The sequence below is a fragment of the Streptomyces sp. E-08 genome (genome assembly GCF_049913095.1).
Classification (GTDB): Bacteria; Actinomycetota; Actinomycetes; order Streptomycetales; family Streptomycetaceae; genus Streptomyces.
Genome location: NZ_CP183971.1, coordinates 4547501 through 4603191, shown reverse-complemented (window position 1 = coordinate 4603191; position 55691 = coordinate 4547501). Strand labels below are relative to the sequence as shown.

The following is a 55691-nucleotide window of genomic DNA, read 5'->3' as shown; positions in this document are numbered from 1 at the left end:
GGCTCCCGCCACGGATGGCTCTGATGGCCGAGGCCGGTGCCCAGCTCCCAGCCCCGCTTGTCGCGGTCGGTGACCCCGGCGCGGACACCGGCGAGCCGGAGGTGCACCGCGGGACCGACCTTCCGGATCTCGTCGCCGTCCGTCAGATCGATCCGGCCGCCGTCCTCCGGGCGGCCCGAACGGCGCGGGTCGAGACCGGCCCGCCGCACGTCCACGCACCACTCGGCGGCCCAGCTGGCCGCGCCGAAGCCGAACCGCCCGTAGATCGGGTACTCGGCGGCGATCAGCGTCGCGATCGCGTCGCCCCGCTCCTTCGCGGCCGCGAGGTCGGCGGACATCATCCGGCTGAGCAGCCCGCGCCTGCGGTGCGTCGGCGAGACCGTGACCTGGGTGATCGCGTCGGCGGCGAGACTGCCGCCGCCGACCGTGCTGACCTCCTGCCGGAAGGACCGGAAGGTGGCGACGACCCGGTCCCGGTCGAAGGCGCCCAGCGTCCGCGCGAGGTCCGCGTGGGCCAGCCGGTCGGCGACCTCCGCGTCGGAGACGACCGGCGTCCGCAGGAACCCGGTGCGCAGGGCGAGCTGCCAGTCGGGGAACTCGGACTCCGTCACCGCGCGTACGTCGACAGTCATCCTCCGACCCTACGCACGGCCGGACGGGCCCCGCACGCCAGTTTCCACGGCGGGCTCAGGCCAGCAGGTCGTCGACCTGCGCCTCACCCTCGCGGTAGCGGCGGGCGATCTCCGCGCTGCAGTCGTCGGCGGTCCGCTGGAGGTGCTGCCGGCGCCGCGAGATCTGCTGCTCGTACCCGGCGAGCCGGCCCATCGCCGCGTGCAGCTCGTCGTCCGTGCGGGCCGTCAGGTCCGACAGCTCGACCTCCGACAGCATCTCGGTCGCGAGCCGCCGGTACTCCTCGCCGCGCGGCGTCGACAGCGTCACGTGCCGCGCCGAGCTGCGGTGCCGCGAGGGCACGTCGGCGAGGATCTCGGAGAGCCGGTCGAGGACCGGGGCCTCCGGGTCGGTCCGCCGCGCCAGCTCGGCGCGCAGGATGTCGATCCGGCCCTGGAGCATCCGGCGTACGTAGCTCAGGTCGGCCTCGTCGCTCTGAGCGTCCCGGCGCAGCGCGCGCAGTTCGGGCAGCCGCAGGGCACCGAGATCGGGCTGCGCGCGGTCGGGCTGCGTGCGGTCCGCCGGCTCGGCGGTCCGCTGCACGGGTGGGCGCGTCACGGGTCCTCCGCCCGGTCCTCCGCCCCTGGTTCCGGAGCGGATCAGCGGTACGGGGCCGGACGGCGTCGGCCCGGTGCCAGGTGCACTCATGAGAATCGTCCCCTCGACCGGTGCGGAACCGCACCGCCTGACACGCATGGTGCCACTCCTCCCCGTGCACGTGCAGGCGCTCTGCACCCGTTCGGCCCCTCGTCCTCCGGCCCGGGGGCCGCTGGGTAGGTTGGTGCGCATGCGAGCAGTGGTGCAGAGGGTCGACGGCGCGAGTGTCGTCGTCGCAGGGGAGACGGTCGGAGAGATCACCGGCGAGGGGCTGTGCGTCCTGGTCGGGGTGACCCACGACGACACCCCGGAGAAGGCCGCTCAATTGGCCAGAAAGCTCTGGTCCGTCCGGGTACTGGACGGCGAGAAGTCGTGCTCCGACGTGAACGCGCCGCTGCTCGTCATCTCCCAGTTCACCCTCTACGGAGACGCCCGCAAGGGCCGCCGCCCCACCTGGAACGCCGCGGCCCCCGGCCCCGTCGCCGAACCCCTGGTCGACGAGGTGGTCACCCAGCTCCGCCGGCTGGGCGCCCACGTGGAAACGGGCCGCTTCGGAGCGGACATGCGCGTGTCCCTCACGAACCACGGCCCGTTCACGGTACTGATCGAGGTCTGAGCCCTACGGCTCGACGACCGTCTCCTGTGCGGCGGCCGTCGAGCCGGCGATCAGCGGGGCGTCCACGGGGACGTTGCGCTTCACCAGGGCCAGGGCGATCGGGCCCAGTTCGTGGTGGCGGACGGCCGTCGTCACGAAGCCGAGCTGGCGGCCCTCCTCGCCGTCGGCTGCGAGCCTGAGCGGGGTGCCGTGGCCCGGCAGCAGGACCTCGCTGCCGTCCAGGTGCAGGAAGACCAGGCGGCGCGGCGGCTTCCCCAGGTTCTGCACCCGGGCGACGGTCTCCTGGCCCCGGTAGCAGCCCTTCTGCAGGTGGACGGCGCTGCCGATGAGGCCGACCTCGTGCGGGATCGTCCGGTGGTCGGTCTCGAAGCCGAGCCGCGGCCGGTGCGCCTCGACCCGCAGCGCCTCGTACGCGAGGATCCCGGCGGCCGGCCCGTGCGAGGCCGCGAAGGACTCCAGGCCGGCGCGGGGCAGGAACAGGTCGCGGCCGTGCGGGGTCTCCCGTACGACGGCGCCCTCGGGCACCTCGGCGATGGAGCCGGCCGGGAGGTGGACGACCGCGAGGTCCTCCGTGCGGTCGGCGACCTCCACCCGGTAGAAGAACTTCATCGACTCCAGGTACGCGACGAGCTCCTCGCGCGTCCCCGGCTCGACGTGCGCCCACACCGTCTCGCCGTCGTCGACGAGGTACAGGGCGTGCTCGATGTGCCCGTTCGCGGAGAGGATCAGCGCCTCGGTGGCCTGCCCGGGCGGCAGCTCGGTCATGTGCTGGGTGACGAGCAGGTGCAGCCAGCTCAGCCGGTCGTCACCGGAGACGGCGATGACGCCCCGGTGCGAGAGGTCGACGAAACCGTTGCCTTCGGACAGGGCGCGCTGCTCGCGGAACAGGTCGCCGTAGTGCGCGGCGACGCCTTCGTCGCGGCCTTCGGCGGGGACGGCGCCGGGCAGGGACAACAGAGGGCTCTTCATACAGAAGAGCCTACGACTCGGCGGCCGCGTCCTTGTTCGAGCAGTCCCTGCAGCGGCCGAAGATCGCGAAGTGCTTCATGTCCGTCTCGAACCCGAAGGTCTCGCGGAGCTTCCCGGTGAACTCGGCGGCCACCTCGACGTCCGCCTCGATCACCTCGGAGCAGTCCCGGCACACCAGGTGCAGATGGTGGTGCCGGTCGGCGAGGTGATAGGTCGGGGCCCCGTGCCCCAGATGCGCGTGACTGACCAGCCCGAGCTCCTCCAGGAGCTCCAGGGTCCGGTACACGGTGGAGATGTTCACCCCGGAGGCCGTCCTGCGGACCTCGACGAGGATGTCGTCCGGAGTCGCGTGCTCCAGCTTGTCCACGGCCTCCAGGACAAGCTGGCGCTGAGGCGTCAGCCGGTAGCCACGCTGCCGCAGGTCGCTCTTCCAGTCGGTGCTCACCACGCCCCCCAGTTTGACATCCCCCGCCCTTGAACGGGCAGAGTCCTTCTCAGGCCGCATGCGGCCCAGTAGGCGGTTGACGCTTCACAGACCGGGTATCCCCGAGGTCTCCACGTCCTGACACCGCCTGCCCGGCGGCGTGATCGATGTTGCGTCCCGCATTGGTGTCCGCGTTGGCCTCGAACCCGCAGCCGGGGTTCTTGCACACGAAGCGGGCCTGAGTCTCCCGGCTGCCCGTGGTGACGCAGCCGCACGCGGAACAGCGACGGGATGTGTTCGGAGCGGGGACCTTGACCACGATGCCACCGCGCTCGGCGGCCTTGTACTCCAGCATCGTCACGGTCCGACCCCACGCCTCCGCGGTGATCGCCCGGTTGAGCCCGGCCTTCTGGCGAACGCGGGTACCAGGGACTTCCACGCTCCCCCTGGCGGACCTGACCATGCCGGGGATGGTCAGGTCCTCCACCCCGATGCGCGAGAAGGTCTCGGCGATCCTGGTGGTGGTCTTGTGCTGCCAGTCGACCGCTCGGCGCTTGGCTGTCGCACGGAGCTGGGCGATCTGGTTGTACGTGCGCGTCAGGCGGCGCGAGTCCCTCACCTCGGGCTCGCGAGCCCGACGCCTCCGCTCCCTGGCCTTCTCCAGGCGACGCAACCGCTTCGCCTCACCCTCGGTCAGCCACGGGCCGTGCTCACGGAAGGTGCCGTCGGACAGGGCGAGGGGCTTGGCGATGCCGCGGTCGATGCCCACGCTCGGGCCGGGGTGCGCCGTCGGCTCGGGTACCTCGCTTTGGACTCGGAAGACGACGTACCAGCCTTCGGCCTCCTTCACCAGCCGGGCCCCGGAGACCCGGTTGGCCTTGTCGGCGCGCCTGCCGACGGGAAGGTCCCTGGTCCAGCGGAACAACACGTGCCCGATCTTCGGCGCCCACATGCGTCCCCACCGCCGGTTCAGGCGCACGATCTGGAGATCGCGGCCCTGCGGGACATCAATGGCCATGCGCGAGCGGAAACGGCCCTTGAAGGCCGGGGCCCGGGTCCGGCCCTCCCAACAGTTTCTCCATGCCTGAAAGTACGCCTTCAGTACGGCCTGCGCCGCCTGCGCGGGCAAGTCACCGAGCCAAGGAAGATCCTTACGCCCCTGCCGGATCACCGCATCCGCCGCTGCAAGGCTTCGCCGCTCCTTGGCGACCATCGTCCACCAGTCGTGAACGAGGTTCCACAGAGCACGGGCGGCATGACCCTGACCCTCCGCCGCTGCCGCCTGACTCGGCGTGAGACAGAGCCGGGCCTTGTGGCCACGATGACGCTTCACCATCCGTCCCCATCCCCGGCACCGATCACACACCGCTCCGGGGGCAGCCCCGACTCGACACCACCGATGAGGCTACGCGGACGCCGTGAAGGGAGAGCCTCGATGGCGGAAGACTTCGCATACTGGCTTTAACCCGTAAATCTCTGCGATTTCCTGCCATCGGTTCGACGACGAGTGGTCGCCCACCCCGACGTGAGTGCTCTGGTGGGCACGCCGAAGAGCCCGCCGGCCATGTCGACGGGCTCGGGAGTTGTGTGTCTAGCGGAAGAAGGCGATGCCGTCGTCCGGCATGTCGGGCAGGTTGCGGGCCATCTCCGCGACCTCCTCCGGCGTCACGACCTTCTTCAGGTGCGCCGACATGTACGGGCGGAGCGGAACCTCGGGGGTCGCCTTCTCGCCCACCCACATCAGGTCGCTCTTCACGTAGCCGTAGAGCCGCTTGCCGCCGCTGTACGCGCCGGAGGCCGCGGTCCGGGCGACGGCGTCCGTCGCGAGGTCGATCTGCGGCTTCTGGTCGGCGAGCTCGCCGTACCAGATCTCGACGATGCCCTGGTCGCGGACCATGACGACCTCGACCTTGCGGTCCTTGTCGATCCGCCAGTAGCCGCTCTCACTCTCCAGCGGACGGACCTTGTTGCCGTCGTTGTCCAGGACCCAGGAGTGCGAGTGGTACTCGAGGAAGTCCCGGCCGTCGTGGCTGAACGTCACGGACTGGCCGAAGTTGCACTTCTCGGCGCCGGGGAAGTCGGAGACACCCGCGCCCTCCCACGTGCCGAGCAGGAACGCGAGGGGGACGAGGTCCGGGTTGAGGTCGGACGGGATCTCGATCATGAGCAGCTCTGGCGTTCTCTAGAAGTGGTTACCGCTGGCCCTGGTACAGCTTCTTCACGGTCAGACCGGCGAAGGCGATCACGCCGACGGCGACCAGGACCAGGAGGGTTTCGAAGAAAACGATCACGGGGTGCTCCTCGACTGAGCGGTGAAGGCGGAACGGGCCGGACCCCAGCTTAGTGTGCGGGGGTCCGGCCCACTCGGTGAGGTGGGTCTCCCGGATGATCAGCGAACGCTCAGCCGAGCAGCTGCGCCTGGAGCGCGACCGTCTGCTGGAACGGCACCGTGAGCGTCCCGCCCTTCCGGGTCTGGGTGACCACCGCGAAGGTGTCCCCGGCCTGGATGTAGGCCCAGCGGGTCTGCTCCGGGCCGTACGGCTTCTCCTCCCCGTAGGCGTAGATCGAGAGGTTCGGCACGTCGACGTCCTGCACGGACGTGTCGATCTTCGACACCTCGACCCCGAGGGGAAGCCGGCCGAACTGCGCGACCTCGCGCATCGTCTCGTCCTTGTACGCCTCCGCGTACGCCACCGACGAGAACCGCAGCAGGTGGATCCGCGTCCTGGTGCCGTCCGGCGTGGTCCAGCCGCGGGCGGCGACGTGCCGGAGCGCCGAGTCGGCCAGGTACTCCTTCACCGCGCCCCGGTCCTTCTCCTTGAGCAGCGCCAGGTAGGAGTCGGTCCCGGTCCAGCCGCCGGTCAGCTTCGGGTCGGCCGTGGCGCCCACCGGTGCGGGCAGCAGCAGCTTCCGCAGGTCGGCGTGGTGGATCTCGCCGTCGTTGCCGTCGGAGTACGGACGGAGGGCCCCCTCCGGCAGCGCCGGGAGCGCCAGCTGCGGGTACTCCCAGCGCCCGTCGGGCTCGGTCGCGAGCCCCGGCACGTCGGTGCGCTCCATGGCGGTGATCCCCATGGCCGCCCCGGCGCCGACCCCGCCGCAGACGAGCACGGCGGCGGTCCAGCGGGCGATGCCGAGGAGGAGCGGCCGCCGCGACTTCTTCGGCTTCGCGGGTGCCGGGGCGGGGACCGGTCCGGGCTCCGCCGGGACCAGCGCCTCGGGCTCGGTCAGGATCTGCTCGGTCATACGTACTCCCCCGGGGACGCGATGTGGTCCAGCTGCTTCTTGAGCAGGTCCGCCACGCCCGCCCTGTCGAACGGCTTGGCGCCCGCCGCCTTCACGGTGACGAGGACCTCGGAGTCGTACGCGAGGCAGATCATCTCCTCCAGCGCTTCGGCCCGCTCCTTCTTGTCCAGCGAGTCGTCCTCGGGCGCCAGGTAGCAGACGGCGTTCCTGTGGTCCTTCACCTTGGGTCCCTTCCGGGCCCCCAGGGCGTCCATGACCTCCTTGCGGATCCGGAAGCTGTTCCTGATCTGCTTCTTGTCCTTCATGCTCGCGAGCTCGAAGGTGACGACGACGTCGCTGCCGGGATCGGCGAAGGAGCGGACCCCGATGCCCTGGATGCCGAGCTTGTCGACCTCCTTCTCGAACGTCCGGCGCTTCTTCCCGGAGAGGCCCTCGCCCGACTGCTTCATCAGCACGGTGGCCTCCGCGGCGCCGAGCTCGCCGTCGTTCCCGTACAGCTCCTCGTCGGGGCCGAACTCGTACCCCTCCGGCAGCGGGAGCAGGAGCTTGCTCAGCGGGGTGCCGGCCTTGCCGCGCGCCAGGGCGGCGGCCGGGTCCGGGGCGTCCTTCGCGGTCTCGTCCTCGTCGCCCCACAGCCGCGTCGGCGCGGTGCGGTCGGCGGTGGAGACGGTGACGGCGGTGTACGTGACGCCGCCGCCGATCAGGCCGAGGACGACCACGGAGGGGAGGACGACCCGGAGCAGAACCCGCCGGATCCCCTTCTTCCCTGCCGTCGGCTGCTCGGCCACGGGCTCGTTCACGGCCTCGGTCACGGGCTCGTTCACGGCCTCGGTCACGTCGTTCCGGTCCTCACTCACAGGCGCCCCAGCTGTCGCTCGGCCAGCGAACGGATGTCCTTCTCGGAGATCTTCTTCGTGTCGGTCATGAAGATCTCCAGCGCGATGTCACCACGGTGGGCGTACGCCCTGGCCTCGTAGAGGTCCAGGTAGCCGGCCTCCCGCTGCACGGGGAAGAGGTAGTAGCGGCCGTTGGACGAGCCCTTGAGCTCCTTGCCCTCGCTGTCCGCGTACTTCTTGGTCGGCATGTAGTCCTGCTGGCTCTCGATGTACTCCTCGGAGGCGAGGGTGTCGCCCCCGCGGTACTGGATCAGCCGGACCTCGGTCCGCCGGTGCTCCCCCGTCGTCCAGGACGCGGTCGCGACGCGCCGGAGGCCCAGATCGAGCTGGTGGTCGAGGGCGTTGCCCGGCTTCGTGAACTGTCCGGCGAACTCGTACAGCGGCATCCAGCCGTTGCTGTCGCCGAACGTGTCCTTCTTCGCCCCCGCGGGCTTCGCGACCAGCAGCTTGCGCAGGTCGCTCTGGGCCTTGGCCTGGCGGTCCTCCTTCGCCGACAGCGGCTCCGGTCGCTGCCCCTTCGGGAGCGCCTTCGCCGGGTACGCGAGGCCGGGCTGGTTCAGCGGCGGGAGCGCGGTCGGTTCACGGTCTGCCTGGATGCCGTAACCGACGGCCGTGCCGCCGACGAGGCCGATGACGGCGGCGACGGCGATGAGCCCGACGGTACGCAGGCCGCGGCGGCGCGGTGTGCGGACCGGAGGCGCGGTTTCCGGGACCGTCTCCGGTTCGGGCGGTGCCGTTGTATCCGTGTTCTGGATACTTTCTTCGATACTCAAGAGTCCCCCCACGAGACCTGAAGCGCGGATTCCGTCACCCGCGCACACAGCTGACACGTGAGGGGTGCATGAGGTTGCAGTGCCCCGCATTACAGTTCGGCATATGGCGAAGAAGCTCGTGATCAAGGTGACCGCAGGGGCCGACGCCCCCGAACGCTGCTCCCAGGCCTTCACGGTGGCCGCCGTCGCCGTCGCCAGCGGCGTCGAGGTCTCGCTCTGGCTGACCGGCGAGTCCTCGTGGTTCGCCCTCCCCGGCCGCGCGGCGGAGTTCGACCTCCCGCACGCGGCGCCGCTGCCGGACCTGATCGACTCGATCCTGGCGGCCGGCCGCGTCACGCTCTGCACGCAGTGCGCGGCGCGACGCGAGATCACGGAGGAGGACGTCCTGGAGGGCGTCCGCATCGCCGGAGCGCAGGTCTTCGTCCAGGAAGCGATGTCCGACGAGACCCAGGCCCTCGTCTACTGACCCGGGCCCCTGCCGCCCGTGGCGCTTCCGCCCCGGGCCCCTACCGCTCGCGGCGCTTCTTGCCGTCGAGTTCGTCCCACCACTCGTCCGACTGCGGGTCGCCCGAGGGGTCGTCCCACCAGCGGTCCTCCGGGCCCCGGCGGTTCGCGACCATCGCGGCGACCGGGGGGATGACCATGGCGACGACGCACATGCCGATGGCGACCGGCATCGAGAAGAGCCGCACGACGGCCCAGGCGCCCACGAACAGCAGCAGGCAGGCGCCCATCATCCAGAAGTAGACGTGGCGGCGTCGTGCGTACACACCTTCAGCGTACGGCCGGAAGGGCCGCCCGTCACCGGACGAGGGCAGACCGGAGGGCCGTGCCTCAGGTCCTGGAATAGGCGTCCAACCCCCCAGGAGGCACGGCCCTCCGGCCGTTCGTGTGCCGTGGATCAGACGGCGATGGCGACCTCGGCCAGGCCGCCCTTCTGGGCCACGACCTGGCGGTCGGCGGTGCCGCCGGGGACCAGGGCGCGGACGGTCCAGGTGCCCTCGGCCGCGTAGAAACGGAACTGGCCGGTGGCGGAGGTCGGGACCTCGGCCGTGAACTCGCCGGTCGAGTCCAGGAGGCGGACGTAACCGGTGACGGGCTCGCCGTCCTTGGTCACGAAGCCCTGGATCGTGGTCTCACCGGGCTTGATCGTCGAGGCGTCGGGGCCGCCGGGCTGCGCTCCACACATGTCGTTCTGTCCTTACGGTCGAGGGGTCCGGAGAAGGGGAGGGTCCGGTGGACTACTTGTTGGCGCCGAGCTCGATCGGCACGCCGACGAGGGAGCCGTACTCGGTCCAGGAGCCGTCGTAGTTCTTGACGTTCGGGACCTCGAGCAGCTCGTGCAGGACGAACCAGGTCAGCGCGGAGCGCTCGCCGATGCGGCAGTAGGCGATGGTGTCCTTCGCCAGGTCGACCTGCTCGTCCTCGTAGAGGGCCTTGAGCTCGTCGTCCGACTTGAACGTGCCGTCGTCGTTGGCGTTCTTCGACCACGGGATGTTGCGGGCGCTCGGCACGTGGCCGGGGCGCTGCGACTGCTCCTGCGGGAGGTGCGCCGGGGCGAGCAGCTTGCCGGAGAACTCGTCGGGCGAGCGGACGTCGACCAGGTTCTGGGCGCCGATCGCGGCCACGACGTCGTCGCGGTAGGCGCGGATCGAGGCGTCCTGGGCCTGGGCCTTGTACGCGGTGGCCGGGCGGGCCGGCACCTCGGCGACGAGGTCGCGGGAGTCGAGCTCCCACTTCTTGCGGCCGCCGTCGAGGAGCTTGACGTCCTGGTGACCGTAGAGCTTGAAGTACCAGTAGGCGTAGGAGGCGAACCAGTTGTTGTTGCCGCCGTAGAGGACGACCGTGGTGTCGTTGCCGATGCCCTTGGCCGAGAGGAGCTTCTCGAAGCCCTCCTGGTCGATGAAGTCACGGCGGACCGGGTCCTGCAGGTCCTGGGTCCAGTCGATCCGGATGGCGTTGCGGATGTGGTTCTTCTCGTAGGCCGAGGTGTCCTCGTCGACCTCGACGATGGCGACCTGCGGGTTGTCGAGGTTGGCCTCGACCCAGTCCGCGTCGACCAGGACGTCGCTGCGAGCCATGTTGTTCTCCTCCGGGGCAGTGTGCGGGGGCGTGCTGCTGTGGTGCGGATGTGTGGTGCGGTACGCGTCGTCGCGTGCGTACGGACAGCGGACGTGCGTACGGCTCTGCACAGGGCGGCCCCGACCTCGGTCGAAGGGCCTGAGGGATACGGGAGTGGCGTCCCGCTCAGACTGAGCGACAGAGCATGGCGGCGACGCGGCACAGGTCTACTGCCCGCCGCTTCGTGAGATCCGCCTGTCGCTTCATGCCCTCGATCGTAGGGACGGACAGGCGGCCGTGTCACCGGCGTGTCGTATTTTGAGACGCGATCGTCCGAGATACGAGACGTGATCACGGTGCGCGTCGGCTCCGGACGGCTCCGCGCCCCGGTGTCCGCTTCGTCTTCTGCAGATCGGACGGCGGTGTCTCAGCATATGAAAAACAGGGACCCGCAGGCCCCTGTACGCCCCCACGCGCCCCGTCAGCCCGCCAGGACGACGTCCTTCCCGGTCACCATGACCGCCAGGCCGTCCGGCCGCGGCTCGACCTTCTCCACCTTCATGCCGCCGATCATGCCGATCGGGCGCTCGAAGTCCGTCCGCTCGCGGACCAGGTCCTCCACGCCCGGGATGCCGGCGCCCGGCACCTCGTCGGCGCGGACCTTGAGGGTGTCGCCGTTCACGACGGTCACCGTGGAGAGGACCGAACGGGTCAGGCTGCGGCCCAGGATCTTCACGCTGCCGGTGACCTTCAGCTTGCCGTCGCCGCCGTAGGCGATGGTGGCGCCGCGGTCGGACGCGGCGGTGAGGTCCGCGTACGAGATGAGGGCCGTGCCGCTCGCGGAGCCGGCCTTCGCGCCCGCCCAGTCGCCGGTGACGGTCACGTCCCGCAGGGCCATGGCCAGCTCGCCGACCCTGATGTTCTTGTCGCCCGCCGTGGCCCTGACGCCGGTCGCCGTCACGTCGACCTCGTCGAACCGCTTGTCCGCGACCTGGGTGAGGAAGGGGAAGCCCTTGATGTCGACCTCGATGGAGTCGCTCCTCGTGCCCGAGAGCTTCACCCGGCTCGACGCCTCCGACTCGGCGTACGACACGGCCAGCCGGTCGATCCCGACGAGGATCCCGCCCAGCACGACGGCCACGATCAACAGAATCCGCAGTGCTCGCATGGGCTGAGCGTCCCCCCGTATCGCTTCGTGTAACAGTTCCGGCCCCCCGACACGAAGATCGACGTGTCGGAGGGCCGGTTGGTTCCCCTGACGGGAAGGACCGCCGGTCAGGCCAGTGCGCGGCCCAGCAGGTAGACGGCGGGCGCGGCGGCGGTGAGCGGCAGCGCGACGCCCGCGGTCATGTGGACGAAGCGCGACGGGTAGTCGTAGGCGGCCACCCGCAGGCCGATCAGGGCGCAGACGCCGGCGCCGAGGCCGAGCAGCGCCCCGGAGGAGCCCAGGTCGGTGACGCCGCCGGCGGCGATCCCGGCACCCGCCGAGGCGAGCAGGGCGGCGACCGCGGAGACCGGTCCGGGCAGCGGCAGCGCCCGGGCGAGGACGGCGGCGGCGACGGCGATCCCGCCGACGACCACCGCGTCCGGGGCGGCGCCGAGGTTCCCGGTGGCGACGACCGTCAGGGCGGCGGAGGCGATGGTGGCCATCAGGCCGTACATGCGCTCGTCGGGGTCGGCGTGGCTGCGCAGCTGGAGGACGAGGCAGAGCAGCACCCAGACGCCGAGCGTGCCCAGGATCGCCGCGGCCGCGTGCTCCCGGCCGGTGGCGAGCAGCGCGGCATCGGCGACGAGGCCGCCGAGGAAGGCGAGGGCGATGCCCTGCCGGGCGGGCCACATGCCGTTGAGCCGGAACCAGCCGGCGGCGGTGAGCCCCTGGAGCAGGACGAGCGGGACGAGCAGCCCGTACGGGCCGAGGGAGGCGCCGCCCGCGAGGAGCAGGCCGAGGACGGCGGTGAGGGCGGCGGGCCGCATGCCCGGATCGATGATCGGCGACCGGCCCTCGGCGCGGGCGCGCTGGGCGTCGGTGATGCGGGTGTTCCCGGAGGTGGTGGGCGAGGAGTAGGCGGGTCCTTCCCCGGGCGCGGCGGGCGGGGCCACGGGGGCGGCGACCGGCTCGACGGCGACCTCGGCGACGGGCGCGGCGACGGGCTCCGCGTAGTACGCGGCGGGCCCCCCGTGCGACGCGTGCGCCTGCTCGTAGGGCTGCGGGTACGCCTGCTGCTCATAAGGCCGCTGGTCGTACGGCTGCGGGTACGCGTCCTGCGGCTCGGGAGCCTGCACCGGGGGCTGGGCGGCATGGGCCGCCCGCGCCGCCTGGACCTGGTCGTACGAGACGGCCGGCTGGTACTGGGTGTCCCAGGTCTGGCCCTCCCACGTCTGCGTGACGTCGGCAGGGTTCTGCTGCCCGTTCGCGTACGGGTCGTACTGCTGCCCGCCGTAGTACTGGTCGTTGCTCATGCTGTGGGGGTCACCCTCCTGCGAACGGGGGGAGCACCTCGACCGTGCCGCCCTCGGCAAGCCGTACCGTCTCATGGCTCCGGGTCCCGACGGGGTCGCCGTCGACCAGGAACGAGCACCGCTTCAGCACCTGGACGAGCTCGCCCGGGTGCTCCGCGCGGACCGCGTCGAGGGCCTCGGCCAGGGTCCCGGCGGTGTACGGCTCCTCGGCGACACCGGCGGCGGCCTTGGCCGCGGCCCAGTAGCGGATGGTTCCCGCTGCCATAGCGGCGCTCCCTTCGTTCGTGTGCGCGCCGCCCCCCATCATGGGCTATGCGCGCGTGAGCCAGTCCCCCAAGCGGGCGAGCAGCTCCTCGCCGGCGGCGTTCTCGGCGTGGCCCATGCCCGGCTCCAGCCAGAGCTCCGCGTCGCCCGCGGCGGCCAGCATGCGCGGGTGGTCGAGCGGGAAGTACGCGTCCCGGTCGCCGTGCACGATCAACAGCGGGGTCGGTGCGATCAGCGGCACCGCCTCCACCGGGGACAGCGGCACCGGGTCCCAGGCCCTGCTGTCGATCCGGGTGCCGAAGCCGTACCTTCCGACGAGGCGGCCCGCCGGCCGGGTGACCACCCAGTGGACGCGGCGCATCGGGGCCGTCCCCCGGTAGTACCAGCGGGCGGGCGCGGACACCGCGGCCACCGCGTCGGCGCGGGCCGCCGTCCCCCGCTCCAGGGCCGCGTGGCGCAGGACCACCGAGCCGCCCATGGAGAAGCCGGCCGTCACCACGCGCGTGTGGCCGAGCTCACGGGCCCAGCGGACGGCGGCGGACAGGTCGAGGACCTCCCGGTCGCCGACGGTGGAGCGGCCGCCGGAGCGGCCGTGCCCGCGGAACGAGAAGGTGACGACGGCCGCACCGCGCTCCGCGAGGACCTGTGCGGCGCGCCGGACGGCGGGCCGGTCGGCCGACCCGGTGAAGCCGTGGGCGAGGACGACCGCCGTATCGGTGACACTTGCCCGTGAGGGTTCGTAAACCGCCTCGATCCGGACACCGTCATCGGTACGCAGCATTGCGCGCCGGTTCATGGGGCGGTGGACGGAAGTGAGCGAGGAAACATCCAGGATGTGAAATCGACCCTCTGCCTCGGAACTCATGTGGGCTATTCTGCTTGCCAGAGGATCCGGGCAACGCAGCCCCCGGGTCCTTTTGTGTTTTCCGACCGTTGTTACGGACGGATGAACAGAAGCTCTCAGGGCGCGAGAGCCACACGTGAGCACACATAGACGTCCTCGCAGGGACCGAGGAGGAACCGACGTCATGGACGAGCGAACGACGACGCACCACGGATCGACGCACGACGGACCGACGACCGCGGCACAGGCCGGACCCACGATCGAGGCAGGTGCGGCGCGATGAGTTCTCTGCTGCTCCTGACGAACGCCCTCCAGCCGTCGACCGAGGTGCTCCCCGCACTCGGCCTGCTGCTGCACAACGTGCGCGTGGCCCCCGCCGAGGGCCCGGCGCTCGTCGACACCCCCGGCGCGGACGTGATCCTCGTCGACGGCCGGCGCGACCTCCCGCAGGTCCGCTCGCTCTGCCAGCTGCTGCGCTCCACCGGGCCGGGCTGTCCGCTGATCCTCGTCGTCACGGAGGGCGGCCTCGCGGCCGTCACCGCCGACTGGGGCATCGACGACGTCCTCCTCGACACGGCCGGTCCGGCCGAGGTCGAGGCCCGGCTCCGGCTCGCGATGGGCCGCCAGCAGATCGTCTCCGACGACTCCCCGATGGAGATCCGCAACGGCGACCTGTCGGTCGACGAGGCGACGTACAGCGCGAAGCTGAAGGGCCGGGTCCTCGACCTGACCTTCAAGGAGTTCGAGCTGCTCAAGTACCTGGCCCAGCACCCGGGCCGGGTCTTCACGCGCGCCCAGCTCCTGCAGGAGGTGTGGGGGTACGACTACTTCGGCGGCACCCGTACGGTCGACGTCCACGTACGGCGTCTGCGGGCCAAGCTCGGCCCCGAGCACGAGTCGCTCATCGGCACCGTCCGGAACGTCGGCTACCGCTTCGTCACGCCCGAGAAGGTCGAGCGGGCGGCGGAGGAGGCCCGCGCCAAGGAGGAGGCCCGCGCGAGCTCCCGCGTCAAGGGAGCCACGGAGGGAATCACCCCCTCGGAGGACGGGAACGTGGCGGATGCCACAATGCGACCTGCCGGTAGGTAGGTCACCCCGCGTAGACTGCCGCGCGTGGCCAAGGTGACGCGGGATGACGTAGCGCGACTTGCAGGTACTTCTACCGCGGTCGTGAGCTACGTCATCAACAACGGACCCCGGCCGGTCGCCCCGGCCACGCGCGAGCGTGTCCTCGCCGCCATCAAGGAGCTGGGCTACCGGCCCGACCGGGTGGCCCAGGCGATGGCCTCGCGGCGCACCGACCTCATAGGCATGATCGTCCCGGACGCGCGGCAGCCCTTCTTCGCCGAGATGGCGCACGCGGTCGAGCAGGCCGCCGCCGAGCGCGGGAAGATGGTCCTCGTCGGCAACTCCGACTACCGGACCGAGCGCGAGGTCCACTACCTGCGGGCCTTCCTCGGCATGCGGGTCTCCGGACTGATCCTGGTCAGCCAGGGCATGAGCGAGCAGGCCGCGAGCGAGATCGAGGCCTGGGACGCACGGGTGGTGCTGCTGCACGAGCGGCCCGAGGCGATCGACGACGTGGCCGTCGTGACCGACGACATCGGCGGCGCCCAGCTCGCCACCCGCCACCTCCTGGAGCACGGCCACCCGTACGTGGCGTGCCTCGGCGGCGTCCCGAACACACCGGCCGTCGGCGACCCGGTCGCCGACCACGAGGAGGGCTGGCGGCGCGCCATGCTGGAAGCGGGCCTCTCGATCGAGGGCCGCCTCTTCCAGGCGCCGTACAACCGCTACGACGCCTACCAGGTCGCGCTGAAGCTGCTGTCCGGCCCGGACCGCCCGCCGGCCATCTTCTGCTCCACCGACGACCAGGCCTTCGGCGTCCTGCGGGCCGCGCGCGAGCTGCGCATCGAGGTCCCGTCGGAGCTGGCCGTCGCGGGCTTCGACGACGTGAAGGAGGCGGCGCTCACCGATCCTCCGCTGACCACGATCTCCTCGGACCGCCCCGCGATGGCCCGGGCGGCCGTGGACCTCGTCCTCGACGACTCGGTCCGCGTCTCGGGCACGCGCCGCGAGCGGGTGAAGCTGTTCCCGTCGGCCCTGGTGGTCCGCCGCTCCTGCGGCTGCGACGGCGGCTGAGCCGGTACGGGAATCCCGTACCGGCCCCTGATCAGCACCCGATCCGGCCGGCGACCGGATCAGTAGACACCGTTCACCTTCCACCAGCCGCTGTCGAGCAGCTCCGCGCCCCGCAACGGGGTGGCCGCGCTGCCCCCGGGGAGCCCCGCAGACGACGCCGCGCGACCCGCCTCGCGCCGGGGTCCTTATATCGGGCATACAGGCTTCTGTCGGGCTTCTCAGCCGGTCCTCAGACGGCTCTCATGAAGGCGTCCGAGAGTCATAGCCATGACGGACTTCCAGGAGCAGCAGCCCTATCACCCGCCGCACCCGCCCAGGCCCCCGTACGAGCCGACGCAGCCGATCAGCACCGGGCCGGGCACGACCGTCTGGCCCTCGGGCGGTCACGTGCCGCCGCCGGCGGGCCCGCCGCTCGCCTCCCCCGTCCCCGCCCCGGGCCCCTCGCCCCGGCGCCGCGCCCGGCGCGGGGTCGGGCTCATGGCGGCCGTGGCCATCGCGGCCGCGGGCGTCGGCGGCGGCACGGCGACCCTGGTCCAGCACCTCGTCTCCGACCCCGCCGACGTGAGCGCCGCCGCCCCGGTCGTCAGCGGCACCAACGTCTCCTCCGGCAGCAAGGGCACCGTCGCCGGGGTCGCCGAGGCGGTCTCCCCCTCCATCGTGGAGATCTCCGCGACCTCGAACGCCGGCAAGTCCACCGGCTCGGGCGTGATCATCACCTCGGACGGCGAGATCGTCACCAACAACCACGTGATCTCCGGTGCCACGTCCGTCACCGTGCAGCTCAGCGACGGCAAGACGTACCAGGCCGAGGTCGTCGGCACGGACGCCGACAAGGACCTCGCCCTCATCAAGCTCCAGGGCGCCTCCGGCCTCAAGGCCGCCACGCTCGGCGACTCCTCGAAGCTGAGGGTCGGCGACGAGGTCGTCGCGATCGGCTCCCCCGAGGGCCTGACCGGCACCGTCACGAGCGGCATCGTCTCCGCGCTCGACCGGGACGTGACCGTCGCCAAGGACGAGGGCGGCGGCGGCCAGGACCAGCAGCAGGGCGGGCAGCAGTGGGACCCGCGGCAGGGCTGGCCGTTCGAGTTCGGCGGACAGCAGTTCAACGGCGACACGGGCTCGTCGAAGACCACGTACAAGGCGATCCAGACCGACGCCTCGCTCAATCCCGGGAATTCCGGCGGCGCCTTGATCAATATGAACGGCGAGATCGTCGGAATCAATTCGGCCATGTATTCGCCCAGTTCTTCGAGCGGCTCCACCGCCGGCAGCGTCGGCCTCGGATTCGCCATCCCGGTCGACACGGTGAAGGCCGACCTGAACACCCTCCGCGCGGGCGGCGACAGCTGAGCGGCGTGACGAACGGCGTGACGACGGGCAGGACGAACGGCGTGCCGAACGGCATACGGGAGGCGTGCGACGCTGAGCCCATGACGGGACAGCAGAACGAAGCCGAGCGCATCCTCATCGTCGACGACGAACCCGCCGTGCGGGAGGCCCTGCGCCGCAGCCTCGCCTTCGAGGGGTACGCGACGCGCGACGCCGTCGACGGCCTCGACGCGCTCGACGCGATGGAGTCGTACGCCCCTGATCTCGTCGTCCTCGACGTCCAGATGCCCCGCATGGACGGACTGACGGCGGCCCGCCGGATCCGGGCCGCCGGCTCGACCGTGCCGATCCTCATGCTCACCGCCCGCGACACGGTCGGCGACCGGGTCACCGGCCTCGACGCCGGCGCGGACGACTACCTGGTGAAGCCCTTCGAGCTCGACGAGCTGTTCGCCCGCATCCGCGCCCTGCTCCGCCGCAGCTCCTACGCCTCCGCGTCCGCCGCCCCCGCCGAGGACGACGTCCTGGCCTTCGAGGACCTGCGGATGAACCTGGCCACCCGCGAGGTGACCCGCGGCGGGCGGACCGTGGAGCTGACCCGGACCGAGTTCACCCTCCTGGAGATGTTCCTGGCGCACCCGCGCCAGGTCCTGACCCGGGAGCAGATCCTGAAGGCCGTGTGGGGCTTCGACTTCGAGCCCAGTTCGAACTCGCTGGACGTGTACGTGATGTATCTGCGGCGCAAGACCGAGGCCGGCGGCGAGCCGCGCCTCGTCCACACCGTACGGGGCGTGGGCTACGCGCTGCGCGGAGGAGGCGGGGAGTGACGGGCCGCCTGAGGAACTGGTTCCGCTCGCGGCCGCTGCGGTCGCGGCTCGCGCTGCTCACCGCCGTCGCGGTGGCCGTCGCCGTCGCGGCCGTGTCGCTGGCCTGCTGGTTCCTGACACGGGCGCAGCTGGAGCACGAGCTGGACTCCTCGCTGCGGAACACCAGCCTGAACCCGGACAGTGTGCAGAGCCTGCTGAGGGACTGCCGCCTGGGCACGACGCCCCCGCCGGTGGGGGGCTCGTACACCGTGCAGGTCGTCCTCGCCAACGGCTTCGTGTGCACCTCGGGGAAGGCGGCGATCCCCGCCGGGGCCGGCGAGCTCGCGGTGGCGCGCGGGCAGCTGGAGTACGTCCTGCACACCGTGAAGGACGACGACGGGCGCGAGATGCGGGTCTACACCTACGCCGACCCCACCGGGCTGAGCGCGGTCTCCATCGCCCGCCCGCTCTCCGAGATCGACAACTCGATGTCCACCCTCGGCTGGGTGCTGCTCCTGGTCTCCGGGATCGGCGTCGTCGGCGCGGGCGCGGCCGGCCTGTGGGTCGCGCGGACCGGGCTCGAACCGGTGAACCGGCTGACCGACGCGGTCGAGCACGTCACCGCGACCGAGGACCTGGCCGTCCGGATCCCGGTGGAGGGCGAGGACGAGATCGCCCGGCTCTCCCGCTCCTTCAACGCGATGACGGCGGCGCTCGCGACCTCCCGGGACCGGCAGGCGCAGCTCATCGCGGACGCCGGCCACGAACTCCGTACGCCCCTGACCTCCCTCCGTACGAACGTCGAACTGCTCGCGCGCAGCGAGGAGACCGGCCGGGCGATCCCGCCGGACGACCGGCGGGCCCTGATGGCCTCGGTGAAGGCGCAGATGACGGAGCTGGCCGCGCTGATCGGCGACCTCCAGGAGCTGGCCCGCCCGGACGCGGTCCAGCCGGGCCCGCTCGGCGTGGTCCCGCTGCACACCATCCTGCGGACGGCCCTGGACCGGGCGCGGCTGCGCGGGCCCGAGCTCACCTTCGTGACGGACCTCGCGCCCTGGTACGTACGGGCGGAGTCGCCGGCCCTCGAACGGGCCCTGGTGAACGTCCTGGACAACGCGGTGAAGTTCTCGCCGCCCCGGGGCACGGTCGAGGTGGTCCTGATGCGGGGCGAGCTGACCGTCCGCGACCACGGCCCCGGCATCCCGCCGGACGAGCTCCCGCACGTCTTCGACCGCTTCTGGCGCTCCCCGTCGGCCCGGAGCCTGCCGGGCTCGGGCCTGGGCCTGTCGATCGTGGCGCGTACGGTGCAGCAGGCGGGCGGCACGGTGTCCCTCGCCCCGGCGGAGGGCGGCGGCACGGTGGCGACCCTCCGCCTCCCGGGCGCCCCGACACCACCGCCGGAGCTGTGAGGGCCGTCAGTTGTGCCGGAGGAGCGCGTCGACGAGCCCCGGGCGGGTGTTCGGGAAGTCGAGGGGGACGATGCCGAGGCCGGTGCGTCCGGCCAGTTCGGCGCTGTCCAGGAAGCCGTGGACCCACGGGTTCAGCCGGTCGGAGTTCCAGCGGGGCGGGAGGGAGGCGGAGGTGCTGACGAAGTTCACGTAGAGCCGGCCGGGCTGGGCGACGGCGGCGCGGAAGTGCGTCTGGATCTTGGGGTACTTGGCGTCGGGGAGGGCGTTCCAGTCGTCCTGGACGGCGAACACGCCCGGGTCGGCCCACCGCAGTCCGGGGAGTCCGCCGTTGTCGGCGAGCAGTACCACCCGCCCGCGCGCCTCGCCGAGGGCCGGCAGGGTGTCTCCGATGCGGAACAGCGAACGCCACCCCCGCCGGTCGAGGTAGTCGTCGAACACCCCGCGGAACACGGCGTCGGACTCCTCGGAGTACTCCTGCTTGACCCGCATGAGGACGGTCTCGGAGGGGTGTGCGGCGAGGAAGTCCCGGCAGGCGACGAGGACGTCGCCGAACATCATGTTCTGGTAGGAGGGGCCGTGGTGGATGGCGAGGGACCCTCCGGTCACCCGGCACCGCACGTCCAGGAACCGGACACCGCTGTCCAGCTGCTGGGCGACGGTGGTGTTCTGGCATTCGCTCCAGGGCCCGCCGAACCGGGCGCCGGAGTCGTGCGTCCCGGGAATGGTGAGCCGCCGCAGGTCGGTCCCGTCCCCGTGGGCCCCCATCCACGCGCGCGTGTCCACGGAGGCGGCCGCGGAGGCGGCGGGCGCCCCGGCGAGCATCGCGGCTCCGGCCCCCAGGGCCCCGATGAGTAGGCGTCGTCGCTCCATGCCCGGACTATGACAGGTACACCACAACACCACCAGGGCGCCTCGCGTACGAAAAAAAGGGGGGCGGCGCCCCGTCGAAACGGTGCGCCGCCCCCCCCTCCGGGGTCCGCGAGGACTACTGCACGACCGTGATCCGGTCCGCGGCCGGGGCCGGGAGCGGGGTGGCGGCCGAGGAGTGGGCCGCCAGGTAGGCGTTGAAGAGGTCGAGGTCCGAGGCGCCGACCAGCTTGTTCGTGCCGGCGGCCAGGGCCGCGAAGCCGTCACCGCCGCCCGCGAGGAACTCGTTCATCGCGACGCGGTAGGTCTTCGCCGGGTCGATCGCCTCGCCGTTCAGCTTGATCGTGCCGTCGACGACGCGGTCCGCGCCCGTCTTCGTCATGTCGAGCGTGTAGGTGAGGCCCTTCGAGACCTGGAGGATCTTGATCGAGGTCTGGTTGGAGCCGCTGACCTGCTGCTTCAGCGCGGCGATCAGGTTCGCGCCGGACAGGTCGACCACGTTCATCATGTTGGTGAAGGGCTGCACGGTGAAGGACTCGCCGTACGTCACCACACCGTCGCCCTCGGCGCCGGACGCCTTGAAGACGAGGTCGGAGCGGATGCCGCCCGGGTTCATCAGGGCCAGCTGGGCGCCGCCCTTGTCCGCCGGGGCCAGGCCCTCCAGCTGCGCGTCGGCGATCAGGTCGCCGAGCGGCTTCTCGTACGCCGTGGAACCGCGGCCGTTGATGTCGGCGGCGATGTAGCCCTGCGGGCGGTTCGCGACCGGCGCGGCGAGCGTCTTCCAGTCCTCGATGAGCTGGGTGATGTCCGCGGCCTTCGGGACGTCACGCGTGACGACGTGGTTGGCCGAGGCGACCGCGGTGCGGACGATGTCCTTGGTGCGGCGGTCGTACGTCAGCGTGGTGTCCGTGTACAGCTTGCCGAACGAGGACGCCGAGGTGACCAGACGCGGCTTGCCCGCCGGGTCCGGGATGGTGCACACGTACGCCTGGTGCGTGTGGCCGGTGACCAGCGCGTCGACCTGCGGCGAGACGTTATTCGCGATGTCGACGATCGCGCCGGAGACGCCCTCGCCCTCACCGTCGCCGTCACCGTCGCAGTTGTAGTTCACGGACGTCGAGGCCGGCAGGCCGCCCTCGTGCACCAGGGCGACGATGGACTTGACGCCCTTGCGCTCCAGGATCTTCGTGTACTTGTTGATCGTCTCGACCTCGTCGCCGAACTTCAGGCCCTTGACGCCCTCGGCGGTGACGACGTTCGGGGTGCCCTCCAGGGTCACGCCGATGAAGCCGATCCTGACGCCGTCCTTCTCCCAGATGAAGTACGGGTCGAGCAGCGGCTTGCCGGTCTTCTCGTTCGTGACGTTCGCCGCGAGGTACGGGAAGTCGGCGCCCTTGAACTTCTCGCCCTGGACGAAACAGCCGGCGGTCGGGTGACAGCCGCCGTTCTGCATCCGGGCCAGCTCGCGCGCACCCTCGTCGAACTCGTGGTTGCCGACCGAGGTGACGTCCAGGTCCAGCTTGTTCAGGGCCCCGATGGTGGGCTCGTCGTGGAAGAGCCCGGACAGCAGCGGAGAGGCGCCGATCAGGTCGCCGGCCGCCGCGGTGACGGAGTAACGGTTCCCCTGGCGCGCCTGACGCAGGTGCGTCGCCAGGTACTCGACGCCACCGGCGTCGACCTTCTCCGTCGTCCCGTCCTCCTTGGTCCGCGTGACCTGGCCGGACGAGCCGGCCGGCGGCTCCAGGTTGCCGTGCAGGTCGTTGAACGAGAGCAGCTGGACGTCGACCATCCGCCCCCAGCCCTTGCCGTTCCCGTGCCCGGCGGCGTACGTGTCCCCGGCCGCCCCGGCCGACGGCATCGCGGCGACGAGCGCGCCCACGGTCGCAAGCCCCGCGCCGGCGGCGAGAATTCGCCGTGCCGTCTTGTTCTTCCTCGGTGTCGCTGCCATCTCTCCCCTAGTCCCCTTGCCCCGTTTCGCGGCCTTGATCTACTCCCCCGTTGCGCGTGCAGCCTAGAGTCAACGCGCGTAGCGCAACAGGGGGGAGTGGGTTACAAGACAGTTGCCCTTGGCTGACGAAGTGTCGCCGTAGGCTCGTAGCCATGACTTCCGACACGGCGCCGGCCCTCGAACCGGGACGGCAGATCCACACGTATGACGAGCTCACGCCCGAGCAGATCCAGGACGTACTGGAGCTGCTCGAGGCCGCCGACCACGCCGACGGCCTGCACGCCGTGTCCGAGCAGGGGCGGCTCTACCTGCGGCACGGCAGGCGCGAGGGCGTCCGCCACTTCCTCCTCACCGTCGGCTCCCACCTCTACGGCTACGCCCAGCTGGAGGAGACCGACCCGATCGAGGCCCCGGCCGCCGAACTGGTCGTCCACCCCTCCCACCGGGGCCGCGGCCACGGCCGGGCGCTCGGCACCGCCCTGCTCAACGCCTCCGGCAAGCGGCTGCGCGTCTGGGCGCACGGCGGCAAGTCCGCCGCCCGGCACCTCGCCCAGGTCCTCGGCCTGACGCTCTTCCGCGAGCTGCGCCAGCTGCGCCGGCCCCTGGTGCCGCTCGACATCCCGGAGCCGGTGCTGCCCGAGGGCGTCACCGTACGGACCTTCACGCCCGGCGCGGACGACACGGCCTGGCTCGCCGTCAACGCCGCCGCGTTCGCGCACCACCCGGAGCAGGGCTCGCTCACCCAGCGGGACCTGGACGACCGTATGGCCGAGCCGTGGTTCGACCCGAAGGGCTTCTTCCTCGCGGAGAAGGACGGGCGTCTGGTCGGCTTCCACTGGACGAAGACGCACGCCGAGGAGCAGCTCGGCGAGGTGTACGTGGTCGGCGTCCTGCCGGACGCCCAGGGCGGCGGCCTCGGCAAGGCGCTGACCGCGATCGGCCTGCGGCACCTGGCGGCGCAGGGGCTGCCGACGGCGATGCTGTACGTGGACGCGGACAACACGGCGGCGGTACGGGTCTACGAGGGGATCGGTTTCACCACGCACGAGGTGGACCTGATGTACCGCACGGAGTCCTGAACACCCGAGTGACAGGGGGCGGTTGACACCGCCCCCTTCTTTCCACCACCCTTTCACTACTTGATTAGTGAAAGGGTGGTGGAAGGGATCGTGGTCGAGTACCGCATCGACCGGCGCAGCGGCGTCGCCACCTACCTCCAGATCGTCCAGCAGACGAAACAGGCCCTCCGGATGGGCCTCCTGGAGCCGGGCGACCGACTGCCCACCGCACGCGAGGTCGTCGAGGCGACGGCCATCAACCCCAACACGGTCCTCAAGGCCTACCGCGAGCTCGAACGCGAAGGCCTCGTGGAGGCCCGCCGCGGGCTCGGCACCTTCGTCCGCGCCACGCTCGGCACCGGCCCCGCCGACTCGCCGCTGCGCGGCGAACTCTCCGACTGGGCCCGCCGGGCACGCACCGCGGGCCTCGACCGGGACGACGTCGCCGCGCTCTTCACTTCCGTACTGAAGGAACACTTCGAGGGGGACGAATGACCGACCCGGTCATCGAGGCCGAGGGCCTCGGCATGCACTACCGACGGCGGCACGGGGGCTGGGCCCTGCGGGAGTGCGACTTCGCCCTCCCCGCCGGCCGGATCTGCGCCCTCGTCGGACCCAACGGCGCCGGCAAGTCCACGCTCCTCGCCCTCGCCGCCGGCCTCCTCCGCCCCACCGAGGGCAGGATCGACGCCCCGGCCCGCGAGCACCTCGCCTACGTCGCCCAGGACAAGCCGCTCCACCCCCGGCTCAGCGTCGCCGACACCCTCCGCATGGGCCGCGAGCTCAACCCCGGACGCTGGGACGACACCCTGGCCCGGCGGATCACCGACGGCGGCGGCTTCTCCTCCGACACGCTCGTACGCGACCTCTCCGGCGGCCAGCGCACCCGCGTCGCCCTCGCGCTCGCCCTCGGCAAGCGGCCCGGCCTGCTGCTCCTCGACGAGCCGATGGCCGACCTGGACCCCCTCGCCCGCCACCAGCTGATGGGCCTGCTCATGGCCGACGCCGCCGAACACGGCACCACCGTCGTCATGTCCTCGCACATCCTCACCGAGCTGGAAGGCGCCTGCGACCACCTCCTCCTGCTCCACGGCGGCAAGGTCCGCCTCGACGGCCCCGTCGACGAACTCCTCGCCGCCCACACCCTGCTCACCGGCCCGATCGCCGACCTCGCCCCGCACACCGTCGTCGAGTCCCGCACGACAGGCCGTCAGCTCACCGCCCTGGTACGGCACGAGGGCCCCGTCGAAGGCCCCTGGGAAACCACCGACCCCTCCTTGGAGGACCTCCTCCTCGCCCACCTCCGCACCACCGAAGGAGCCCCGGCATGAGCACCCTCACCCTGAAGGGCCCCACCTGGGTGACGGTCCGCCAGTACCGACGGACGCTGTGGCTCGCGGGTGCGGGAGTCCTGCTGAGCCTCGTGAGCATCCTCTGGCTCCGCTACTGGGACGCACGGACCGTCGGCACCGACGACCGGACCGGCCACGCGGTCCTGCGGATCGCCATGGACTGGGCTTCCGGCGCCGTGATCGTGGTTCCCCTGCTGGTCGGCGCGTTCGTCGCGGGACCGATGATCGCCCGCGAGCTGGAATCGGGCACGTACAAGGTCGCCCTCACCCAGTCCGTCTCCCCCGCCCGCTGGCTCGGCTCGAAGCTCCTGGTCGCCGGAGCCGTCACCGTCGCCTGCACGCTCGTCCTGATCGGCACCTACCGGCTGGGCTGGGCGAACCTCACCGACACCTGGGGGTTCCCCTGGCACCAGCCGGGCACGTACACGGGCACCGGCCCCGTACTCGTCGCGCAGTCCCTGCTCGCCCTCGCCCTCGGCGCCCTGATCGGCCAGCTGACCCGCCGCACCGTGACCGCCATGGCCCTCACCGGCCTCGTCACCGGCCTCGTCCTGCTCCTCGTCGCCCAGCTCCGCTGGTCGCTCATGCCGGTGAAGACCCTGACGCGCCCCCTCCAGCCCGGACTCACGGCCGCCCTGCCCCCCACCTCCCGCGAGACCGGCTCCGGGCTGCTCACCGCCTCCGGGGAGAGACTGCCGAGCACCGCCTGCTGGGAGCGGACCCAGCAGTGGGACATCTGCCCGGCCGACCTGAAGGTCACCGGCCAGTACTGGGACTACCACCCCGCGTCCCACTACTGGCCCCTCCAGCTCATCGAGACCGGCGTCGTCCTCGCCCTCGCCGCCCTCGCGGCCTTCGCCGCCTTCCGCGTCCTGCGCGCCCGGCACCCCTAGTCCCAGCACAGGGGGCGGGGCCCCGCCAAGGGCCCCGCCAAGGGCCCCGCCCCCGATTCCCGTACGACATGTCGTCGTTACCGGCCATTCAGACGCGCTTGCGACGCTCACGCAATGAAGCGCTCCGTGTCCGCCCTCCCCAAAGGGAGACTTCCCTCCCCCACGGCCCGCTCCGACGCGCCCGACCACCCCTTCGCGCGGAAGAATGGGGCCATGAGCCAGCAGCCCGCCGAGGTCCCGGTCCAGTCCTCCGCAACGCCGTCCGTCCCGCCGTCCGGAACGCCCTCCGGTTCGTCGTCCTTCGGTTCCATAACCGCGCATCGCGCGCGTGTGGCGAACGGGGCCGTCGTGACCGACCTCGACGCCGAGCTGGACGCGGATCCCGACACGTACGAGGACGACGGCGCGCTCGGCGCCGAGCTGCCGCAGGGGCGTTTCCTCGACCGGGAACGCAGCTGGCTCGCGTTCAACGAACGCGTCCTCGAACTCGCCGAGGACCCCACGACCCCCCTCCTCGAACGAGCGAACTTCCTCGCGATCTTCGCCTCGAACCTGGACGAGTTCTTCATGGTCCGGGTCGCCGGCCTCAAGCGCCGCATCGCCACCGGTGTCGCCACCCGGTCCGCCTCCGGCCTCCAGCCCCGCGAGGTCCTCGACCTGATCTGGACGCGCTCGCGCGAGCTCATGGCCCGGCACGCCGCCTGCTTCCAGCAGGACGTCGCCCCGGCCCTCGCCGACGAGGGCATCCACCTGATCCGCTGGCCCGAACTCACGGAGAAGGAGCAGGCCCGGCTCTTCACGCTGTTCCGGCAGCAGATCTTCCCGGTCCTCACCCCGCTGGCCGTGGACCCCGCGCACCCCTTCCCGTACATCTCCGGCCTCAGCCTCAACCTCGCCGTGGTCGTACGCAATCCGGTCAGCGGCCACCGCCACTTCGCGCGCGTGAAGGTCCCGCCGCTGCTCTCCCGCTTCCTGGAGGCCTCCCCGCAGCGGTACGTCCCCCTGGAGGACGTCATCGCGGCGCACCTGGAGGAGCTGTTCCCCGGCATGGAGGTGCTGGCGCACCACATGTTCCGGGTGACCAGGAACGAGGACCTGGAGGTCGAGGAGGACGACGCGGAGAACCTGCTCCAGGCCCTGGAGAAGGAGCTCATGCGGCGCCGCTTCGGGCCCCCCGTGCGCCTGGAGGTCGAGGAGTCCATCGACCCGTACGTCCTCGACCTGCTGGTCCGCGAGCTGAAGGTCTCCGACGCCGAGGTCTACCCGCTGCCCGGCCCGCTCGACCTCACCGGCCTCTTCGGCATCGCCGGGCAGGACCGGCCCGAGCTGAAGTACCCGAAGTTCGTCGCCGGCACCCACCGTGACCTCGCCGAGGTCGAGTCGGCGTCCGCGCCCGACGTCTTCGCCGCGCTGCGCGAGCGGGACGTGCTCCTGCACCACCCGTACGACTCCTTCTCGACCTCCGTCCAGGCCTTCCTGGAGCAGGCGGCGGCCGACCCGGACGTCCTCGCGATCAAGCAGACGCTGTACCGCACCTCCGGCGACTCCCCGATAGTGGACGCCCTCATCGACGCCGCCGAGTCCGGCAAGCAGGTCCTCGTCCTCGTCGAGATCAAGGCCCGCTTCGACGAGCAGGCCAACATCAAGTGGGCGCGGAAGCTGGAGGAGGCCGGCTGCCACGTCGTCTACGGCCTCGTCGGCCTGAAGACCCACTGCAAGCTGTCGCTCGTCGTACGGCAGGAGGGCGAGCTCCTGCGCCGGTACTCGCACGTCGGCACCGGCAACTACCACCCGAAGACCGCCCGCCTGTACGAGGACCTGGGCCTGCTCACCGCCGACCCGCAGGTCGGCGCGGACCTGTCCGACCTGTTCAACCGGCTCTCCGGGTACTCCCGCCGCGAGACGTACCGGCGCCTGCTCACCGCCCCCAAGTCGCTGCGCGACGGACTGGTCTCCCGGATCACCAAGGAGATCGCCCACCACCGCGCCGGGCGGCCCGCGTACGTACGGATCAAGGTCAACTCGATGGTCGACGAAGCGATCATCGACGCCTGCTACCAGGCCTCGCGGGCCGGCGTCCCCGTCGACATCTGGGTCCGCGGCATCTGCGCCGTACGCCCCGGCGTCACCGGCCTCTCGGAGAACATCCGGGTCCGCTCGATCCTCGGCCGCTTCCTGGAGCACTCCCGGATCTTCGCCTTCGGCAACGGCGGCGAACCCGAGGTCTGGTTCGGCAGCGCCGACATGATGCACCGCAACCTGGACCGCCGGATCGAGGCCCTCGTACGGGTCTCCGACCCGGCGCACCGGGCCGCACTCACCCGGCTCCTGGAGACCGGGATGTCCGACACCACCTCCTCCTGGCACCTCGGCCCCGACGGGAACTGGACGCGGCACGCGACCGACCCCGAGGGACGGCCCCTGCGGCACGTCCAGGAGATGCTCATCGACGCGCGGAGGCGCCGGCGTGCACAACCCTGACCACTCGCAGGACGTCACGGCGGGCGAGGTCCTCGCCCCCTACCTGCACGCGCGGGCCGCGGACTTCCTCCGCGGCCTGCGCCTGCACGGCGAGAGCGGCTCCGACACGGCCGGAGCGGAGGAGGCCGCCCGTACGCTGCGGGGCGCGGCCCGCCGGATCAGCGGCACCCTCCACACCTTCCGGCCGCTGCTCGACACGGCCTGGGCCGACCAGCTGCGCACGGAGCTCGCCTGGCTCTCGGGGACGCTGGCCCTGGAGCAGGCCTGCACCTCCCGGCTCGTCCGCCTGGTGGACGCACTGTCCCGCCTGTCGAACGGAAGCGGGCCGGTGCCCGCCGCCCGGAACACGGAGGGCGGACCGGGCCTCACGGTCGGCGCCGCCCGGGCCGGCGCGCTCCTCGAACGCCAGCTGACCCTGGCCCGTACGCGCGCCCACTCGGCCTCCCTCCAGGCCCTCGGCTCCGCCCGCTTCCACGCGATCGCCGACGCCGTCGCGCTCCTCGCCTCCGAGGTGCCGCTCGGCCCCGCGGGCGCGGCCCCCGCCATCGAGACCATCGACGCGCCCGCCGAGCTCGCCGAGCGGCGCCTCCAGGACGCGGTCGCCGCCCTCCCGCTGAACCGGGCGGCCCACCCGTACAACGCGGAAGCCCTCGCCCTCGCCGCCGGCGAGACCCAGGACGCGCCCTGGCACCACACCCGGGCCCTGCTGCGTCTGCACCGGTACGCCACCGAGGCCCTGCACACCGGCGGCGAACCCGACTCCGTCCTGTACGAGGCGGCCAGGGCACTGGACCGGCACCGCGACGCCGCCGAGGCCGCGACGGCGGCGGCCACCGCGGCCCGCACCCCCCGGATCGCCCCGGCCACGGCCTACGCCCTGGGTGTCCTCCACGCCGACCAGCGCCACGAGGTCGAGGCGGCACGCTTCGCCTTCCAGCGCGCCTGGCGGCGGACGACGGCCCCGGTCCCATGACCACCCCCATCCTTGCGGCGGGGTGCGTCCTGTGGCGTCCGGCGGTTTCCGGCCACGGCATCGAGATCGCCCTCGTCCACAGGCCGAAGTGGGACGACTGGTCGCACCCCAAGGGCAAGCGGAAGCGCGGCGAGACGGCGGAGGCCTGTGCGCTGCGCGAGGTCCTGGAGGAGACGGGCCGGCGCTGCGAGCTCGGCGCCCGCCTGCCCACGGCGCACTACTGGGTGGCGGGCCGGCCCAAGGAGGTCGCGTACTGGTCGGCCCGGGCCCTCGACGGCGGCTTCGTCCCGACCCGGGAGGTCGACGCCCTCGTCTGGCTCCCCCCGTCAGCGGCCCGCCACCGCCTGACCCAGGAACGGGACCGCACCCTCCTGGACGCCGCCACCACCCCCGCACCCCACTGACCCCGCACCCCGGGGCGCCACACCCTGACGACCGACGCCACCCCCGTGTGGGCCCGCACCCTGAGCGCGGGGCGGGCCCACACCGCCCACCGGACCGCCGCCCGCCCCAGGGCCCCGCACCCGGGCTTCCGGCACGGTTCACTTCCCGTTCACTCTCCCCCGTCGACCGCTTCACCTGATCTGCCTAATTTCGGCCTTACAGGGTGCACGGAGCACAGCGATGCACCCACCAACCGACACACGCCGCCGTAGAACGGTCAGGACACCCGGTCCGCGCTCCGCGACAGGGCGGCTTCTGGAAGGAACACCCGAAAGTGAAGCTTTCGCGCAAGAACGGGCTTCGCGCCTCCGCGATCGGTGCCCTCGTCGTCTCCGGTGCGCTCGTCCTCTCGGCGTGTGGCTCGGACAACAACACGGAGACCCCGACCAAGGACGGCGGCACCAAGACGTCCGCCGCCGCGTCGAACATCGCGTGTGACGGTGCCAAGGGCCAGCTCCTCGCCGCCGGCTCCAGCGCGCAGAAGAACGCGATGGACCTGTGGGTCAAGAACTTCCAGGCCGCGTGCTCCGGTGTCGAGGTCAACTACCAGGCCATCGGCTCCGGCGGCGGCATCACCAAGTTCAACCAGGGCCAGGTGACCTTCGCCGGCTCCGACTCCGCCCTCAAGGACGAAGAGGTCGCCGAGTCGCAGAAGATCTGCAAGGGCGGCAAGGGCGTCAACCTGCCGATGGTCGGCGGCCCCATCGCCATCGGCTACAAGCTGGACGGCGTGGACAACCTGGTCCTGGACGCCCCCACCCTCGCCAAGATCTTCGACACGAAGATCACCAAGTGGAACGACCCGGCGATCGCCAAGCTGAACCCGGGCGCGAAGCTCCCCGACACCACCATCCAGGCCTTCCACCGCTCGGACGAGTCGGGCACCACGCAGAACCTGGGCAAGTACCTCTCGGCCACCGCGAAGGCCGACTGGAAGTACGACCCGAAGACGAAGTCGTGGCCCGCCCCGGGCGGCCAGGCCGCCAACGGCTCCTCCGGTGTCGCCACCGCGGTCAAGGACGCCGAGGGCTCCATCGGCTACTTCGAGCTCTCCTACGCGACGGCCAACAAGATCTCCACGGTCAGCATCAACACCGGTGCCGCCGCCCCGGTCGCCGCCACCACGGAGAACGCCTCGAAGGCCATCGCCGCCGCCAAGGTCAAGGGCACCGGCAGCGACCTGGCCCTCTCCCTCGACTACACGACCAAGGCCGAGGGCGCCTACCCGCTCACCCTGGTCACGTACGAGATCGCCTGCGACAAGGGCAACAAGGCGGAGACCCTGCCGACCCTGAAGGCGTTCCTCACCTACACCGCCAGCGAGGAGGGCCAGAAGGTCCTCGCCGACGCCGGCTACGCCCCGCTCCCGGCCGAGATCGCGGCCAAGGTCCGCGCGATCGTCCCCACCCTGTCCTGACCCCCGGCCGGGTCCGGCCCCTCGCCTCCCGTGGAGGGGCCGGCCCCGGCATCCGGTGCACCGCCGCCAGGGCCCCGTAACCCGCGAGGGACGTACGGGACCCGCAGACCGGAGAAGAACAGATGGCTTCCACCACACCAGACATACAAAGGAGCCGGCGCGCCAAGAGCGCGACCCGCCCCGGGGACCGCATCTTCAGCGGCCTGTCCCGAGGCTCCGGCATCACCCTCCTCGTGATCATGGCCGCGATCGCGGTCTTCCTGAGCTACCGCGCCGTGCTCGCCATCTCGAAGGACAGCACCAACTTCTTCACGACCTTCGAGTGGAACCCGGCGAACAACCCGCCGGTCTTCGGCATCGCCGTCCTCGCCTTCGGCACGATCGTCTCCTCGATCATCGCGATGCTCATCGCCGTGCCCGTCGCGACCGGGATCGCCCTCTTCATCTCGCACTACGCCCCGCGCAGGCTGGCCAAGCCGCTCGCGTACGTGGTCGACCTGCTCGCCGCCGTGCCCAGCATCATCTACGGCCTCTGGGGCGCGATCTTCCTCGTCCCGTACCTGGACGGCCTCAACCAGTGGCTCGACGAGTACCTGGGCTGGACGTACATCTTCGACAAGGCCCAGGACGGCGTCGCCCGCAACCTCTTCACCGTCGGCATCCTGCTGGCGATCATGATCCTTCCGATCATCACCAACGTGACCCGCGAGGTCTTCCTCCAGGTCCCGCGGATGCACGAAGAGGCCGCCCTCGCCCTCGGCGCCACGCGCTGGGAGGTCATCCGCATGTCGGTGCTGCCCTTCGGCCGCTCCGGCATCATCTCCGCCTCCATGCTGGGCCTCGGCCGCGCACTCGGCGAGACCATGGCCGTCGCCGTGGTCCTCTCCCCCAGCTTCGTCCTCTCGGGCCACCTCCTCGACCCGGGCGGCGGCACCTTCGCGCAGAACATCGCCGCCAAGTTCAACGAGGCCAACGAGTTCGGCCGGGACGCCCTGATCGCCTCCGGTCTCGTCCTCTTCTTCATCACCCTGCTGGTCAACGGCGCCGCCCGCTGGATCATCGGCCGGCGCAAGGAGTACTCGGGGGCCGCGGCATGAGCCACGCCATACAGGATCGTCCGGTCACGGCGGCCCCGCGCCGCGGGTCCCTCGCCCACGCCCGGCTCCCCCGCTGGACCCCGGCCGCCATCGCCGTCGGCTCGATCGCCGGAGGCATCGGCATCGGCGCCGCCGCCGGCTGGCACAGCAAGGTCCAGTGGGGCCTGCTCGCCGCGCTGCTCTTCGTCCTCGTCACCTTCGCCCTGACCACCAAGGTCGAGGGCAGCCGGCAGGCCAAGGACCGCGTCGCCACCAGCCTCATCTGGGTCTCCTTCGTCCTCGCCGTCGTCCCGCTGCTCTCCCTGGCCTGGGTCACGATCAGCAAGGGCATGGACGTCCTCGACGGCTACTTCCTGACCCACTCGATGAACGGCGTCCTCGACGCCGAGGCCGGCGGCGGCGTCTACCACGCGCTGCTCGGCACCATCGAGCAGGTCGGCATCGCGACCCTGATCGCCGCGCCGATCGGCCTCCTCACCGCCGTCTACCTCGTCGAGTACGGCGGCGGAAAGCTCGCCCAGGCCGTCACCTTCTTCGTCGACGTCATGACGGGCATCCCGTCGATCGTCGCCGGCCTCTTCATCCTCGCCACCTGGAACCTGATGCTGGGCTTCGGCCCCTCCGGTTTCGCCGGCGCGATGGCCCTGGCCATCCTGATGATGCCGGTCGTGGTCCGCTCCACCGAGGAGATGCTCAAGCTCGTACCGAACGAGCTCCGCGAGGCCTCCCTCGCCCTCGGCATCCCCAAGTGGCGCACCATCCTGAAGGTGGTCCTGCCCACCGCGATCGGCGGCATCACCACGGGCGTCATGCTCGCGGTCGCCCGCATCACCGGTGAGACGGCCCCGGTCCTGCTCCTCGTGTTCGGTACGAAGCTCATCAACCCGAACCCCTTCGAAGGCGCCCAGTCCTCCCTGCCGCTCTACGTGTACGAGCAGTACGCGGTCGGCACCGACGCCGCCGTGGCCCGCGCCTGGGCCGCCGCGCTCGTCCTGATCGCCTTCGTCATGATCCTCAACCTGGTGGCCCGCGGCATCGCCCGCTGGAAGGCCCCGAAGACCGGCCGCTAAGGCATTCGATATTCGACTGCCGTCGAGCGGCGGTAAATTGGAAGTGATTGACATGGCCAAGCGAATCGACGTCAGCGGCCTCTCCGCCTACTACGGCGCCCACAAGGCGATCGACGACATCTCGATGACCGTCGAGCCGCGCTCCGTGACGGCCTTCATCGGCCCCTCCGGCTGCGGCAAGTCCACCTTCCTGCGCACCCTGAACCGCATGCACGAGGTCACCCCCGGTGGCCGCGTCGAGGGCAAGGTGATGCTGGACGACGAGAACCTGTACGGGACGAACGTCGACCCGGTCGCCGTGCGCCGCACGGTCGGCATGGTCTTCCAGCGCCCGAACCCCTTCCCCACCATGTCGATCTTCGACAACGTGGCGGCGGGCCTGCGCCTCAACGGCTCGTACAAGAAGTCCCAGCTGAACGACATCGTCGAGAGGTCGCTCAAGGGCGCCAACCTCTGGAACGAGGTCAAGGACCGCCTCAACAAGCCGGGCTCCGGCCTCTCCGGCGGTCAGCAGCAGCGTCTGTGCATCGCCCGCGCGATCGCCGTCGAGCCCGACGTCCTGCTGATGGACGAGCCCTGCTCGGCCCTCGACCCGATCTCCACCCTCGCCATCGAGGACCTGATCGGCGAGCTGAAGGAGCGCTTCACGATCGTCATCGTGACGCACAACATGCAGCAGGCGGCCCGTGTCTCGGACCGTACGGCCTTCTTCAACCTGGCGGCCGTCGGCCAGCCCGGCAAGCTGATCGAGCTCGACGACACCGAGCGCATCTTCTCCAACCCGAGCGTCCAGGCGACCGAGGACTACATCTCCGGCCGCTTCGGCTGAACCGCTCCCCCGAGACCGTCATACGGTGCTGCATGGCGGTGCCACCGTGATGACGAAGGGCCCGGCTCCCCCACAGGGGAGCCGGGCCCGTTTCCGTACGGAAGAACTCAGCCGAAGAGCAGCTGCACCACGTAGTAGCTCACCGCGGCGACGAGCGCCGCGGCCGGCATCGTGATGAACCAGCCCATGACGATGTTCTTGGCGACGCCCCAGCGGACCGCGTTGATGCGCTTGGTCGCGCCCACGCCCATGATCGCCGAGGTGATGACGTGGGTCGTGGAGATCGGCGCACCGAACATCAGACCCGCGCCGAACATGATCGACGCACCGGTGGTCTCGGCCGCGAAACCCTGCGGCGGGTCCAGCTCGATGATCTTGCGGCCGAGGGTCCGCATGATCCGCCAGCCGCCGGCGTACGTGCCGAGGGAGAGCATCACGGCGCAGACGATCTTCACCCACACCGGGATCGGGTCGTCGGCCCCCTGGACGTCGGCGATGACCAGGGCCATCACCACGATGCCCATCGTCTTCTGCGCGTCCTGGAGACCGTGCCCCAGGGCCATGCCGGCCGCGGACACGGTCTGCGCGATGCGGAAGCCCCGCTTGGCCTTGTGCGGGTTGGACCTGCGGAACATCCACAGGATCGCGCACATGACCAGGTAGCCGACGATCAGACCGATCACCGGCGAGACGAACATCGGGATGACGACCTTGTCCAGGACGCCCGACCAGATGACCTCCGTGCCCCCTGCGAGCGCCGCGCCCACCATGCCGCCGAACAGGGCGTGCGAGGAGGACGAGGGAAGACCGAAGTACCAGGTGACCAGGTTCCAGACGATCGCGCCGAGCAGCGCGGCGAAGAGGATGCCCATCCCCTTGTCGCCGGTCGGCGTCTCGATCAGGCCCTTGCTGACGGTGTGCGCGACCCCCTGGCCGAGGAACGCACCCGCGAGGTTCATCACCGCCGCCATCGCGAGCGCCGCGCGGGGCGTCAGCGCCCGCGTCGACACCGAGGTGGCGATGGCGTTGGCGGAGTCGTGGAAGCCGTTCGTATACGTGAAGCCGAGCGCGACACCGATGGTCACGATCAGAGCGAAGGTGTCCACGAAGCTCAGGACTCCTTGACCGCGATGGTCTCCACCGTGTTGGCCACGTGCTCGAACGCGTCGGCCGCCTCTTCCAGCACGTCGACGATCTGCTTGAGCTTCAGCACCTCGATGGCGTCGTACTTGCCGTTGAAGAGCGTCGCGAGCAGCTTGCGGTGGATCTGGTCCGCCTGGTTCTCCAGCCGGTTGACCTCGATCCAGTACTCGGTGAGGTTGGCCATCGTCCGCAGGTTCGGCATCGCCTCGGCGGTCAGCTCCGCCGCCCGCGCCAGCACCTCGATCTGCTGCTCGACACCCTTGGGAAGCTCCTCGACGTTGTAGAGGACGACCAGGTCGACGGCCTCCTCCATGAAGTCCATGATGTCGTCGAGGGACGACGCGAGGTTGTAGATGTCCTCACGGTCGAACGGCGTGATGAAGGAGGAGTTCAGCTGGTGGAAGATCGCGTGGGTGGCGTCGTCACCGGCGTGCTCCGCTGCCCGCATCCGCTCCGCGATCTCGGCCCGGGCGGAAGGCTCCGCTCCGAGCAGTTCCATCAGGAGCTTGGAGCCCGTGACGATGTTGTCCGCGGACGCGGCGAACATGTCGTAGAAGCTCGTCTCCCTGGGGGTCAGACGAAATCGCACGTGAGGTCCTCGGGGTGCTGGGTTTCGGTCAGGCTGATGCTAGGCGCATCATCCGGCCACGGCTAACCGGCGTCTCTCAGTGTCGCCCATCAGGCACAGTGAACTGCACGGGCCCCCGCCCGGACCGGCGGGGATCGGTACCATATACCCACGAGGGGTATACACCCCCTTTTCTGGACAACGGGAGGACGCGATGACGACCACCGAGGCGGACCAGGTCACCCCCGAGGCCGTCGAGGCCGTCGAGCCGGCCGACCACGGTCACGGCGTGCACGGCTACCACAAGCAGAAGGACGAGCACCTCAAGCGGCTCCGCCGGATCGAGGGCCAGATCCGGGGTCTGCAGCGGATGGTCGACGAGGACGTCTACTGCATCGACATACTCACGCAGGTCTCCGCCTCCACGAAGGCGCTCCAGTCCTTCGCCCTCCAGCTCCTGGAGGAGCACCTGCGGCACTGCGTGGCGGACGCGGCGGCCACCGGCTCGGGCATCGACGAGAAGGTCGAGGAGGCCACGAAGGCCATCGCCCGCATGATGCGCACCTGAGACCCGCCGTGCGTACGGGTGGCGGGCCGGGCCGTACCCTCAGCGGTCCTGCCCGGTCACGGCCCGCTCCGCCGCCACCCGCAGCACCTCGTCGATCCGGTCGGCGCTGAGCCGCTCCCCGTCCGCGGCCGACGCCGCGATGATCAGCTCTCCGCAGAGCTCGATCTCGGCGAGGGCGACACAGTCCGGGTCTGCGGGCACGGTTGCTGTACCGGGCGGGGCCACGCGCATCCACCTCTTCCTGCCGGCGTCGGTCTCCCAGCGGCCTCCCAGCGTAGGGACGGGGCCACGCACCGCGCATGACACGTCCGGACCATTTGCCGATGGTCCGCGCCGCCACCGGCCCAGGTCAGGCCTTGATCTTCCCGTCGTAGATGTCCCGGCGGTCCGGGAGCGCGACCTCGACGGGGACCCCGAAGCCGTACAGCAGGGTCGTCGAGGCGACCGCGACCGTCCGGCCCTGGTTGCTGAAGCTGAACTGGTGGCGCACCTTCCGCAGCCGCCCCTCGCCGTCGAGGTACGCGTCGAAGGGCACGGTGTCCTTGGTGAACCCTTTCGCCGCCGCGGCGAGCGCCCCGCGCAGCTGCGGCGAGGCGACCCGGGCGGCGTGCGCGATGTCGGCGACCCCCCGGTAGTGGCTGACTTTCACCCCTGCCAGCTCGACCTCGCCGACGTACGTGACCTCGCGGGCGCCCCGCAGCAGCTCGGCCGCCGCGGCCGGGTCGGTGGCGCCGCCGGTGACGAGGTTGCCGTCGTCGAGGGTCGTGGTGTCGACCCGCACCCACTTGTCGGCGGGCACCCCGGCGCCCCGGTTCTTCATGTAGAGCGCGCCGGGGGTGAGGAGCTCGGTGATCGGCCGGTGCTCGCTCGCCCCGGCCGGGCCCCTCGGGAGCAGCACCTGGAGCCGTCCGGTGCGGCGCCGGAAGTCGTAGTCGCCCTCGCCCCGGATGGTGACCCGGGTCCCGCCGGCGGCCATCTCCATGGAGGTGCTGGCCTTGGAGGTTCCGGCCCTCGCCAGCACGTCGGCGGCGTTCCGTACGGCGAGGGCGGGGTCGGTCGCCGGCTTCGGGTCGTCGGGGGCCGCGCAGCCCGTGACCGCGACGGTCCCGACGAGGGAGCCGACCAGGACGGCGGTGACGGCGAACGCCCCGCTCCGAAGACCGTGCGGACGCCCGTACCGCTGCACCACCATCGCCGCCAACCCCCAACGCCTCACCGCTGTTTGCCCGGGACCCGCCCTTCCCCGGGGCCCTCGGGCCCGGGGGACACCCGATGCGCATAACGACGGTCGGGGCGTGCCGTCACGCGCAGTACGGTGGTGGGGTGCACGCGCAGGCTTCCTCCCACACCACGACGATGACGGAGCGCGGCTCGTTCGCGCTGGCACGGTGCAGCTGTGGATGGTCGGGACCGGCCCGCAGATCCCGCGACAAGGCCCGTTCGGACGCCGCGGAACACCTCCGTACGAACGGCTCCTAGGCCCTGTCGTCACACTCCCGTCGTCGCCCGAAGGGCGGCCCCGCGGCGTCAGGTGCGTGCTCTCGGCGTGCCGGGCGCGAGCCCTCGTATTGGACGTACTCGGGCTTGTGCCCGGTGCGGCGAGAGCGCGTGCATGGCGTCGCGGGGCAGGCGGGAGTGTGACGACAGGGCCTAGGCCGCGAGGTCGTTCTGGCCGGTGCTCGGGGCGGGGCCGCCGAGCCGGGGCTCGGGGATGCCGACCGCCTCGGGGCGGCGCGCCGCGTCGGCCCGGCGGGAGCGGACCAGCCGGGCGCCTCGCCCGGAGCGGGCGACGGCGGAGACGACGGGCGTGAGCAGGGCGAGCGCGACCGGGGCGAGGAGCAGGGCCACGGCCGTGCCGAGGGCGAAGCCGCCGATCACGTCGGTGGGGTAGTGGACGCCCATGTAGACGCGCGCGAAGCCCTCGGCGAGGGCGAGGCCGATCGCGGCGAGACCGAAGCGGCGGTGCGCGACGAAGACACCCACACCGAGCGCCATCGCCAGGGTGGCGTGGTCGCTGACGAAGGAGAAGTCGGTCTTCCCGTCGACGAGGACTTCGAGGCCTTGGTGGTCCCTGAAGGGTCTGGGGCGCTCGACGAAGCCGCGGATGGGGATGTTGACCAGGAGGGCGATGCCCGCGGCCAGCGGGGCCCAGACGAGCCCGGCGACGGCCGAGACGGAGTCGGCGGGGGTGCCGCGCCGGCGGACGCTCCACCAGCACCCGAGCACGACGAGGACCATCGCGAGCACGATGCCGTACTCGCCGACGAACTCCATGACGCGGTCGAACCACGGCGGAGCGGCCTTGGCCAGTCCGTTGATGTCGTAGAGCAGGGTGACATCGGGGTTCGAGCCGTCCGATGCGAGTCCAGCCATCTGCTGCGGCCCCTTGCTCTCGTGTCTGGTTTCCAACCCCCGTGGTCAGAGCGGTCGGATCAGGGAACGAACCGCCTGAGGCGTACGTTCCGCTCTCTCCGGTGGATCATGCCGACGTTATCGAAGAGTGACGGTGCACCGCAGCTCAGGGCCTGTGCATGACGGAGAGTTCCAGCCATGCCCGATAGGCCCCGAAGAGCGACTGACGGTCCGTCTCCTGCCGCTAGGGGGTGTCTTGTCGATCACGCCGCGAGCCCGGCCTGATCGGCAAGACACCCCCTAGGCCTGCGGCAGATGGGTGGGCAGCGCCGCCGCGCCCTCCCGGGTGACACGGGTGGCACCGAAGTAGTCCGGGGTGTCGATCCGGTCGAAACGGATCACCGCGCCGGTGCGCGGGGCGTCGATCATGTAGCCGCCGCCGACGTAGATGCCGACGTGCCGGATGGCCCGGGAGTTCGTCAGGTCGTCCGAGAAGAACACCAGGTCGCCCGGGAGCAGCTCGTCCCTGCCGGGATGCGGCCCGGCGTTGTACTGGTCGTTGGCGACGCGCGGGAGCGTCACGCCGACGGTCTCGTACGCGGCCTGGGTGAGCCCGGAGCAGTCGAAGCGCCCGTTCTGCGCGGCCGTGCCCGTACCGCCCCAGAGGTAGGGGGTGCCCAGCTTCTCCTGCGCGTACCCGATCGCGGCCGCGGCCTGCTGCGAGGGGGCGACGCGGCCCACCGGGCGGGCGAAGCTCTTCTCCAGGGACCGGATGATGCGGACGTAGTTCTGGGTCTCGCTGATGGGCGGCACCCCGCCGTGCTTGATGACCCGGTACGCGCCCGCGTTGTAGGCGGCCAGCATGTTGTCCGCCGGGTCGCCGGGCACGTCCTTGACGTATCCGGCGATCTCGCAGTCGTACGAGGCGGCGGACGGGATGGCGTCCTTCGGGTCCCAGATGTCCCGGTCCCCGTCCCCGTCGCCGTCGATGCCGTGCCCGGCCCAGGTGCCGGGGATGAACTGGGCGATGCCGCGCGCGTCGGCCGGGGAGACGGCCCGCGGGTTCCAGCCGCTCTCCTGGTAGAGCTGGGCGGCGAGCAGGGCCGGATTGATGGCGGGGCACAGGTTCCCCCACCGCTGCACCAGCCCCTGGTAGAGCGCCGGTACGGCCCCCTTGGCGAGCGCCACGGCTCCGCCCTTGCCCGCGCTGCCGCCGGCGATCCCGGCGGCCGCGGAGTACGTACCGACGACGAGCAGTGCGACGAAGCCGAGGCAGACCCCCAGGGTCCCGCCGGCCATCAGCCACGCCTTGCCAGCCCTACGCACCGTCAACCACCCCTCGGCCCATGGCAGTACGCCCCGACAGCCAGTCTAGGCGGGCGCCGTCCGACACCGCCCCAAGAGTGCAACAACGACAATCATTGCCCGGAGTCACTCTCCGTGATACACAGAGTGACCATACGCTTCTTCGCATGGAAACCGGCCACACCACCGCAGGTCAAGACGGTCAGATCGGTCAAGTGTGCGGGGATCGGGTAAAGAGAGCCGCCAAGCCGTCACACGTGGGCGGTTTCATCAGCGAAGATAGGGCGATGACCCATGCCGTCCGGCAGGGGCGACCAAGTACCCAACAGGGGCGGTGAGTTACATGTACCTGGCGGCCGAAAAGGGCGACATCACCACCATCATCGGTGGAATCGCCCCCAACTGGGGACCTTTCGGGAGCCTGGGCAACGAAGCCAAGGTGATGATCGAGGTCGTGATGGCCGTGGCCATCCTGCTCTGTCTCGGCATCGCCATCTGGGGAGCGGCCAAGCAGCGCATCGGCGCGACCGCCCTCCGCGACACGTTCAGCGCGGAACAGGGCAAGGGCCTGATCGTCGCCGGTCTGACCGGCGTCTTCATCATCGGATCGCTGGGGACGCTGTTCACCATCGTGTACGGGATGGCCGTCTGATCTCCCGTCGGACCCGACCCTCCTGAGAATGCGTTCCCTGATGCCCAGTCATGTTGAAGCACGGCCGTACCCGCGAACGAGTGAGGGGGCGTACCCGGCATGAGTCCCGGCGACGAGCACGACAGCTTCGGCGGCGTGGGCGGCTCGGGCCAGACCCGGACCCGCCTGCCCGAGGGCAACAGCGGCGACGTCTACGGCGGCGCCCGCCGCCCCGTCCGCAGCTCCCGATCCCTCATCACGGTCGTGGGCGTGGTGGTCCTCCTCGTCGCCGCCATCGCCTTCGCCAACCGCGGCGAGGGCGAACCGTCAGACACCTCCGCCCCCCGCGCCGGCACCCCGGGCCGGACGGCCCCCACATCAGCGACGGGCGTCCGCCCGGTCACCGGCAAGAACGGCCAGATCCCCACGGGCTACAGCCACGACGACCAGGGCGCCCAGAGCGCGGCGACGAATTACGCGGTGGCGCTGGGGTCGGTCGAGATGTTCCAGGACGGTCCCCGGGCGGAGATCGTGCGCGCCATCCACGCCCCCGCGATCGCGGAGGATCTCGTGAAGCGGCTGGACGCCTCGTACTCGGCGGACTTCCTGGCGAGCATCGGGCTCGACGCGAACGGCACCGCTCCCTCCGGCATGACCTTCGTGTCCCGCACGATCCCGGTCGGTGCCAAGGTCCGGGACTACACGGACACGTCCGCGACGGTCGAGGTCTGGTGCACCGGCCTGGTCGGCCTCGCCGGCCAGGGCTCGACCAAGCCCGTCACGTCCACCTGGTTCACCATCACGGAGAAGCTCACGTGGGTCGGGGGCGACTGGCGCGTGGAGTCCTCCACGCAGAACGAGGGCCCCACCCCGGTCAGCGGGGACAACCGCGCCTCCATGGCCGACGAGATCGCCGCGGCCGTCGAGGGATACGGAGGGTTCACCTATGCCCGCTAGCCGAAGCCTGGCGGGTCGCGCGAAGGCGACGCTCGCCGTCGCCTTCCTGAGCGCACCGCTCCTGCTCGCCTCGAACGCCCAGGCGGCCCCCACACCGACGCCGACGGCGCCCACGCCGTCCCCGGCCGCGAGCGACAACCCGTGCCGCCTCATCGTGGGTCAGGCGCGTGAGCTCTGCGAGAAGGGCCAGACCGGCGGAGCCGACAAGACCCCCGTCACCGACCCCAGCGCCCTCGACCCCCTCTCCTCCCTCGCCCGCGGCTTCGCCGACGCCGCCATCAAGGTCGTCGACGAACTCTCCAAGGCCGTCAAAGAGACCGCCGACGTCGACTTCACCAACATGCAGTTCCTCGGCCGCTACGCCATCGTCTTCGCCGCCGCCACCTTCCTCACCCTCCTCCTCTGGCTCCTCGCCGTCGCCAAGCGCGCCGTCCGCGGCGTCCCCCTGACGACCGCCCTCTCCGAAGCCATCGGCTTCCTCTGGCTGACGGTCCTGGCCTCCGCGTTCACGCCCCTGATCCTCTACACCGTCGTCAACGCCACCGACGCCATCACCGAGGTCATCGCCTCCGGCACCGGCCAGCAGACCGACATCTTCTTCGGCAGCTTCAAGGAGGCCCTCCAGAAGGGCGACAGCATCGGTGGCGGCCCCATCATGCTGATCATCGTGTCGCTGGTGACCGTCCTCGCCGCCGGCGTGCTCTACCTGGAGCTGTTCCTCCGCGCCGTCCTGCTGTACGTCGGCGCGCTCCTCGGCGTCGTCGTCTACTCCGGCCTCGTCGACAAGAACATGTGGGGCCACGTCCGCCGCTGGGCCGGCATCATGATCGCGATCATCCTGGTCAAGCCGGTCATCGTGATCGTCCTCGGCCTCGCCGGCGCGCTCTCCTCCGGCACCGGCCCCGACTCCGTCTCCGCCGTCGTCTCCGGCCTCTCGATCATCCTGCTCGCCATCTTCGCCTCCGCGATGATCTACCGCTTCGTCCCCGGCTTCGGCGACGAGATCGCCGCCTCCCGCAACAACCGCCTCCACCGCGCAGGCGAGAACGCGGCCGCCGCCGTCATCTCCTCCCCCGCCTCCCTCGTCTCCCAGGGCATCAAGACCCACAGCACCCGCGACAGCGGCGGGGGCGGCTCCCAGGGCTCCGCCCCCCGCCCAGCCAACCCCGTGTCCGGCGGCATGGCCGCCCACAGCAGCCGCGGCGGAGGCGGCGCGGGCGGCGGCGCCACGCCCCCGCCCCGTAGCAGCAGTCCCACCGCGGGTACCCCGCACAGCAACCGCAAGAACTCTGGAGGTGCAGGGCGTTGACGACCCAGTCCCAGCCGGTCGCGCCCCGCCGCACGTATCTCGTCGGCCGCGCCCGGCCCAACGCGATCGTCGGCAAGAACCGCGAGACCGGCGAGATCGCCCTGATCATCGTCGGCGCCTTCCTCGGCATGATGAGCGGTCTCCTCATCCCCGCCCTCCCCCTGCGCATCGCCCTCCTCGCGGGCCTGCCCATGCTCGCGATCGCCGCCGTGTACCTCCCGTACAAGCACCGCACCTTCTACAAGTGGTTCGAGATCAACCGCAGCTACAAGCGGATGCTCAAGCGCGGCACCGCCTACCGCTCCGTCGCCAACGAGGCCGGCACCCGCCTCGACGGCCGCGAGGTCGAGGTCGGCCCGCCCCCCGGCATCGGCCGCGTCGGCTGGCTCGCCGCCCCCTTCGGCCCGGACGAGATCGCCGTCCTCCTGCACGCCGACCGCCGCACCGTCACCGCCGCCATCGAGATCGAGGGCCCCGGTGTGGGCCTGCGCGACAGCGAGGACCAGGAGGCCCTGGTCGACCGCTTCGGCACCCTCCTGAAGCACGTCGCCAACGGCGACGGCTTCGTCACCCGCCTCCAGATGCTGGCCCGCACACTCCCCGCCGACCCCGACGCGCACGCCAAGGACGTCGGCCAGCGCGGCGACCCGCACGCGCCCCCGTGGCTCCAGGAGTCGTACGACCAGCTCCAGTCGATGGTCTCCACCTCCAGCGAGCAGCACCGCGCCTACCTCGTCGCCTGCATGCACTACACCCGCGAGCTCGCCGCCGAGGCCAACGCCATGGCCCGCGCCGCCCGCCACGCCTCAGGCGCCCGCAAGCTCGACCGCGACGCCGGCCTCGCCGTCGTCATGGCCCGCGAGCTCACCGACATCTGCGCCCGCCTCGCCGAGGCCGACATCCGCGTCCGCCAGCCCCTCGGCCAGTCCCGGCTCTCCTCCCTCGTGCACTCCATGTACGACCCGGACCACCCCATCGACCACATCCAGGCCATGACGAAGCGCAACGCCTGGCCCGCCGAACTCGACGCGATGGAACCGACCTACCTCCAGGCCAAGACCCGCGAGTCCTCCACCCGCGCCCCCTGGTGCCACGCCACCGCCTGGGTGAAGGAGTGGCCGATGACCCCGGTCGGCGTCAACTTCCTCGCCCCGCTCCTCGTCCACACCCCGGACGTGATCCGCACGGTCGCCGTGACCATGGACCTGGAGCCCACCGAGGTCGCCATCGAGCGCATGCTCACCGAGAAGACCAACGACGAGGCCGACGCCAGCCGCGCCGCCAAGATGAACCGCACGGTCGACCCCCGCGACATCGCCGCCCACGGCCGGCTCGACCAGCGGGGTGAAGATCTCGCCAGCGGCGCGGCAGGAGTGAACCTCGTCGGGTACATCACGGTGTCGTCGCGTTCGCCCGAGGCCCTCGCCCGGGACAAGCGCACGATCAGGGCCTCCGCCGGCAAGTCGTATCTGAAGCTGGAGTGGTGCGACCGCGAGCACCACCGGGCCTTTGTGAACACCCTGCCGTTCGCGACCGGCATCCGCCGCTAGGGCCGAAGGGGCACAGACCCATGCGAGATCCGCTGTCCGTCCTCACCGACGCCTTCACCGCCTTCCTCTTCGGGAAGGTGGAGACGACCCGCCTGCCCGTCCGCACCTCCACCGGGCAGGCGCAGGCCGTCTACCTGCCGACCGCCGCACCCGGCCTCGGCGACTCCGGCGTCATCATCGGCCGCGAGGTCTACAGCGGCAAGGGCTACATCTACGACCCCTTCCAGCTGTACGGGCAGCAGCTCCCGGCCCCCCACTGGCTGGTCCTCGGCGAGTCCGGCAACGGAAAGTCGGCCCTGGAGAAGACGTACGTGCTCCGCCAGCTCCGCTTCCGCGACCGGCAGGTCGTCGTCCTCGACGCTCAGGGCGAGGACGGCGTCGGCGAATGGAACCTCATCGCCCAGGAGCTGGGGATAACCCCCATCCGCCTGGACCCGATGGTCGCCAACGACGCCGGGATCCGCCTCAACCCCCTCGACCCCTCGATCACCACCACGGGCCAGCTCGCGCTCCTCCGCACCATCATCGAGGTGGCGATGGGCCACGGCCTCGACGAGCGTTCCGGCTTCGCGCTGAAGGTCGCGCACGCGTACGTCACCGAGCACGCCATCGACCGGCAGCCGATCCTCACCGACATCGTCGAGCGCCTGCGCCACCCGGAGGCCGAATCGGCCGAGGCGATGAACGTCGACATAGACGACGTACGGGCCTGGGGCCTGGACGTCGCCCTCGTCCTGGACCGCCTCGTCGACGGCGACCTGCGCGGCATGTTCGACGGCCCGACCACGGTCGGCATCGACCTCGACGCCCCGCTCATCGTCTTCGACCTGTCCCACATCGACCGCAACTCCATCGCCATGCCGATCCTCATGGCGATCGTCGGCGTCTGGCTGGAGCACACCTGGATCCGCCCCGACCGGAAGAAGCGCATCTTCCTGGTCGAGGAGGCCTGGCACATCATCAACAGCCCGTTCGTGGCCCAGCTGTTCCAGCGCCTGCTGAAGTTCGGCCGCCGCCTCGGCCTGAGCTTCGTCGCCGTCGTCCACCACCTCTCCGACGTCGTCGACGGAGCGGCGGCCAAGGAGGCGGCGGCGATCCTCAAGATGGCCTCCACCCGGACCATCTACGCCCAGAAGGCCGACGAGGCACGCAACACGGGCCGGGTCCTCGGCCTGCCCCGCTGGGCCGTCGAGATCATCCCGACCCTCACCCCCGGCATCGCGGTCTGGGACGTCAACGGCAACGTGCAGGTGGTCAAACACCTCATCACCGAGAAGGAACGCCCGCTCGTCTACACCGACCGCGCCATGACCGAGTCCTCCGCCGACCCGGAACTGGAGTGGGAGACCGAACAGCGCGCGATCCTCATCGAGCAGCAGATGAACGGCACTTCGCAGTCGACGGTGGCCTAGATGGAACAGGCACGGAAGGGAGGCGGAGGGGTCTCCGACGGGCTGCTCCTCAGCCTGTTCGCCCTCCTCCTCTGCCTCACGGTCCTGGTGTGGACGGCGACCGGGCTGGCCGGCCTCCTCTCCCACGGCGCCTGGCCGCAGGAGGTCGCCTTCACGGGCACCCCGTCGGCCCTGCGCTCCCTGGCGACGGCCCCGACGGACCTCCCGGCGGCCTGGCCGGCCACCCCCGCGAACCAGCTGTCGGGGTACGGCCTCTTCTGGGGCCTGCTGATCGGCGAGGCGATGATCCTGATGGTCCTCGCGGTCTTCGTCCTGGGCACGGTGACCCGCTGGCGAGCGGTCCGGGCGAACAGGAAGGCGGGCGCGTACGCGGCGGCTCCCGCACGGGTACGGAAGGAGCCCGCCGCACCCCCGGCCCCGCGCAGCCCGACGGAGCAGCTCCCTCCGGAGCCGACACCGGGGCCGGAACGGACACCGGCAGTCACACCCGCACCGGCACCACCGGCCGCACCGGCCCCCACACCGGCACCGGCACCACCGGCCGCACCCGCACCCGCACCCGCACCCGCACCCGCACCCGCACCGGTGATCGCACCACCGCCCCCCATAGCCACCCCCCGCACCCTCTACGGCCCTCCGGAGACACGCCGCCCCGCCGCGGTCCAGGCGGTCCTGGACGCGGAGGGCCCGGCCCTGGTGGTCACCTCCGACCCCGCCGTCTGGTCCTCGACCAAGGACGCGCGCGGCAAGCTCGGCCCGGTCCTGGTCCACGACACCGGCCACCTCTGCGACACCCCGGCCCGGCTCCACTGGTCACCGTCCGAGCGGTGCGAGGACCCGGCCGTCGCGCAGGAACGCGCGACCGCCCTGCTCGCCCCCGTACGCCCGCACTCCCGCCTCGACGCGGCCACCGCCGACACCGCGGAGACCCTCCTGCGCTGCTGGCTGCACGCCGCCGCCGTCGACGGCCGCCCCTTCCGGCAGGTCCACCGCTGGGCGCAGGGAGCCGGCGCCCACGAGCCCGTACGGATCCTCCGCAGCCACCCGAAGGCCGGGTCCGGCCTGGCGGGACTCCTGGAGTCGGCCCTCACGGCACACCCGGAAAGCCGCCGCCTGGCACAGGAACTGACGGCCCGTGCGCTGGCAGCCCTCTCCTCGGTCCACATCAGGGAAGCGTGCGTACCGAATCGAACTGATTCGCTGGCGCTCGCATCTTTCATCGCCGAAGGGGGCACCCTCTACGTGGTGGGCGAGGCGATCGAGGATCCCCGCACCCACCCCGGCGCGATGCCGCTCCTCACGGCCCTCGCCGCAAGCGTGGTCGAGCACGGCCGCCGCATGGCCGCACGGTCATCCGACGGTCGGCTCGACCCACCACTGACCCTCGTCCTGGACGACGTCGCCGCGGTGGCCCCGCTCCCGCAGCTCCCCGAGCTCCTGGCGACGGGCCACACCCAGGGCCTCCCGACCCTGGCCCTGATGCGCTCGGAGGAACAGGCCAGATCCCGCTGGCCGGAGTACTCGCCGACCGCCTAGACCGGGCGCCGCAGCTCGTGCTCCAGGTCGCGCGGCTCGCCCGAGCCCAGGGTGTCCGCGCGGCCACCGGTCGGCACGAACCCGAACCGGCGGTACACGGCCGCCGCGCGCGCGTTCTCCTCGTGCACGAACAGCCGCACCCGCTCCACCAGCGGCGCCGGCCGCTCCCACGACCAGTCCACGGCCACGCTCAGCAGCGCGTCCACCAGACCGCCACCGCGCGCCTCCGGCCGTACGTACACACCCACGACGTCGGCCTGCGGCACCACCACCTCGTCGCCGAAGATCGTCCTGCCGTCCTCCGGCCGCTCCACCAGGACCGTCACCGTGCCGGCCCACCGCCCGTCGGCCGCCTCCGCCACGAACTGCCGGATCCACGTGCCCCGGTCCTCCGAACCGCCCTCGGCCCGCTCCCGCCAGAAGCAATCCGGCCGGGCCGCCGCCTCCTCGTACGACTCCACGAACGCCAGCGCCGACGCCGGGTCCTGAAGGGCCGCCAGACGCAGCTCCCGCACCCGCTCCCACTCACCGGAGCGGATCGCCCGCAGCACGTACGCACCGTGCCGGACCACGGGCCGCGGCACCTCGTACTCGATCTCGTACGCACCGGAACCACCCGGCACCAGCACCCGATCGCCCGTGGCCGAGAACCCGAACCGCCGGTAGAAGGCCGCCGCCCGCGCGTTCTCCTCGTGCACGTACAGCCGCACCCGCTCCACCGCCGGCTCCACCGACCAGGACCACTCCACCCCCGCCCGGAACAGCGCGTCGATCACACCCGTCCCACGGGCCTCGGGGCGCACGTAGACGCCCACGATGTGCGTCTGGGGGACCTTCGCCGGCTCCCCGAACCGAACTTCGTCCGTCGGCCGCTCCACCAGGATCGAGATCGTGCCGGCCCAGCTCCCGTCCGGGGCCTCGGCCACGAACTGCCGCGCCGTGCCGTCACCGCTCTCCGAAGCACCCTCGGCCCGGTCCTGCCAGAAGGCGTCCGGGCGCTCGACGGCCAGCTCGTACGTGTCGAGGAACGCGAGGTGAGCGATCGGGTCCCGCAGGGCGGCCAGCCGGATCTCGCGGGTCTTCTCCCACTCGTCGGCCCGGATGGTGCGTATCGAATAGTCCATGCCGTCGATCCTGACGAGACCCACCCCCACTGACAAGGTCTTTTCCCCCCACAGCCCGCGTGGTACCCGGGTACTACACCCACCCCCGCACGCCCACCCCGGGTCCGACGCCCGGCCCCCGCCCGCTCCGTAGCGTCGAAGACATGATCCGAGCAGAGAACCTCACCAAGCGGTACGGGGACACCACCGTCGTCCAGGACCTCAGCTTCACCGTCCGCCCGGGCTCCGTCACCGGCTTCCTCGGCCCCAACGGCGCCGGAAAGTCGACCACTCTCCGCATGATCCTCGGCCTCGACGCCCCCACCCGCGGCCACGCCACCGTGGACGGCCGCCCCTACGCCGCCCACCGGGCCCCGCTCACCCACGTCGGTGCCCTCCTGGAGGCCCGCTCCCTGCACCCCGGCCGCTCCGCCCACCACCACCTCATGTCACTGGCCCACACCCACGGCATCCCACGCGCCCGCGTGGAGCGGGTTCTCGCCCTCGCGGGCCTCACCCACGTCGCCCACAAGCGCGCCAAGGGCTTCTCGCTCGGCATGGGGCAGCGCCTCGGCATCGCCGCCGCGCTCCTCGGCGACCCGACCACCGTCGTCCTCGACGAACCGGTCAACGGCCTCGACCCGGAGGGCGTGCTCTGGATCCGGACCCTCCTCAGGAACCTTGCGGCCGAGGGCCGTACCGTCCTCGTCTCCTCCCACCTCATGAGCGAGATGGCCCTCACCGCCGACCGCCTGATCGTCATCGGCAAGGGCCGGCTCCTCGCCGACACCACGGTCGACGACCTCGTACGGACCTCGGGCGGCGCGAGCGTCAAGGTCGTCACCCCGGAAGCGGACCGCCTGCGCACGCTCCTCCCGGGCGCCCGGATCACAGCCGAGACCCCGGACACCCTCCTCGTCACCGGCCTGGAGGCGCCGGAGATCGGCCGCGCGGCCGCCGCGCACGCCGTCCCCCTCCACGAACTCACCCCGCAGGCCGCCTCGCTGGAGCAGGCGTTCATGGACCTCACCCGCGACGCCGTCGAGTACCAGGGAGCCCCCGCATGACCGGCACCACGTCCCTCACCCACGCGCGCGTGCTCCGCTCGGAGTGGCACAAGCTGTGGACGGTCCGCTCCACCTGGATCACCGTCGTCACCTCGGCCGCGCTCGTCCTCGGCGTCGGCATCCTCATGGGCGCCACGTACACCTCCGACGGCGGCGACTCCGACGTCGACACCGTCATCCTCACCCTCTACGGCACCCAGCTCGGCGGCATCGCCCTCGCCGTCCTCGGCATCCTCGTCACCGCCGGCGAGTACGCGACGGGCATGATCCGCGCCTCCCTGACGGCGGTCCCCCGGCGCCTCCCCGTCCTGGGGGCGAAGGCGGCGGTCTACACGGCCACCGTCTTCACCCTCTCCTTCCTCACGGCCCTGCTGACCTTCCTCACCGCCCAGGTCTTCCTCTCCGACACCGACCAGGCCGCCTCCCTCACCGACGACGGCGTCCTCGCCGCCGTCGCGGGCAACGCCGCCGGCGTCACCCTCCTCGGCGTGATCGCCCTCGGCCTCGGCGCCGCCCTCCGCTCGGTGCCCGGCGCGATCGGTGCCTTCGTCGGCGGGGTCCTGATCCTCCCGGAGATCCTCGGGATGCTCCCGTACGAGGTGATGGACACGGTCGTGCGGTACTTCCCCACGCAGGCGGCCGGCGCCCTCGGCTCCGCGACCCCGCTCCCCGGCACGGCCTCGCCCGGCGCGGCGCTCCTGGCCCTGCTGCTGTGGGCGGCGGCGGCGCTCGCCGTGCCCGCGCTGTTGCTCAAGCGCCGTGACGTATGAGGATGATGACGGAGTGATGGCGCAGTGACGACGGAGACGACAGGCCCGAGCCGGTACGCCCAACGGCTCATGGCCCGCGTCCGGGCCTTCGACGCCCGGCGCCCCTGGGTCTGGGACGCGGCGGTCACCGCCGCCTGGACGGTGGCGGCCCTCGTGGACGCGTCCGGCGGCTGGCGGAACACCGCCCGGGACCCGTCCGTCCCGGTCTGGCTCGTGGTCACCCTGAGCCTGTTCCTCGCCGTCCCGCTCTACTGGCGCCGACGCCACCCCATGGCGGCCCTCACGGTGATGGCCGGCGCGGCCCTGATCGGCGACGGCTCGGGCGCCTTCCTCCAGGCCGCGTACCTCCAGATGCTCCCGCTCTTCCACATCGCGCTCAGCCGCCCGCCACGCGCCCTCCTGTGGTCCCTGGCCCTGATCACTCTGTCCCTCGTCACGGGCGCCCTCCGCTTCCCGTCGGAGTCCTGGGACCAACGCGTCGTCCCCGCCCTGTGGGCCTACGCGATCGTGGCGCTGCTCGGCATCGCGCTCCGCTCCCGCAGGGACGAACGCGCCCACGAGGTCCGCCTCGCCGCCACCGCCGAACGCACCCGGATCGCCCGGGAGATGCACGACATCATCGGCCACAACCTGTCCGTCATCACGAGCCTGGCGGACGGCGGCCGGTACGCGGCGGCGAAGAACCCGGAGCGCGCCGCCCAGGCCCTCGACGCGATCGGCACGACGAGCCGTCAGGCCCTCGCCGAACTCCGCCGTCTCCTGAGCGTCCTGCACGAGGACGACGAGACGGCGACCCGCGCCCCCCAGCCGACCCTCACGGACCTGGAACCCCTCATCGACGGCGTACGGAGGGCGGGTCTGCCGGTCCACGCCGACCTGCCCCGCGCAGCCCCCGCGCTCTCGGCGGGCGCCCAGTTGACGGTCCACCGCGTGCTCCAGGAGGCCCTGACGAACACCCTGAAGCACGCGGGCGCGGACGCGATGGCGACCGTCCGCCTCTCGTACGGCCCCGGGGCCCTGGAACTGCTCGTCACCGACACGGGCACACCGACGCGCGCCCCCGGCCGGGGCCACGGCATCACCGGAATGCACGAGCGCGCGGCCCGCTACGACGGCACACTCGAGACCGGGCCCCTGCCGACCGGCGGCTGGCGGGTCCTGCTCCGCATCCCTCTGGAGGACTCCCCCTCGTGACGACCGTTCTCATCGCGGACGACCAGCCGATGCAGCGCTTCGGCTTCCGCATGCTGCTGGAGAGCCAGGACGACATGACGGTCGTCGGCGAGGCGTCGAACGGCACGGAGGCGATCCGGCTGGTCGACCGTCACCACCCCGACGTGGTCCTGATGGACGTCAGGATGCCGGGCCTGGACGGCATCGAGGCCACGCGCCGCGTCATCGCCAGGGGCGCCCGCACCCGGATCCTGATCGTCACGACCTTCGACCTCGACGCGTACGCGTACGACGGCCTGCGCGCCGGCGCGAGCGGCTTCCTCGTGAAGGACGCCGAGCCGGAGGAACTCCTGGCGGGGATCCGGGCGGTGGCCGCCGGCGACGCGGTCGTCGCCCCGAGCCTGACCCGCCGCCTCCTGGACGCCTACATCCACCACCTCCCGCAGACGACGGTCAGGCCCCAGCCCCCGGAGGAAGACCCCCGCCTCGCCCCCCTCACGGACCGGGAACGCGAAATCCTGACGGTCATCGGAAAGGGCTGGAGCAACACGGAAATCGCGGAGCGCCTGCATCTGGCGGAGTCCACGGTGAAGACCCACGTGGGCCGCATCCTGGCCAAAACAGGCACCCGAGACCGGGTCCAGGCCGTCATCCTGGCCTACGACACCCACCTGGTCACCCCGGCCTGAAAGGCCCCTGGCCGGCCCGGCCGTAAACGCAGAAAAGCCCCGCACCATAAGGTGCGGGGCTTTCCCACAATGATTGTTCGGCGGCGTCCTACTCTCCCACAGGGTCCCCCCTGCAGTACCATCGGCGCTGAAAGGCTTAGCTTCCGGGTTCGGAATGTAACCGGGCGTTTCCCTAACGCTATGACCACCGAAACTCTATGAAGATATGAACCGCCGCACCACCCAAAGGGGGGCGTGTTCGTTACTTCAGAACTAACACAGTGGACGCGAGCAACTGAGGACAAGCCCTCGGCCTATTAGTACCGGTCAGCTCCACCCATTACTGGGCTTCCACATCCGGCCTATCAACCCAGTCGTCTACTGGGAGCCTTACCCTCTCAAGGAGGTGGGAATACTCATCTCGAAGCAGGCTTCCCGCTTAGATGCTTTCAGCGGTTATCCCTCCCGAACGTAGCCAACCAGCCATGCCCTTGGCAGGACAACTGGCACACCAGAGGTTCGTCCGTCCCGGTCCTCTCGTACTAGGGACAGCCCTTCTCAATATTCCTACGCGCACAGCGGATAGGGACCGAACTGTCTCACGACGTTCTAAACCCAGCTCGCGTACCGCTTTAATGGGCGAACAGCCCAACCCTTGGGACCGACTCCAGCCCCAGGATGCGACGAGCCGACATCGAGGTGCCAAACCATCCCGTCGATATGGACTCTTGGGGAAGATCAGCCTGTTATCCCCGGGGTACCTTTTATCCGTTGAGCGACGGCGCTTCCACAAGCCACCGCCGGATCACTAGTCCCGACTTTCGTCCCTGCTCGACCCGTCGGTCTCACAGTCAAGCTCCCTTGTGCACTTACACTCAACACCTGATTGCCAACCAGGCTGAGGGAACCTTTGGGCGCCTCCGTTACCCTTTGGGAGGCAACCGCCCCAGTTAAACTACCCATCAGACACTGTCCCTGATCCGGATCACGGACCGAGGTTAGACATCCAGCACGACCAGAGTGGTATTTCAACGGCGACTCCACCATGACTGGCGTCACGGCTTCAAAGTCTCCCACCTATCCTACACAAGCCGAACCGAACACCAATATCAAACTGTAGTAAAGGTCCCGGGGTCTTTCCGTCCTGCTGCGCGAAACGAGCATCTTTACTCGTAGTGCAATTTCACCGGGCCTATGGTTGAGACAGTCGAGAAGTCGTTACGCCATTCGTGCAGGTCGGAACTTACCCGACAAGGAATTTCGCTACCTTAGGATGGTTATAGTTACCACCGCCGTTTACTGGCGCTTAAGTTCTCAGCTTCGCCCTGTCGAAACAGAGCTAACCGGTCCCCTTAACGTTCCAGCACCGGGCAGGCGTCAGTCCGTATACATCGCCTTACGGCTTCGCACGGACCTGTGTTTTTAGTAAACAGTCGCTTCTCGCTGGTCTCTGCGGCCACCCCCAGCTCACGGAGTAAATCCGATCACCAGACGTGGCCCCCCTTCTCCCGAAGTTACGGGGGCATTTTGCCGAGTTCCTTAACCATAGTTCACCCGAACGCCTCGGTATTCTCTACCTGACCACCTGAGTCGGTTTAGGGTACGGGCCGCCATGAAACTCGCTAGAGGCTTTTCTCGACAGCATAGGATCATCCACTTCACCACAATCGGCTCGGCATCAGGTCTCAGGCTTAATGCGTGACGGATTTGCCTATCACACGCCCTACACCCTTACCCCGGGACAACCACCGCCCGGGCTGGACTACCTTCCTGCGTCACCCCATCGCTTACCTACTACCACCTTGGGTCGACGGCTCCACCACTTTCCTTTCCCCGAAGGGTCCGGAACGGCTTCACGGCCTTAGCATTAATGGGCTCGATATTGGGCGTTTCAAAGCGGGTACCGGAATATCAACCGGTTGTCCATCGACTACGCCTGTCGGCCTCGCCTTAGGTCCCGACTTACCCTGGGCAGATCAGCTTGACCCAGGAACCCTTAGTCAATCGGCGCACACGTTTCTCACGTGTGTATCGCTACTCATGCCTGCATTCTCACTCGTGAACCGTCCACAACTCGCTTCCGCGGCTGCTTCACCCGGCACACGACGCTCCCCTACCCATCACAGTCCCCGTTGGGGGTATGTACTGCAATGACACGACTTCGGCGGTACGCTTGAGCCCCGCTACATTGTCGGCGCGGAATCACTTGACCAGTGAGCTATTACGCACTCTTTCAAGGGTGGCTGCTTCTAAGCCAACCTCCTGGTTGTCTCTGCGACTCCACATCCTTTCCCACTTAGCGTACGCTTAGGGGCCTTAGTCGATGCTCTGGGCTGTTTCCCTCTCGACCATGGAGCTTATCCCCCACAGTCTCACTGCCGCGCTCTCACTTACCGGCATTCGGAGTTTGGCTAAGGTCAGTAACCCGGTAGGGCCCATCGCCTATCCAGTGCTCTACCTCCGGCAAGAAACACACGACGCTGCACCTAAATGCATTTCGGGGAGAACCAGCTATCACGGAGTTTGATTGGCCTTTCACCCCTAACCACAGGTCATCCCCCAGGTTTTCAACCCTGGTGGGTTCGGTCCTCCACGAAGTCTTACCTCCGCTTCAACCTGCCCATGGCTAGATCACTCCGCTTCGGGTCTTGAGCGTGCTACTGAATCGCCCTATTCGGACTCGCTTTCGCTACGGCTTCCCCACACGGGTTAACCTCGCAACACACCGCAAACTCGCAGGCTCATTCTTCAAAAGGCACGCAGTCACGAGATACAGCAAGCTGTATCCGACGCTCCCACGGCTTGTAGGCACACGGTTTCAGGTACTATTTCACTCCGCTCCCGCGGTACTTTTCACCATTCCCTCACGGTACTATCCGCTATCGGTCACCAGGGAATATTTAGGCTTAGCGGGTGGTCCCGCCAGATTCACACGGGATTTCTCGGGCCCCGTGCTACTTGGGTGTCTCTCAAACGAGCCGTACAGATTTCAGCTACGGGGGTCTTACCCTCTACGCCGGACCTTTCGCATGTCCTTCGCCTATCCATACGGTTTCTGACTCGTCTCACAGCCGGCAGACTGTGAAAGAGAGATCCCACAACCCCGCATGCGCAACCCCTGCCGGGTATCACACGCATACGGTTTGGCCTCATCCGGTTTCGCTCGCCACTACTCCCGGAATCACGGTTGTTTTCTCTTCCTGAGGGTACTGAGATGTTTCACTTCCCCTCGTTCCCTCCACATGCCCTATGTGTTCAGGCATGGGTGACAGCCCATGACGACTGCCGGGTTTCCCCATTCGGAAACCCCCGGATCAAAGCCTGGTTGACGGCTCCCCGGGGACTATCGTGGCCTCCCACGTCCTTCATCGGTTCCTGGTGCCAAGGCATCCACCGTGCGCCCTTAAAAACTTGGCCACAGATGCTCGCGTCCACTGTGTAGTTCTCAAACAACGACCAGCCACCCATCACCCTGCTACCGAAGCAACAAGTTCACTGGGGCCGGCATCCTCGAAGATACGAACCTTACGGCCGTACCCTCAGACACCCAACAACGTGCCAAGCACGATCAGTTGAACCATTCTCACGTTCCACGCCGAAGCAGTACTGGTGAGAGATTCTCGTGACCGTGCCAACTAATCAACGTTC

Annotated in this window: 54 protein-coding genes, 2 rRNA genes and 2 pseudogenes (1 of these 58 cut by a window edge); 29 read left to right on the top strand and 29 right to left on the bottom strand. The window is 70.5% G+C overall.

Annotated elements, in window-relative coordinates; genetic code table 11:
* Positions 1 to 632 carry the 5' portion of a GNAT family N-acetyltransferase gene (locus ACN9MM_RS21180; RefSeq protein ID WP_426365067.1) on the bottom strand. It extends 613 nt beyond the left edge of the window, so 632 of the gene's 1245 nt are visible here — the first part of the coding sequence; the start codon lies at positions 630 to 632; its stop codon lies beyond the left edge, outside the window.
* Between the two features lie 55 nt (positions 633 to 687).
* Positions 688 to 1317 (bottom strand): ABC transporter substrate-binding protein, encoded by a 630-nt coding sequence (locus tag ACN9MM_RS21175; RefSeq protein ID WP_426365066.1) that lies wholly within the window; start codon positions 1315 to 1317, stop codon positions 688 to 690.
* A gap of 139 nt (positions 1318 to 1456) precedes the next feature.
* Between ACN9MM_RS21175 and dtd the strand changes: the two genes are divergently transcribed.
* Positions 1457 to 1882 carry a D-aminoacyl-tRNA deacylase gene (gene dtd, locus ACN9MM_RS21170; RefSeq protein ID WP_426365065.1) on the top strand — a complete coding sequence of 142 codons (426 nt, stop codon included), beginning with the start codon at positions 1457 to 1459 and terminating at the stop codon, positions 1880 to 1882.
* A 3-nt stretch (positions 1883 to 1885) separates the two neighbouring features.
* Here the strand turns inward: dtd and ACN9MM_RS21165 are convergent, their stop codons facing one another.
* The 7 genes from ACN9MM_RS21165 to ACN9MM_RS21135 form a co-directional block, all read right to left on the bottom strand.
* A complete protein-coding gene (locus tag ACN9MM_RS21165; RefSeq protein WP_426365064.1) occupies positions 1886 to 2851 on the bottom strand; it encodes a YgfZ/GcvT domain-containing protein in 966 nt (321 codons plus the stop codon).
* A gap of 10 nt (positions 2852 to 2861) precedes the next feature.
* The gene (locus ACN9MM_RS21160) at positions 2862 to 3299 is read right to left on the bottom strand and encodes a Fur family transcriptional regulator (RefSeq protein ID WP_383663138.1); all 438 of its coding nucleotides are present in this window, start codon (positions 3297 to 3299) and stop codon (positions 2862 to 2864) included.
* Between the two features lie 46 nt (positions 3300 to 3345).
* On the bottom strand, positions 3346 to 4611 hold the full coding sequence (locus ACN9MM_RS21155; RefSeq protein WP_426365063.1) for an RNA-guided endonuclease InsQ/TnpB family protein: 1266 nt from the start codon (positions 4609 to 4611) through the stop codon (positions 3346 to 3348).
* A 255-nt stretch (positions 4612 to 4866) separates the two neighbouring features.
* Positions 4867 to 5439 carry an FABP family protein gene (locus ACN9MM_RS21150; protein ID WP_426365062.1) on the bottom strand — a complete coding sequence of 191 codons (573 nt, stop codon included), beginning with the start codon at positions 5437 to 5439 and terminating at the stop codon, positions 4867 to 4869.
* Positions 5440 to 5675: 236 nt separating this feature from the next.
* The gene (locus ACN9MM_RS21145; protein WP_426365061.1) at positions 5676 to 6518 is read right to left on the bottom strand and encodes a hypothetical protein; all 843 of its coding nucleotides are present in this window, start codon (positions 6516 to 6518) and stop codon (positions 5676 to 5678) included.
* A complete protein-coding gene (locus tag ACN9MM_RS21140; protein WP_426365060.1) occupies positions 6515 to 7354 on the bottom strand; it encodes a hypothetical protein in 840 nt (279 codons plus the stop codon). Before ACN9MM_RS21140 ends, ACN9MM_RS21145 begins: the two co-directional genes overlap by 4 nt.
* Before the next feature lie 17 nt (positions 7355 to 7371).
* Positions 7372 to 8187, bottom strand: coding sequence for a hypothetical protein (locus ACN9MM_RS21135; protein WP_426365059.1), 816 nt, complete (start codon positions 8185 to 8187; stop codon positions 7372 to 7374).
* Between the two features lie 103 nt (positions 8188 to 8290).
* Here ACN9MM_RS21135 and ACN9MM_RS21130 point away from each other — a divergent pair, with 103 nt between their 5' ends.
* Positions 8291 to 8653, top strand: a complete 363-nt coding sequence (locus ACN9MM_RS21130) for a DsrE family protein (RefSeq protein WP_382867896.1) — start codon at positions 8291 to 8293, stop codon at positions 8651 to 8653.
* A 40-nt stretch (positions 8654 to 8693) separates the two neighbouring features.
* On the opposite strand, the gene ACN9MM_RS21125 is transcribed toward ACN9MM_RS21130, so the two are convergent.
* From ACN9MM_RS21125 to ACN9MM_RS21090, 8 genes are all read right to left on the bottom strand, one after another.
* Positions 8694 to 8957 carry a DUF3099 domain-containing protein gene (locus tag ACN9MM_RS21125; protein ID WP_382867897.1) on the bottom strand — a complete coding sequence of 88 codons (264 nt, stop codon included), beginning with the start codon at positions 8955 to 8957 and terminating at the stop codon, positions 8694 to 8696.
* A gap of 131 nt (positions 8958 to 9088) precedes the next feature.
* The gene (locus ACN9MM_RS21120) at positions 9089 to 9376 is read right to left on the bottom strand and encodes a DUF1416 domain-containing protein (RefSeq protein WP_017242395.1); all 288 of its coding nucleotides are present in this window, start codon (positions 9374 to 9376) and stop codon (positions 9089 to 9091) included.
* Between the two features lie 52 nt (positions 9377 to 9428).
* Entirely contained in the window at positions 9429 to 10268 is an 840-nt protein-coding gene (locus ACN9MM_RS21115) for a sulfurtransferase (protein ID WP_426365058.1), read from the bottom strand.
* A gap of 166 nt (positions 10269 to 10434) precedes the next feature.
* Positions 10435 to 10515 carry a putative leader peptide gene (locus ACN9MM_RS21110; RefSeq protein WP_350497993.1) on the bottom strand — a complete coding sequence of 27 codons (81 nt, stop codon included), beginning with the start codon at positions 10513 to 10515 and terminating at the stop codon, positions 10435 to 10437.
* 214 nt (positions 10516 to 10729) lie between these two features.
* Positions 10730 to 11416 (bottom strand): DUF2993 domain-containing protein, encoded by a 687-nt coding sequence (locus ACN9MM_RS21105; RefSeq protein WP_426365057.1) that lies wholly within the window; start codon positions 11414 to 11416, stop codon positions 10730 to 10732.
* A gap of 107 nt (positions 11417 to 11523) precedes the next feature.
* Positions 11524 to 12708, bottom strand: a complete 1185-nt coding sequence (locus tag ACN9MM_RS21100; RefSeq protein WP_426365056.1) for a hypothetical protein — start codon at positions 12706 to 12708, stop codon at positions 11524 to 11526.
* A gap of 10 nt (positions 12709 to 12718) precedes the next feature.
* Positions 12719 to 12973: a MoaD/ThiS family protein gene (locus ACN9MM_RS21095; RefSeq protein ID WP_329849796.1), complete on the bottom strand. Its 255-nt coding sequence runs from the start codon at positions 12971 to 12973 to the stop codon at positions 12719 to 12721.
* Between the two features lie 45 nt (positions 12974 to 13018).
* Positions 13019 to 13837: an alpha/beta hydrolase gene (locus ACN9MM_RS21090; RefSeq protein WP_426365055.1), complete on the bottom strand. Its 819-nt coding sequence runs from the start codon at positions 13835 to 13837 to the stop codon at positions 13019 to 13021.
* A 258-nt stretch (positions 13838 to 14095) separates the two neighbouring features.
* Between ACN9MM_RS21090 and ACN9MM_RS21085 the strand changes: the two genes are divergently transcribed.
* The 5 genes from ACN9MM_RS21085 (at position 14096) to ACN9MM_RS21065 (ending at position 19502) form a co-directional block, all read left to right on the top strand.
* A complete protein-coding gene (locus ACN9MM_RS21085; protein ID WP_426365054.1) occupies positions 14096 to 14905 on the top strand; it encodes a response regulator transcription factor in 810 nt (269 codons plus the stop codon).
* A 24-nt stretch (positions 14906 to 14929) separates the two neighbouring features.
* Positions 14930 to 15958: a LacI family DNA-binding transcriptional regulator gene (locus tag ACN9MM_RS21080; protein WP_426365053.1), complete on the top strand. Its 1029-nt coding sequence runs from the start codon at positions 14930 to 14932 to the stop codon at positions 15956 to 15958.
* Positions 15959 to 16225: 267 nt separating this feature from the next.
* A complete protein-coding gene (locus ACN9MM_RS21075; protein ID WP_426365052.1) occupies positions 16226 to 17308 on the top strand; it encodes a S1C family serine protease in 1083 nt (360 codons plus the stop codon).
* 80 nt (positions 17309 to 17388) lie between these two features.
* A complete protein-coding gene (locus ACN9MM_RS21070; protein ID WP_426365051.1) occupies positions 17389 to 18114 on the top strand; it encodes a response regulator transcription factor in 726 nt (241 codons plus the stop codon).
* Positions 18111 to 19502: a sensor histidine kinase gene (locus tag ACN9MM_RS21065; RefSeq protein WP_426365050.1), complete on the top strand. Its 1392-nt coding sequence runs from the start codon at positions 18111 to 18113 to the stop codon at positions 19500 to 19502. Before ACN9MM_RS21070 ends, ACN9MM_RS21065 begins: the two co-directional genes overlap by 4 nt.
* Positions 19503 to 19508: 6 nt before the next feature.
* Here ACN9MM_RS21065 and ACN9MM_RS21060 read toward each other — a convergent pair whose 3' ends face one another.
* A complete protein-coding gene (locus ACN9MM_RS21060) occupies positions 19509 to 20372 on the bottom strand; it encodes a phosphatidylinositol-specific phospholipase C (RefSeq protein ID WP_426365049.1) in 864 nt (287 codons plus the stop codon).
* Between the two features lie 115 nt (positions 20373 to 20487).
* Complete coding sequence (locus ACN9MM_RS21055) at positions 20488 to 22317, bottom strand: bifunctional metallophosphatase/5'-nucleotidase (protein ID WP_426365048.1); 1830 nt, start codon at positions 22315 to 22317, stop codon at positions 20488 to 20490.
* A 152-nt stretch (positions 22318 to 22469) separates the two neighbouring features.
* On the opposite strand from ACN9MM_RS21055, the gene mshD reads away from it, so the two are divergent.
* The 11 genes from mshD (at position 22470) to pstB (ending at position 33931) form a co-directional block, all read left to right on the top strand.
* On the top strand, positions 22470 to 23396 hold the full coding sequence (mshD, locus tag ACN9MM_RS21050; RefSeq protein ID WP_426365047.1) for a mycothiol synthase: 927 nt from the start codon (positions 22470 to 22472) through the stop codon (positions 23394 to 23396).
* Between the two features lie 90 nt (positions 23397 to 23486).
* A complete protein-coding gene (locus ACN9MM_RS21045; RefSeq protein WP_426365046.1) occupies positions 23487 to 23870 on the top strand; it encodes a GntR family transcriptional regulator in 384 nt (127 codons plus the stop codon).
* Positions 23867 to 24706, top strand: coding sequence for an ABC transporter ATP-binding protein (locus tag ACN9MM_RS21040; RefSeq protein ID WP_426365045.1), 840 nt, complete (start codon positions 23867 to 23869; stop codon positions 24704 to 24706). Before ACN9MM_RS21045 ends, ACN9MM_RS21040 begins: the two co-directional genes overlap by 4 nt.
* Positions 24703 to 25620 (top strand): ABC transporter permease, encoded by a 918-nt coding sequence (locus ACN9MM_RS21035; RefSeq protein ID WP_426365044.1) that lies wholly within the window; start codon positions 24703 to 24705, stop codon positions 25618 to 25620. The genes ACN9MM_RS21040 and ACN9MM_RS21035 overlap by 4 nt, the downstream gene beginning before the upstream one ends.
* Before the next feature lie 213 nt (positions 25621 to 25833).
* Positions 25834 to 28101, top strand: coding sequence for an RNA degradosome polyphosphate kinase (locus ACN9MM_RS21030; RefSeq protein ID WP_426365043.1), 2268 nt, complete (start codon positions 25834 to 25836; stop codon positions 28099 to 28101).
* Positions 28088 to 29074: a CHAD domain-containing protein gene (locus tag ACN9MM_RS21025; RefSeq protein ID WP_426365042.1), complete on the top strand. Its 987-nt coding sequence runs from the start codon at positions 28088 to 28090 to the stop codon at positions 29072 to 29074. Before ACN9MM_RS21030 ends, ACN9MM_RS21025 begins: the two co-directional genes overlap by 14 nt.
* On the top strand, positions 29071 to 29478 hold the full coding sequence (locus ACN9MM_RS21020) for an NUDIX hydrolase (protein ID WP_426365041.1): 408 nt from the start codon (positions 29071 to 29073) through the stop codon (positions 29476 to 29478). The genes ACN9MM_RS21025 and ACN9MM_RS21020 overlap by 4 nt, the downstream gene beginning before the upstream one ends.
* A 314-nt stretch (positions 29479 to 29792) precedes the next feature.
* Positions 29793 to 30935, top strand: coding sequence for a phosphate ABC transporter substrate-binding protein PstS (gene pstS / locus ACN9MM_RS21015; protein ID WP_426365040.1), 1143 nt, complete (start codon positions 29793 to 29795; stop codon positions 30933 to 30935).
* Positions 30936 to 31057: 122 nt separating this feature from the next.
* Positions 31058 to 32032 (top strand): phosphate ABC transporter permease subunit PstC, encoded by a 975-nt coding sequence (gene pstC, locus ACN9MM_RS21010; RefSeq protein ID WP_426365039.1) that lies wholly within the window; start codon positions 31058 to 31060, stop codon positions 32030 to 32032.
* Positions 32029 to 33102: a phosphate ABC transporter permease PstA gene (gene pstA, locus ACN9MM_RS21005; RefSeq protein WP_426365038.1), complete on the top strand. Its 1074-nt coding sequence runs from the start codon at positions 32029 to 32031 to the stop codon at positions 33100 to 33102. Before pstC ends, pstA begins: the two co-directional genes overlap by 4 nt.
* 52 nt (positions 33103 to 33154) lie before the next feature.
* Positions 33155 to 33931: a phosphate ABC transporter ATP-binding protein PstB gene (gene pstB / locus ACN9MM_RS21000; RefSeq protein ID WP_376487454.1), complete on the top strand. Its 777-nt coding sequence runs from the start codon at positions 33155 to 33157 to the stop codon at positions 33929 to 33931.
* Positions 33932 to 34038: 107 nt separating this feature from the next.
* Here the strand turns inward: pstB and ACN9MM_RS20995 are convergent, their stop codons facing one another.
* A complete protein-coding gene (locus ACN9MM_RS20995) occupies positions 34039 to 35037 on the bottom strand; it encodes an anion permease (protein WP_426365037.1) in 999 nt (332 codons plus the stop codon).
* A 5-nt stretch (positions 35038 to 35042) separates the two neighbouring features.
* Positions 35043 to 35663: a DUF47 domain-containing protein gene (locus ACN9MM_RS20990; RefSeq protein WP_015035093.1), complete on the bottom strand. Its 621-nt coding sequence runs from the start codon at positions 35661 to 35663 to the stop codon at positions 35043 to 35045.
* A 193-nt stretch (positions 35664 to 35856) separates the two neighbouring features.
* Here ACN9MM_RS20990 and ACN9MM_RS20985 point away from each other — a divergent pair, with 193 nt between their 5' ends.
* Positions 35857 to 36210: a metal-sensitive transcriptional regulator gene (locus ACN9MM_RS20985; protein ID WP_229844235.1), complete on the top strand. Its 354-nt coding sequence runs from the start codon at positions 35857 to 35859 to the stop codon at positions 36208 to 36210.
* A 39-nt stretch (positions 36211 to 36249) separates the two neighbouring features.
* Here the strand turns inward: ACN9MM_RS20985 and ACN9MM_RS20980 are convergent, their stop codons facing one another.
* The 4 genes from ACN9MM_RS20980 to ACN9MM_RS20965 all read right to left on the bottom strand — a co-directional run bounded on the left by ACN9MM_RS20980 (position 36250) and on the right by ACN9MM_RS20965 (position 39861).
* Positions 36250 to 36441, bottom strand: coding sequence for a hypothetical protein (locus ACN9MM_RS20980; protein WP_426365036.1), 192 nt, complete (start codon positions 36439 to 36441; stop codon positions 36250 to 36252).
* A gap of 118 nt (positions 36442 to 36559) precedes the next feature.
* Positions 36560 to 37402 (bottom strand): hypothetical protein, encoded by an 843-nt coding sequence (locus ACN9MM_RS20975; protein WP_426365035.1) that lies wholly within the window; start codon positions 37400 to 37402, stop codon positions 36560 to 36562.
* A gap of 458 nt (positions 37403 to 37860) precedes the next feature.
* On the bottom strand, positions 37861 to 38583 hold the full coding sequence (locus tag ACN9MM_RS20970; RefSeq protein WP_426365034.1) for a phosphatase PAP2 family protein: 723 nt from the start codon (positions 38581 to 38583) through the stop codon (positions 37861 to 37863).
* Positions 38584 to 38862: 279 nt separating this feature from the next.
* Positions 38863 to 39861 (bottom strand): NlpC/P60 family protein, encoded by a 999-nt coding sequence (locus tag ACN9MM_RS20965; protein ID WP_426365033.1) that lies wholly within the window; start codon positions 39859 to 39861, stop codon positions 38863 to 38865.
* 349 nt (positions 39862 to 40210) lie between these two features.
* On the opposite strand from ACN9MM_RS20965, the gene ACN9MM_RS20960 reads away from it, so the two are divergent.
* The 6 genes from ACN9MM_RS20960 to ACN9MM_RS20935 all read left to right on the top strand — a co-directional run bounded on the left by ACN9MM_RS20960 (position 40211) and on the right by ACN9MM_RS20935 (position 47262).
* A complete protein-coding gene (locus ACN9MM_RS20960; protein WP_024757447.1) occupies positions 40211 to 40519 on the top strand; it encodes a hypothetical protein in 309 nt (102 codons plus the stop codon).
* 99 nt (positions 40520 to 40618) lie between these two features.
* Positions 40619 to 41455 (top strand): hypothetical protein, encoded by an 837-nt coding sequence (locus ACN9MM_RS20955; protein ID WP_426365032.1) that lies wholly within the window; start codon positions 40619 to 40621, stop codon positions 41453 to 41455.
* On the top strand, positions 41445 to 42764 hold the full coding sequence (locus ACN9MM_RS20950; protein ID WP_426365031.1) for a hypothetical protein: 1320 nt from the start codon (positions 41445 to 41447) through the stop codon (positions 42762 to 42764). The genes ACN9MM_RS20955 and ACN9MM_RS20950 overlap by 11 nt, the downstream gene beginning before the upstream one ends.
* Complete coding sequence (locus ACN9MM_RS20945; protein ID WP_382867930.1) at positions 42761 to 44314, top strand: SCO6880 family protein; 1554 nt, start codon at positions 42761 to 42763, stop codon at positions 44312 to 44314. The genes ACN9MM_RS20950 and ACN9MM_RS20945 overlap by 4 nt, the downstream gene beginning before the upstream one ends.
* Before the next feature lie 20 nt (positions 44315 to 44334).
* Positions 44335 to 45726, top strand: a complete 1392-nt coding sequence (locus tag ACN9MM_RS20940) for an ATP-binding protein (RefSeq protein WP_426365030.1) — start codon at positions 44335 to 44337, stop codon at positions 45724 to 45726.
* On the top strand, positions 45727 to 47262 hold the full coding sequence (locus ACN9MM_RS20935) for a type IV secretory system conjugative DNA transfer family protein (protein ID WP_426365029.1): 1536 nt from the start codon (positions 45727 to 45729) through the stop codon (positions 47260 to 47262). It abuts the gene before it with no gap.
* Here the strand turns inward: ACN9MM_RS20935 and ACN9MM_RS20930 are convergent.
* Positions 47259 to 47744: pseudogene (locus ACN9MM_RS20930) on the bottom strand (GNAT family N-acetyltransferase); the annotation flags it as partial. The gene ACN9MM_RS20935 and the pseudogene ACN9MM_RS20930 sit on opposite strands and share 4 nt — an antisense overlap.
* Before the next feature lie 90 nt (positions 47745 to 47834).
* Positions 47835 to 48386: pseudogene (locus ACN9MM_RS20925) on the bottom strand (GNAT family N-acetyltransferase); the annotation flags it as partial.
* A 143-nt stretch (positions 48387 to 48529) separates the two neighbouring features.
* Here ACN9MM_RS20925 and ACN9MM_RS20920 point away from each other — a divergent pair.
* The 4 genes from ACN9MM_RS20920 to ACN9MM_RS20905 are packed head-to-tail and all read left to right on the top strand — an operon-like array spanning position 48530 to position 52064.
* The gene (locus tag ACN9MM_RS20920) at positions 48530 to 49432 is read left to right on the top strand and encodes an ABC transporter ATP-binding protein (RefSeq protein WP_426365028.1); all 903 of its coding nucleotides are present in this window, start codon (positions 48530 to 48532) and stop codon (positions 49430 to 49432) included.
* Entirely contained in the window at positions 49429 to 50202 is a 774-nt protein-coding gene (locus tag ACN9MM_RS20915) for an ABC transporter permease (RefSeq protein ID WP_426365027.1), read from the top strand. The genes ACN9MM_RS20920 and ACN9MM_RS20915 overlap by 4 nt, the downstream gene beginning before the upstream one ends.
* Before the next feature lie 24 nt (positions 50203 to 50226).
* Complete coding sequence (locus ACN9MM_RS20910; protein ID WP_426365026.1) at positions 50227 to 51396, top strand: sensor histidine kinase; 1170 nt, start codon at positions 50227 to 50229, stop codon at positions 51394 to 51396.
* The gene (locus tag ACN9MM_RS20905) at positions 51393 to 52064 is read left to right on the top strand and encodes a response regulator (RefSeq protein ID WP_426365025.1); all 672 of its coding nucleotides are present in this window, start codon (positions 51393 to 51395) and stop codon (positions 52062 to 52064) included. Before ACN9MM_RS20910 ends, ACN9MM_RS20905 begins: the two co-directional genes overlap by 4 nt.
* 75 nt (positions 52065 to 52139) lie before the next feature.
* Here the strand turns inward: ACN9MM_RS20905 and rrf are convergent.
* Both rrf and ACN9MM_RS20895 read right to left on the bottom strand, forming a co-directional pair.
* A 5S ribosomal RNA gene (rrf, locus tag ACN9MM_RS20900) occupies positions 52140 to 52256 on the bottom strand.
* A gap of 84 nt (positions 52257 to 52340) precedes the next feature.
* Positions 52341 to 55460: ribosomal RNA gene (locus ACN9MM_RS20895) — 23S ribosomal RNA — on the bottom strand.
* Positions 55461 to 55691: the final 231 nt, after the last annotated feature.

What these genes read in the sequence shown, in the direction of transcription:
- dtd (WP_426365065.1), top strand. Translation starts at nt 1,457, where the DNA reads ATGCGAGCAGTGGTGCAGAGGGTCGACGGCGCGAGTGTCGTCGTCGCA.
- ACN9MM_RS21060 (WP_426365049.1), bottom strand. Translation starts at nt 20,372, where the DNA reads ATGGAGCGACGACGCCTACTCATCGGGGCCCTGGGGGCCGGAGCCGCG.
- ACN9MM_RS20980 (WP_426365036.1), bottom strand. Translation starts at nt 36,441, where the DNA reads ATGCGCGTGGCCCCGCCCGGTACAGCAACCGTGCCCGCAGACCCGGAC.
- ACN9MM_RS20955 (WP_426365032.1), top strand. Translation starts at nt 40,619, where the DNA reads ATGAGTCCCGGCGACGAGCACGACAGCTTCGGCGGCGTGGGCGGCTCG.
- ACN9MM_RS20965 (WP_426365033.1), bottom strand. Translation starts at nt 39,861, where the DNA reads ATGGCCGGCGGGACCCTGGGGGTCTGCCTCGGCTTCGTCGCACTGCTC.
- ACN9MM_RS20960 (WP_024757447.1), top strand. Translation starts at nt 40,211, where the DNA reads ATGTACCTGGCGGCCGAAAAGGGCGACATCACCACCATCATCGGTGGA.
- ACN9MM_RS21100 (WP_426365056.1), bottom strand. Translation starts at nt 12,708, where the DNA reads ATGAGCAACGACCAGTACTACGGCGGGCAGCAGTACGACCCGTACGCG.
- ACN9MM_RS21075 (WP_426365052.1), top strand. Translation starts at nt 16,226, where the DNA reads ATGACGGACTTCCAGGAGCAGCAGCCCTATCACCCGCCGCACCCGCCC.
- pstB (WP_376487454.1), top strand. Translation starts at nt 33,155, where the DNA reads ATGGCCAAGCGAATCGACGTCAGCGGCCTCTCCGCCTACTACGGCGCC.
- ACN9MM_RS21070 (WP_426365051.1), top strand. Translation starts at nt 17,389, where the DNA reads ATGACGGGACAGCAGAACGAAGCCGAGCGCATCCTCATCGTCGACGAC.
- ACN9MM_RS21150 (WP_426365062.1), bottom strand. Translation starts at nt 5,439, where the DNA reads ATGATCGAGATCCCGTCCGACCTCAACCCGGACCTCGTCCCCCTCGCG.
- pstA (WP_426365038.1), top strand. Translation starts at nt 32,029, where the DNA reads ATGAGCCACGCCATACAGGATCGTCCGGTCACGGCGGCCCCGCGCCGC.
- ACN9MM_RS21130 (WP_382867896.1), top strand. Translation starts at nt 8,291, where the DNA reads ATGGCGAAGAAGCTCGTGATCAAGGTGACCGCAGGGGCCGACGCCCCC.
- ACN9MM_RS20985 (WP_229844235.1), top strand. Translation starts at nt 35,857, where the DNA reads ATGACGACCACCGAGGCGGACCAGGTCACCCCCGAGGCCGTCGAGGCC.
- ACN9MM_RS21095 (WP_329849796.1), bottom strand. Translation starts at nt 12,973, where the DNA reads ATGGCAGCGGGAACCATCCGCTACTGGGCCGCGGCCAAGGCCGCCGCC.
- ACN9MM_RS21090 (WP_426365055.1), bottom strand. Translation starts at nt 13,837, where the DNA reads ATGAGTTCCGAGGCAGAGGGTCGATTTCACATCCTGGATGTTTCCTCG.
- mshD (WP_426365047.1), top strand. Translation starts at nt 22,470, where the DNA reads ATGACTTCCGACACGGCGCCGGCCCTCGAACCGGGACGGCAGATCCAC.
- ACN9MM_RS21175 (WP_426365066.1), bottom strand. Translation starts at nt 1,317, where the DNA reads ATGAGTGCACCTGGCACCGGGCCGACGCCGTCCGGCCCCGTACCGCTG.
- ACN9MM_RS21115 (WP_426365058.1), bottom strand. Translation starts at nt 10,268, where the DNA reads ATGGCTCGCAGCGACGTCCTGGTCGACGCGGACTGGGTCGAGGCCAAC.
- ACN9MM_RS21110 (WP_350497993.1), bottom strand. Translation starts at nt 10,515, where the DNA reads ATGAAGCGACAGGCGGATCTCACGAAGCGGCGGGCAGTAGACCTGTGC.
- pstC (WP_426365039.1), top strand. Translation starts at nt 31,058, where the DNA reads ATGGCTTCCACCACACCAGACATACAAAGGAGCCGGCGCGCCAAGAGC.
- ACN9MM_RS21020 (WP_426365041.1), top strand. Translation starts at nt 29,071, where the DNA reads ATGACCACCCCCATCCTTGCGGCGGGGTGCGTCCTGTGGCGTCCGGCG.
- ACN9MM_RS21120 (WP_017242395.1), bottom strand. Translation starts at nt 9,376, where the DNA reads ATGTGTGGAGCGCAGCCCGGCGGCCCCGACGCCTCGACGATCAAGCCC.
- ACN9MM_RS20950 (WP_426365031.1), top strand. Translation starts at nt 41,445, where the DNA reads ATGCCCGCTAGCCGAAGCCTGGCGGGTCGCGCGAAGGCGACGCTCGCC.
- ACN9MM_RS20970 (WP_426365034.1), bottom strand. Translation starts at nt 38,583, where the DNA reads ATGGCTGGACTCGCATCGGACGGCTCGAACCCCGATGTCACCCTGCTC.
- ACN9MM_RS20935 (WP_426365029.1), top strand. Translation starts at nt 45,727, where the DNA reads ATGGAACAGGCACGGAAGGGAGGCGGAGGGGTCTCCGACGGGCTGCTC.
- ACN9MM_RS21155 (WP_426365063.1), bottom strand. Translation starts at nt 4,611, where the DNA reads ATGGTGAAGCGTCATCGTGGCCACAAGGCCCGGCTCTGTCTCACGCCG.
- ACN9MM_RS21055 (WP_426365048.1), bottom strand. Translation starts at nt 22,317, where the DNA reads ATGGCAGCGACACCGAGGAAGAACAAGACGGCACGGCGAATTCTCGCC.
- ACN9MM_RS20940 (WP_426365030.1), top strand. Translation starts at nt 44,335, where the DNA reads ATGCGAGATCCGCTGTCCGTCCTCACCGACGCCTTCACCGCCTTCCTC.
- ACN9MM_RS21085 (WP_426365054.1), top strand. Translation starts at nt 14,096, where the DNA reads ATGAGTTCTCTGCTGCTCCTGACGAACGCCCTCCAGCCGTCGACCGAG.
- ACN9MM_RS20915 (WP_426365027.1), top strand. Translation starts at nt 49,429, where the DNA reads ATGACCGGCACCACGTCCCTCACCCACGCGCGCGTGCTCCGCTCGGAG.
- ACN9MM_RS21165 (WP_426365064.1), bottom strand. Translation starts at nt 2,851, where the DNA reads ATGAAGAGCCCTCTGTTGTCCCTGCCCGGCGCCGTCCCCGCCGAAGGC.
- ACN9MM_RS21035 (WP_426365044.1), top strand. Translation starts at nt 24,703, where the DNA reads ATGAGCACCCTCACCCTGAAGGGCCCCACCTGGGTGACGGTCCGCCAG.
- ACN9MM_RS20920 (WP_426365028.1), top strand. Translation starts at nt 48,530, where the DNA reads ATGATCCGAGCAGAGAACCTCACCAAGCGGTACGGGGACACCACCGTC.
- ACN9MM_RS21040 (WP_426365045.1), top strand. Translation starts at nt 23,867, where the DNA reads ATGACCGACCCGGTCATCGAGGCCGAGGGCCTCGGCATGCACTACCGA.
- ACN9MM_RS21145 (WP_426365061.1), bottom strand. Translation starts at nt 6,518, where the DNA reads ATGACCGAGCAGATCCTGACCGAGCCCGAGGCGCTGGTCCCGGCGGAG.
- ACN9MM_RS21030 (WP_426365043.1), top strand. Translation starts at nt 25,834, where the DNA reads ATGAGCCAGCAGCCCGCCGAGGTCCCGGTCCAGTCCTCCGCAACGCCG.
- ACN9MM_RS20975 (WP_426365035.1), bottom strand. Translation starts at nt 37,402, where the DNA reads ATGGTGGTGCAGCGGTACGGGCGTCCGCACGGTCTTCGGAGCGGGGCG.
- ACN9MM_RS21105 (WP_426365057.1), bottom strand. Translation starts at nt 11,416, where the DNA reads ATGCGAGCACTGCGGATTCTGTTGATCGTGGCCGTCGTGCTGGGCGGG.